This window comes from Megasphaera indica (assembly GCF_046614755.1).
GTDB classification, from domain to species: domain Bacteria; phylum Bacillota; class Negativicutes; order Veillonellales; family Megasphaeraceae; genus Megasphaera; species Megasphaera intestinihominis.
The window spans coordinates 1-55,954 of record NZ_JBKKJR010000011.1 but is presented as its reverse complement, the minus strand read 5'-3'; the positions used below and the strand labels follow the sequence as shown (position 1 = coordinate 55,954).

The 55,954-nt window shown below is 53.7% G+C and carries 67 protein-coding genes and 1 tRNA gene (1 of these 68 cut by a window edge); 1 reads left to right on the top strand and 67 read right to left on the bottom strand.

The window, feature by feature from the left end; all coding sequences use genetic code 11:
• The 30 genes from speD to ACFCTO_RS06990 form a co-directional block, all read right to left on the bottom strand.
• Positions 1–217 carry the 5' end (the start) of an adenosylmethionine decarboxylase gene (gene speD / locus ACFCTO_RS07135; protein ID WP_370841680.1) on the bottom strand. Its footprint begins 548 nt before the window's first position, so 217 of the gene's 765 nt are visible here — the first part of the coding sequence; its start codon is at positions 215–217; the stop codon falls past the left edge of the window.
• Positions 218–244: 27 nt separating this feature from the next.
• Positions 245–742, bottom strand: a complete 498-nt coding sequence (locus ACFCTO_RS07130; RefSeq protein ID WP_292260043.1) for a metallophosphoesterase family protein — start codon at positions 740–742, stop codon at positions 245–247.
• Positions 739–1,329: an XTP/dITP diphosphatase gene (locus ACFCTO_RS07125; RefSeq protein ID WP_444317725.1), complete on the bottom strand. Its 591-nt coding sequence runs from the start codon at positions 1,327–1,329 to the stop codon at positions 739–741. Before ACFCTO_RS07125 ends, ACFCTO_RS07130 begins: the two co-directional genes overlap by 4 nt.
• A 12-nt stretch (positions 1,330–1,341) precedes the next feature.
• Complete coding sequence (locus tag ACFCTO_RS07120) at positions 1,342–2,004, bottom strand: coenzyme F420-0:L-glutamate ligase (protein WP_292260038.1); 663 nt, start codon at positions 2,002–2,004, stop codon at positions 1,342–1,344.
• Between the two features lie 14 nt (positions 2,005–2,018).
• Positions 2,019–2,561: a hypothetical protein gene (locus ACFCTO_RS07115; protein ID WP_020311568.1), complete on the bottom strand. Its 543-nt coding sequence runs from the start codon at positions 2,559–2,561 to the stop codon at positions 2,019–2,021.
• A 37-nt stretch (positions 2,562–2,598) separates the two neighbouring features.
• On the bottom strand, positions 2,599–3,402 hold the full coding sequence (gene murI, locus ACFCTO_RS07110) for a glutamate racemase (RefSeq protein ID WP_370854419.1): 804 nt from the start codon (positions 3,400–3,402) through the stop codon (positions 2,599–2,601).
• Complete coding sequence (locus ACFCTO_RS07105) at positions 3,392–3,841, bottom strand: acyl-CoA thioesterase (RefSeq protein WP_499876621.1); 450 nt, start codon at positions 3,839–3,841, stop codon at positions 3,392–3,394. Before ACFCTO_RS07105 ends, murI begins: the two co-directional genes overlap by 11 nt.
• Before the next feature lie 261 nt (positions 3,842–4,102).
• Positions 4,103–4,447 carry a YkvA family protein gene (locus tag ACFCTO_RS07100; RefSeq protein WP_292260032.1) on the bottom strand — a complete coding sequence of 115 codons (345 nt, stop codon included), beginning with the start codon at positions 4,445–4,447 and terminating at the stop codon, positions 4,103–4,105.
• Between the two features lie 11 nt (positions 4,448–4,458).
• The gene (locus ACFCTO_RS07095) at positions 4,459–5,394 is read right to left on the bottom strand and encodes a hypothetical protein (protein WP_302484858.1); all 936 of its coding nucleotides are present in this window, start codon (positions 5,392–5,394) and stop codon (positions 4,459–4,461) included.
• 57 nt (positions 5,395–5,451) lie between these two features.
• Entirely contained in the window at positions 5,452–6,189 is a 738-nt protein-coding gene (locus ACFCTO_RS07090) for an SDR family NAD(P)-dependent oxidoreductase (protein WP_499876620.1), read from the bottom strand.
• Positions 6,190–6,199: 10 nt separating this feature from the next.
• Entirely contained in the window at positions 6,200–6,988 is a 789-nt protein-coding gene (locus ACFCTO_RS07085) for a sulfite exporter TauE/SafE family protein (protein WP_499876619.1), read from the bottom strand.
• A gap of 68 nt (positions 6,989–7,056) precedes the next feature.
• Positions 7,057–8,202, bottom strand: a complete 1,146-nt coding sequence (locus ACFCTO_RS07080) for an MGDG synthase family glycosyltransferase (protein WP_292301912.1) — start codon at positions 8,200–8,202, stop codon at positions 7,057–7,059.
• Between the two features lie 114 nt (positions 8,203–8,316).
• Positions 8,317–8,595 carry a non-specific DNA-binding protein Hbs gene (gene hbs, locus ACFCTO_RS07075; RefSeq protein WP_044504084.1) on the bottom strand — a complete coding sequence of 93 codons (279 nt, stop codon included), beginning with the start codon at positions 8,593–8,595 and terminating at the stop codon, positions 8,317–8,319.
• A 40-nt stretch (positions 8,596–8,635) separates the two neighbouring features.
• Positions 8,636–9,661 (bottom strand): nucleoside triphosphate pyrophosphohydrolase, encoded by a 1,026-nt coding sequence (gene mazG / locus ACFCTO_RS07070; RefSeq protein WP_499876618.1) that lies wholly within the window; start codon positions 9,659–9,661, stop codon positions 8,636–8,638.
• Positions 9,662–9,702: 41 nt separating this feature from the next.
• A complete protein-coding gene (locus tag ACFCTO_RS07065) occupies positions 9,703–10,425 on the bottom strand; it encodes a hypothetical protein (protein ID WP_294024118.1) in 723 nt (240 codons plus the stop codon).
• A 101-nt stretch (positions 10,426–10,526) separates the two neighbouring features.
• Complete coding sequence (locus ACFCTO_RS07060) at positions 10,527–11,012, bottom strand: MarR family winged helix-turn-helix transcriptional regulator (RefSeq protein WP_292260015.1); 486 nt, start codon at positions 11,010–11,012, stop codon at positions 10,527–10,529.
• Positions 11,013–11,126: 114 nt separating this feature from the next.
• Positions 11,127–12,860 carry a proline--tRNA ligase gene (locus ACFCTO_RS07055; protein ID WP_294024120.1) on the bottom strand — a complete coding sequence of 578 codons (1,734 nt, stop codon included), beginning with the start codon at positions 12,858–12,860 and terminating at the stop codon, positions 11,127–11,129.
• Positions 12,861–12,863: 3 nt separating this feature from the next.
• Positions 12,864–13,931, bottom strand: coding sequence for a flavodoxin-dependent (E)-4-hydroxy-3-methylbut-2-enyl-diphosphate synthase (gene ispG / locus ACFCTO_RS07050; RefSeq protein WP_020309733.1), 1,068 nt, complete (start codon positions 13,929–13,931; stop codon positions 12,864–12,866).
• A gap of 15 nt (positions 13,932–13,946) precedes the next feature.
• On the bottom strand, positions 13,947–14,969 hold the full coding sequence (gene rseP / locus ACFCTO_RS07045; RefSeq protein ID WP_499876617.1) for an RIP metalloprotease RseP: 1,023 nt from the start codon (positions 14,967–14,969) through the stop codon (positions 13,947–13,949).
• Positions 14,970–14,983: 14 nt separating this feature from the next.
• Positions 14,984–16,129, bottom strand: coding sequence for a 1-deoxy-D-xylulose-5-phosphate reductoisomerase (locus tag ACFCTO_RS07040; protein WP_292260010.1), 1,146 nt, complete (start codon positions 16,127–16,129; stop codon positions 14,984–14,986).
• A 13-nt stretch (positions 16,130–16,142) separates the two neighbouring features.
• Positions 16,143–16,970, bottom strand: coding sequence for a phosphatidate cytidylyltransferase (locus ACFCTO_RS07035; protein WP_302484852.1), 828 nt, complete (start codon positions 16,968–16,970; stop codon positions 16,143–16,145).
• Positions 16,971–16,989: 19 nt separating this feature from the next.
• Complete coding sequence (uppS, locus tag ACFCTO_RS07030; protein WP_292260007.1) at positions 16,990–17,757, bottom strand: undecaprenyl pyrophosphate synthase; 768 nt, start codon at positions 17,755–17,757, stop codon at positions 16,990–16,992.
• A complete protein-coding gene (locus tag ACFCTO_RS07025) occupies positions 17,750–18,004 on the bottom strand; it encodes a hypothetical protein (protein WP_020309738.1) in 255 nt (84 codons plus the stop codon). Before ACFCTO_RS07025 ends, uppS begins: the two co-directional genes overlap by 8 nt.
• Positions 18,001–18,561 (bottom strand): ribosome recycling factor, encoded by a 561-nt coding sequence (gene frr / locus ACFCTO_RS07020; protein ID WP_292302326.1) that lies wholly within the window; start codon positions 18,559–18,561, stop codon positions 18,001–18,003. The genes ACFCTO_RS07025 and frr overlap by 4 nt, the downstream gene beginning before the upstream one ends.
• 46 nt (positions 18,562–18,607) lie before the next feature.
• Positions 18,608–19,333: a UMP kinase gene (pyrH, locus tag ACFCTO_RS07015; protein WP_020309740.1), complete on the bottom strand. Its 726-nt coding sequence runs from the start codon at positions 19,331–19,333 to the stop codon at positions 18,608–18,610.
• An 80-nt stretch (positions 19,334–19,413) separates the two neighbouring features.
• A complete protein-coding gene (tsf, locus tag ACFCTO_RS07010; protein WP_020309741.1) occupies positions 19,414–20,061 on the bottom strand; it encodes a translation elongation factor Ts in 648 nt (215 codons plus the stop codon).
• A gap of 109 nt (positions 20,062–20,170) precedes the next feature.
• Complete coding sequence (gene rpsB, locus ACFCTO_RS07005; protein WP_020309742.1) at positions 20,171–20,914, bottom strand: 30S ribosomal protein S2; 744 nt, start codon at positions 20,912–20,914, stop codon at positions 20,171–20,173.
• A gap of 226 nt (positions 20,915–21,140) precedes the next feature.
• Positions 21,141–22,148 carry a resuscitation-promoting factor gene (locus ACFCTO_RS07000; RefSeq protein ID WP_499876616.1) on the bottom strand — a complete coding sequence of 336 codons (1,008 nt, stop codon included), beginning with the start codon at positions 22,146–22,148 and terminating at the stop codon, positions 21,141–21,143.
• A gap of 57 nt (positions 22,149–22,205) precedes the next feature.
• On the bottom strand, positions 22,206–24,362 hold the full coding sequence (gene ppk1 / locus ACFCTO_RS06995) for a polyphosphate kinase 1 (protein WP_499876615.1): 2,157 nt from the start codon (positions 24,360–24,362) through the stop codon (positions 22,206–22,208).
• 7 nt (positions 24,363–24,369) lie between these two features.
• Positions 24,370–25,914 (bottom strand): Ppx/GppA phosphatase family protein, encoded by a 1,545-nt coding sequence (locus ACFCTO_RS06990; RefSeq protein ID WP_292259993.1) that lies wholly within the window; start codon positions 25,912–25,914, stop codon positions 24,370–24,372.
• 183 nt (positions 25,915–26,097) lie between these two features.
• On the opposite strand from ACFCTO_RS06990, the gene ppx reads away from it, so the two are divergent.
• On the top strand, positions 26,098–27,633 hold the full coding sequence (gene ppx, locus ACFCTO_RS06985; protein WP_499876614.1) for an exopolyphosphatase: 1,536 nt from the start codon (positions 26,098–26,100) through the stop codon (positions 27,631–27,633).
• A 52-nt stretch (positions 27,634–27,685) separates the two neighbouring features.
• Here the strand turns inward: ppx and ACFCTO_RS06980 are convergent, their stop codons facing one another.
• The 37 genes from ACFCTO_RS06980 to ACFCTO_RS06800 form a co-directional block, all read right to left on the bottom strand.
• Positions 27,686–28,447 (bottom strand): EFR1 family ferrodoxin, encoded by a 762-nt coding sequence (locus tag ACFCTO_RS06980; RefSeq protein WP_292301408.1) that lies wholly within the window; start codon positions 28,445–28,447, stop codon positions 27,686–27,688.
• A 92-nt stretch (positions 28,448–28,539) separates the two neighbouring features.
• Entirely contained in the window at positions 28,540–29,229 is a 690-nt protein-coding gene (gene radC, locus ACFCTO_RS06975) for a RadC family protein (RefSeq protein WP_020309747.1), read from the bottom strand.
• The gene (locus tag ACFCTO_RS06970) at positions 29,226–29,786 is read right to left on the bottom strand and encodes a Maf family protein (RefSeq protein ID WP_292281953.1); all 561 of its coding nucleotides are present in this window, start codon (positions 29,784–29,786) and stop codon (positions 29,226–29,228) included. Before ACFCTO_RS06970 ends, radC begins: the two co-directional genes overlap by 4 nt.
• An 18-nt stretch (positions 29,787–29,804) precedes the next feature.
• Positions 29,805–30,080, bottom strand: a complete 276-nt coding sequence (locus ACFCTO_RS06965; RefSeq protein WP_481325298.1) for a DUF4321 domain-containing protein — start codon at positions 30,078–30,080, stop codon at positions 29,805–29,807.
• Positions 30,081–30,178: 98 nt separating this feature from the next.
• Positions 30,179–31,870: a glutamine--tRNA ligase/YqeY domain fusion protein gene (locus ACFCTO_RS06960; RefSeq protein ID WP_292259985.1), complete on the bottom strand. Its 1,692-nt coding sequence runs from the start codon at positions 31,868–31,870 to the stop codon at positions 30,179–30,181.
• A 258-nt stretch (positions 31,871–32,128) separates the two neighbouring features.
• Positions 32,129–32,413 (bottom strand): hypothetical protein, encoded by a 285-nt coding sequence (locus tag ACFCTO_RS06955; protein ID WP_302484849.1) that lies wholly within the window; start codon positions 32,411–32,413, stop codon positions 32,129–32,131.
• A gap of 45 nt (positions 32,414–32,458) precedes the next feature.
• On the bottom strand, positions 32,459–33,028 hold the full coding sequence (locus tag ACFCTO_RS06950; protein WP_302484848.1) for an N-acetylmuramoyl-L-alanine amidase family protein: 570 nt from the start codon (positions 33,026–33,028) through the stop codon (positions 32,459–32,461).
• Positions 33,012–33,203 carry a hypothetical protein gene (locus ACFCTO_RS06945; protein WP_293997888.1) on the bottom strand — a complete coding sequence of 64 codons (192 nt, stop codon included), beginning with the start codon at positions 33,201–33,203 and terminating at the stop codon, positions 33,012–33,014. The genes ACFCTO_RS06950 and ACFCTO_RS06945 overlap by 17 nt, the downstream gene beginning before the upstream one ends.
• A 19-nt stretch (positions 33,204–33,222) precedes the next feature.
• A complete protein-coding gene (locus ACFCTO_RS06940; RefSeq protein ID WP_256999244.1) occupies positions 33,223–33,477 on the bottom strand; it encodes a hypothetical protein in 255 nt (84 codons plus the stop codon).
• Entirely contained in the window at positions 33,477–33,647 is a 171-nt protein-coding gene (locus ACFCTO_RS06935) for a hypothetical protein (RefSeq protein WP_302484847.1), read from the bottom strand. The genes ACFCTO_RS06940 and ACFCTO_RS06935 overlap by 1 nt, the downstream gene beginning before the upstream one ends.
• 3 nt (positions 33,648–33,650) lie before the next feature.
• On the bottom strand, positions 33,651–34,088 hold the full coding sequence (locus ACFCTO_RS06930) for a hypothetical protein (RefSeq protein ID WP_499876613.1): 438 nt from the start codon (positions 34,086–34,088) through the stop codon (positions 33,651–33,653).
• Positions 34,089–34,108: 20 nt separating this feature from the next.
• Entirely contained in the window at positions 34,109–35,929 is a 1,821-nt protein-coding gene (locus ACFCTO_RS06925) for a gp53-like domain-containing protein (protein ID WP_499876612.1), read from the bottom strand.
• Between the two features lie 85 nt (positions 35,930–36,014).
• Positions 36,015–36,476: a putative phage tail protein gene (locus ACFCTO_RS06920; RefSeq protein WP_499876611.1), complete on the bottom strand. Its 462-nt coding sequence runs from the start codon at positions 36,474–36,476 to the stop codon at positions 36,015–36,017.
• Entirely contained in the window at positions 36,469–37,503 is a 1,035-nt protein-coding gene (locus ACFCTO_RS06915; protein ID WP_499876610.1) for a baseplate J/gp47 family protein, read from the bottom strand. The genes ACFCTO_RS06920 and ACFCTO_RS06915 overlap by 8 nt, the downstream gene beginning before the upstream one ends.
• Complete coding sequence (locus ACFCTO_RS06910; RefSeq protein WP_302484842.1) at positions 37,496–37,921, bottom strand: DUF2634 domain-containing protein; 426 nt, start codon at positions 37,919–37,921, stop codon at positions 37,496–37,498. Before ACFCTO_RS06910 ends, ACFCTO_RS06915 begins: the two co-directional genes overlap by 8 nt.
• A complete protein-coding gene (locus ACFCTO_RS06905; protein WP_302484841.1) occupies positions 37,918–38,313 on the bottom strand; it encodes a DUF2577 family protein in 396 nt (131 codons plus the stop codon). Before ACFCTO_RS06905 ends, ACFCTO_RS06910 begins: the two co-directional genes overlap by 4 nt.
• A 58-nt stretch (positions 38,314–38,371) precedes the next feature.
• Positions 38,372–39,814 (bottom strand): XkdQ/YqbQ family protein, encoded by a 1,443-nt coding sequence (locus ACFCTO_RS06900; protein WP_499876609.1) that lies wholly within the window; start codon positions 39,812–39,814, stop codon positions 38,372–38,374.
• Complete coding sequence (locus ACFCTO_RS06895; RefSeq protein ID WP_302484838.1) at positions 39,811–40,554, bottom strand: hypothetical protein; 744 nt, start codon at positions 40,552–40,554, stop codon at positions 39,811–39,813. The genes ACFCTO_RS06900 and ACFCTO_RS06895 overlap by 4 nt, the downstream gene beginning before the upstream one ends.
• Positions 40,554–43,478, bottom strand: coding sequence for a phage tail tape measure protein (locus ACFCTO_RS06890; RefSeq protein WP_499876608.1), 2,925 nt, complete (start codon positions 43,476–43,478; stop codon positions 40,554–40,556). The genes ACFCTO_RS06895 and ACFCTO_RS06890 overlap by 1 nt, the downstream gene beginning before the upstream one ends.
• A gap of 179 nt (positions 43,479–43,657) precedes the next feature.
• Positions 43,658–44,020, bottom strand: a complete 363-nt coding sequence (locus tag ACFCTO_RS06885) for a phage tail assembly chaperone (protein WP_022496888.1) — start codon at positions 44,018–44,020, stop codon at positions 43,658–43,660.
• Between the two features lie 14 nt (positions 44,021–44,034).
• Positions 44,035–44,490: a phage tail tube protein gene (locus tag ACFCTO_RS06880; protein ID WP_302484836.1), complete on the bottom strand. Its 456-nt coding sequence runs from the start codon at positions 44,488–44,490 to the stop codon at positions 44,035–44,037.
• A 13-nt stretch (positions 44,491–44,503) separates the two neighbouring features.
• Complete coding sequence (locus ACFCTO_RS06875) at positions 44,504–45,634, bottom strand: phage tail sheath subtilisin-like domain-containing protein (protein WP_302484835.1); 1,131 nt, start codon at positions 45,632–45,634, stop codon at positions 44,504–44,506.
• A 3-nt stretch (positions 45,635–45,637) separates the two neighbouring features.
• Complete coding sequence (locus ACFCTO_RS06870) at positions 45,638–46,099, bottom strand: phage tail terminator family protein (RefSeq protein WP_302484834.1); 462 nt, start codon at positions 46,097–46,099, stop codon at positions 45,638–45,640.
• Positions 46,096–46,497: an HK97 gp10 family phage protein gene (locus tag ACFCTO_RS06865; protein ID WP_302484833.1), complete on the bottom strand. Its 402-nt coding sequence runs from the start codon at positions 46,495–46,497 to the stop codon at positions 46,096–46,098. Before ACFCTO_RS06865 ends, ACFCTO_RS06870 begins: the two co-directional genes overlap by 4 nt.
• Entirely contained in the window at positions 46,497–46,781 is a 285-nt protein-coding gene (locus ACFCTO_RS06860) for a hypothetical protein (RefSeq protein WP_499876607.1), read from the bottom strand. Before ACFCTO_RS06860 ends, ACFCTO_RS06865 begins: the two co-directional genes overlap by 1 nt.
• Before the next feature lie 89 nt (positions 46,782–46,870).
• On the bottom strand, positions 46,871–47,227 hold the full coding sequence (locus tag ACFCTO_RS06855) for a hypothetical protein (protein ID WP_169013953.1): 357 nt from the start codon (positions 47,225–47,227) through the stop codon (positions 46,871–46,873).
• Between the two features lie 27 nt (positions 47,228–47,254).
• A complete protein-coding gene (locus ACFCTO_RS06850; RefSeq protein WP_302484831.1) occupies positions 47,255–48,166 on the bottom strand; it encodes a phage major capsid protein in 912 nt (303 codons plus the stop codon).
• 15 nt (positions 48,167–48,181) lie between these two features.
• Positions 48,182–48,808: a DUF4355 domain-containing protein gene (locus ACFCTO_RS06845; RefSeq protein ID WP_499876606.1), complete on the bottom strand. Its 627-nt coding sequence runs from the start codon at positions 48,806–48,808 to the stop codon at positions 48,182–48,184.
• Positions 48,809–49,001: 193 nt separating this feature from the next.
• Positions 49,002–49,313: a YjcQ family protein gene (locus tag ACFCTO_RS06840; protein WP_499876605.1), complete on the bottom strand. Its 312-nt coding sequence runs from the start codon at positions 49,311–49,313 to the stop codon at positions 49,002–49,004.
• Between the two features lie 436 nt (positions 49,314–49,749).
• Positions 49,750–49,902, bottom strand: a complete 153-nt coding sequence (locus ACFCTO_RS06835) for a hypothetical protein (protein WP_287046967.1) — start codon at positions 49,900–49,902, stop codon at positions 49,750–49,752.
• A gap of 4 nt (positions 49,903–49,906) precedes the next feature.
• Positions 49,907–51,628: a minor capsid protein gene (locus tag ACFCTO_RS06830; RefSeq protein WP_499876604.1), complete on the bottom strand. Its 1,722-nt coding sequence runs from the start codon at positions 51,626–51,628 to the stop codon at positions 49,907–49,909.
• Entirely contained in the window at positions 51,570–52,937 is a 1,368-nt protein-coding gene (locus ACFCTO_RS06825; RefSeq protein ID WP_499876603.1) for a phage portal protein, read from the bottom strand. Before ACFCTO_RS06825 ends, ACFCTO_RS06830 begins: the two co-directional genes overlap by 59 nt.
• The gene (locus ACFCTO_RS06820) at positions 52,934–54,226 is read right to left on the bottom strand and encodes a PBSX family phage terminase large subunit (protein ID WP_499876602.1); all 1,293 of its coding nucleotides are present in this window, start codon (positions 54,224–54,226) and stop codon (positions 52,934–52,936) included. The genes ACFCTO_RS06825 and ACFCTO_RS06820 overlap by 4 nt, the downstream gene beginning before the upstream one ends.
• Positions 54,186–54,902 (bottom strand): terminase small subunit, encoded by a 717-nt coding sequence (locus tag ACFCTO_RS06815; protein WP_499876601.1) that lies wholly within the window; start codon positions 54,900–54,902, stop codon positions 54,186–54,188. Before ACFCTO_RS06815 ends, ACFCTO_RS06820 begins: the two co-directional genes overlap by 41 nt.
• A gap of 85 nt (positions 54,903–54,987) precedes the next feature.
• A tRNA-Trp gene (locus ACFCTO_RS06810) sits at positions 54,988–55,058 on the bottom strand.
• Positions 55,059–55,093: 35 nt separating this feature from the next.
• On the bottom strand, positions 55,094–55,621 hold the full coding sequence (locus ACFCTO_RS06805) for a hypothetical protein (protein ID WP_499876600.1): 528 nt from the start codon (positions 55,619–55,621) through the stop codon (positions 55,094–55,096).
• Positions 55,622–55,828, bottom strand: a complete 207-nt coding sequence (locus ACFCTO_RS06800; RefSeq protein ID WP_499876599.1) for a hypothetical protein — start codon at positions 55,826–55,828, stop codon at positions 55,622–55,624.
• Positions 55,829–55,954 lie beyond the last annotated feature (126 nt).

Sequence of the window (55,954 nt, the reverse complement as noted above, 5' to 3'; positions counted from 1 at the left end):
AATCCTGGCTGGCGACGTTGAGGACGTGGGCACCGATGATGTCCGACACGTTGCGCAGGATTTTTGTCAGCCTGTCGGCATTGTACTGTTCATCGATATATTCGATGTACTGGCGGCGCGACTCGTCGCTGACGGCATAACAAATATCATACATGTTGAAGCTCAGGGTCTTGGTCAGGTTGTTGAAACCGTAGAGCTTGAGTTTATTCGTTTTCATGAATCTTATCATCCATTTCTGCTGGAATTACCGTTCGATTTCGTGAAAGGCCACGTCGGTAATGACGCCGTCATCGATGGATACGATGGCATACGTCCCCTTCCGGCCATCCCGGGGCAGACCGATACTGCCGGGATTGACGACCCACATCTCTCCGTCCATCTTGACGAAACGGCGGTGCGTATGGCCAAAGGCGACGAGGTCCGCCTGGTTCTGACGGCCCAGCTCGACGAGCTTCTGCCAGCGCCTTTCACCATACCACTGACAGCCGTGGATGGCGACGATGCGAATGCCGCCGACGGTGACGCAGCGACATTCCGGATCGTTCGTATGGGTCATGTAATCATTGTTGCCTAAAACGGCATAGACGGGAACGCCCGTATAGATGGCCAGGTCTTCGCCGTCATCACAGTAGTCGCCGCAATGGATCCAGGCCGCCACGTCGGGCGCGGCATCGGCCATGCGCGACAGACATTCGAAACGGCCGTGGCTGTCACTGACCAGGCCGACGCGGACGGTACTCATGACAGGGCCTCGACGAGCTTCTTCAAGGCTTTGCCACGGTGGCTGATGGCGTTCTTTTCTTCCATGGTCATTTCGGCCATAGTCTTGCCCTTTTCGGGGACGTAGAAGAGCGGATCATAACCGAAGCCATTGTCGCCGGCATAGAAGTCGCGCAGGACACCGTCACAGCTCCCTTCAGCCGTCACGGTCCGGCCGTCGGGCCAGATGAGGACGAGGGAGCAGATATAGTGGACCGTGCGCTGTTCCGGCGGAAAGGTCGCCAGGTCAGCGATGAGCTTCTGGTTATTGGCTTCATCATCACAGTCCGGACCGGCATAGCGGGCCGAATAGACGCCGGGACGGCCGCCGAGGACGTCGGCGGCGATACCTGAGTCATCGGCCAGACAGGGCAGACCGGTAGCCTTCATATAATAGGTTGCCTTGAGCAAGGCATTTTCGGCAAAGGTCTTCCCCGTTTCTTCGGGCTCGGTAATATCGGCGATGACGTCGTGGACGGAAACGGCTTCATAGCCTAAAGGTTCCAGGATGCTCTTGAACTCCCGGATTTTTCCGGCATTGTGCGTTGCCAGTACGATTTTTTCTGCCACAGGCCCGTCTCCTTAGTCCTTATTCCGGTTCTTGACGAACTGGGCGTAATTCTTGATGACGACGATTGGCGTCTTCTGGGAAGCGTTGCCGAAGGGGTTGTCGATGAGGATCTTGGCGATTTCCTTCGGGTTCAGGCCTTTGCTGTGGCCGAGGACAGCCGAGCGCTTGAGGTCGTTGACGTCAGCGACGACGGCGCCGTAGCAGCCCATGCGCTGTTTGATCTTTTCAGCGACTTTATCCGGTTCGGCCGGGCCGTAGACGATGCATTTATCGAAAGGCGGCATGGTGCCGGTGACATCGTCCGTGAGCGATGCCTGGCGGCATTTGGCATACCATACGCCGTTCTTGCCGACGAGCTTGGCCAAGAAGCCGATGAAGAACCAGAACATCATCTTCCATTCGCCTTCGAGGTTCATCGCAGCCTGCATGCCATAGAGGCTGGCCATACTGCCTTCGCCCGGGACGAAGCGGCGCATGAGGCGGGCCTGCCACGACGGCGTCAGTTCTTCCGGACGGGTATAGCGGCGCTGGGTAATGGCAACGACGCTTTCGGCCGAGCAGACCAAATCGTCCGGGCCGACGATATCTTTTGCATATTCTTCAATGACGTCGACAATATCATCTTTATCCGTAAGGATTCTCGTTTTTACAGGTACTAATTCTAATTCTGCCATCTCGTTAAAACCTCCTAGTTCTGTTCCAATGCGTGCTGTACTTCCGAAGCCTTCAGGGTGATGCGGGCTTTATGGATGTACCATTCGCTGCGGGAAACGACCTGATATACCAAATCGATGGGCATGTCAGGGAAGGTCTTCAGGTCTTCGCGGATATTGCCGTCTTTGCTGACCAGGGCGATAGTGACGCGGATCATACCCTTGTCGCCAGGGTTGAAGATGACCGATTCCCAATAGTTGTCATCGCGTTCAGCCGCTTTATTGGCCAGCTGGGAATGGACGATGACCTTGTCGTACTGTTCGCGGGGCAGCAGGGTCCGGGGATAGAAATCCATGATCGTACCGAGCTGACGGCCGGCGTTGTGGAGGGGGACTTCCGTTTCAAAGACAGCCGTATCCTGGGTCATCTGTTTCAGTTCAAACGGTTTGCGGCGACGGGCTTCGATGACGAAGCGGGCATCGCCCTGCCGCCAGGCAAAGAGGCGGAATAAAAGGTACAAGACAGCGACAATGCCGATGACGGCAATGACAACATTGAGTAAGACATAGAAAAACACGACGCAAGACTCCTTTTATATAATATTTTGATAACCATTAAGTGAGGGAAATTTCTTCAGCTGTAAATTCATTGGCCGGGATGAGGTGCTGGGCCAGGCGGGAGCCGCGGCCGCTCTCTGCCGTAAAGCACAGGCGGAGAGTCCCCGGTTCCGGCTGCCTGTTGAGGAGGCCATCCTTTTTCAGGACGTCCAATGTTTCCAGGGCCATTTCATGAGCCGGGTCGACAAAAGCGATGGAATCACCGCAGAGTTCTTCAAACAAGGGCTGGACGAAGGGAAAATGGGTACAGCCGAAGATGGCCGTATCGGCACCGGAATGAAGGACCGGTTCCGTGTAACGTTTCAGCGGCTCGCGGATTTCCGGGCCGTCGAGGACGCCCCGTTCGATGAGATTGGCCAGGGCCGGGCAGGACTGCTCGACGATTTCGATGTCCGGGTCCATGGCGGCGGCGACTTTGCGATGGCTGTGGTTGGCAATCGTGAGCGGCGTGGCAAAGACGGCAATCTTCTTGGTCGCGCTGATTTCCCGCGCCGTCCGCAGGCCCCGGCTCATGCCGATGAGGGGATACGGTACTTCCTGGACGACCGTATCATAGGCGACGGCCGTCACGGTGTTGCAGCCGATGGCGACGAGCTTGACGCCCTGGGCCGTCATGAAGCGCAGGATATCCCGCGTATAGGTCAGGATTTCTTCCGGCGTCCGCGTCCCATAGGGATTGCGCTTGGTATCGCCCACGTAGATGATGTTTTCGTGAGGCAGCAGCATCCGCAGCTTGGCGACGACGGTCAGGCCGCCGACGCCGGAATCAAAGACGCCGATAGGCTGTTGATTACGTTCCATGGACCCCTCCCCCGGCCTGAGCAGCCGCTTTATCTTCGGCATACATGGCCTGTAATTTCTTATAATCGGCTTCATCGAGGCGGGCGACTTTGCCGCTGTCCTTATGGGCAAAGACGTTCTGCGTCGTCCCCGTCGCCAGCAGGCTGTGGTCATCGTGGTTGACGATGCGGTACGAAAAGACCATCTGCGCCCGGCTCAGCTTGACCAGCCGCGTCTCGATGTCGATGATATCGGCATAGTTGATGGGACTGATGTACTCGCAGGACACGCTCTTGATGGGATAGGAAATGCCCCGGTCCAGCAGGGCGAACAAATCGATGCCGGCAGCTGCCAGGTATTCGCAGCGGCCGCACTCGAACCAGCGGATATGATTGGAATGGTGGGCAATGCCCATCATGTCGGTTTCATAGAACCGCACTTTTTCAACGACAGTAATCATAAGTTCTTAACTCCTAACTATATGCATCTTACATCATGCACACTCATACTATTTTACGATGAGGAACTATGTTTGTCAAAGGAAAAAGAGGCTGTCCCATAAAGACAGCCGCTTTTTGAGTATTAAGTTTGCAGTTTGTAGTTTTTAGTAAATATTTTTAAATTTAAAGCCATCTTCTACAAACTACAAACTCCGTACTACAAACGATAAGTAAATGGACCGTGCATGATGACAAATCCCGTCAGACGGCTTTCCCCGCCTTCACACGCGGACGCGGAAGAACGGGAACATATGACGTACTTTTTCACGGTGTTCCGGCTTGACGTAGGTCCCGGCCAGGCGCAGGGCCGCAGCGACGACGGCGGCATCATCGAGCCAGCCGAAGCCGGCAAAGACATCGGGCACGAAATCAAAGGGCAGAATGACATACCCCAAGGCCCCCATGAGGGCCAATTTGATGAATTTCGGCGTGTCTTCATCCTGCATACAGTAAAAAATCGTCAGGAGCTTCGGCAAAAAGTGGACCTTCCTCCCTGTCTTGCGGACAAAGGTAACGAATTTGCCAGGTGTATAAAAACGTGCAAAAAAGCGCAGTACCTTCCACATGGGCCTTCACCTTACTTCTTATCTTCCAAAGGGATTTTGGCATCTTCTACGGCGGCTTTCACCTTGTCTTCGACAGACGCCGTATCGCTGTCTGCAGCCGCTGCCGTTTCCGGTTCGGCAGCGGCCGTCGTTTCAGCCGTGGCTTCGGCTGTTTCGGCTGTTTCCACAGTTTCGGCAGTTTCTGCCGTTCCTTCTGCCTTTTCGGCTTCACCGGCCTTGGTTTCTTCGGCCTTTTCTTCTACGATTTCATCGACCAGGTCGTCGTGATGGCGGACGGTGTGATAGAGTTCTTCCCCTTTTTCCTTGACGTCCTGGAAGCGGTCCTTGGCAACGCCGCCCCATTTCTTCATGAAGTCGATGGTTTCATCGCCGAGGGGGACGTTCTTCAAGGGATTTTCCTTGAGTTTGTCGACTTGTTCCCGAGCCTTATCCTTCCATTCGCCCATCATGTCGACGTAGGGACCCATGTCGGTAGGCATGCCGTCCTTGAGCCAGCGCTGGGTGACGCGGCCCAGGCTGTAAGTGATGCCGACGGCGACAGGTACCTGGATGGCGCTGAAAGGAATGATCGTCGTCAGCAGGCTGCCGGCGACGCGGCTGCCGACGGCGCCGAGGAAGGCGATGAGGGCCCGTTCGCTCAGTTTGACATCATAGACCTTGGCAATGCGGCTGACCAGATAGACTTCGTTGGCCATGAGGGCGACGGTCCCGACGAGCGGCGCAATGACGATGGCACCGGCCCGGGCTGCAGCCCAGCGGCACAACATTTCGACTTTCACATCTTTGTCTTCTGTCGACTCTTCCATGGCCTTGACGACACTGGCTGCGGCATCGTCGGCCGGCTGGGACTGGGCCTTCATGTCGGCCAGTTCCTGTTTCAATGCGGCGATTTCTGCCTGCAGTTCTTCTACAGTCTTGGCTTCTTCTTTGTATACTTCTTCTGCCATAACAAACACCCCATTCTTTAACGTATTAAAATTTATACTCTATATTTTCCCATGTTTCTACCAGCTTGTCAAACCCCCATCGACAGGAAGTGCCACGCCGGTAATGAACGACGCGTCATCGCTCAAGAGAAAGGCGATGGCCTTGGCCACTTCATCGGGCCGGGCCAGTCGGTACAAAGGATACTGCTCTTTCATGGCATCCCGCGTCGTATCGGGATGGTCCCGGAGCTGCTGCTCCAGCATAGGCGTTTCCACGTCACCGGGACAGACGCAGTTGACCCGTATCTGGTGCGGTGCCGCTTCCAGGGCCAGGGACTGGGTGAAGGCCACGACGGCACCTTTCGTCGCCCCGTAGAGAGCGCAGGCGATGTTGCCCTGGAGACCGGAGTCGCTGCTGACGGTGACGATACTGCCCGGCCGGCGCCGCAAGTGCGGCAGGGCATAGCGGCAGAGCGAAATCGTCCCGAAGACATTGATGGAAAAGAGGCGCTGCATGTCGGCAGGAGTGACATTTTCCAAGAGGCCTTGTTCATAGACGCCGGCCGACGTGACCAGACCGTCGAGGCCGCCGAAGTGAGAAACCGTCTCTTCGACCATCCGGCGGCAGTCGTCGTCGCAGGCCACGTCGCCCTGGATATACCAGGTCCGGTCCGGCACAGACAACGCCGCCAGGGCGGCCTCCCCTTTTTCCCGATGGCGGCCGCTGATGGCGACATTCCAGCCCCTTTCCAGTAAGACCGCCGCTGCCGCCAGGCCGATGCCCGACGTGCCGCCGCTGATGAGTACCGTATCCATAGCGTCCCTCCTACATAATACCGAAATAAGATAAGCCCAATTTGCCGATGAGGACGACTGTGACGGCCAGCATGACCAGGCGGACGAAGCCCGTACCCCGGCGGATAGCCAGGCGGGAACCGAAGAAGGCGCCGGCAAAGATGCACAGGGCCATGGCGATGCCGTAGACGTAGAGAATCTGGCCCCACCAGATGAGGAGGACGAAGGACGTCACATTGCTCATGAGGTTGAGGATCTTGGCATTGCCGGCAGCCGTGACGAAGTCGAAACCCAAGGCCGCAAAGCCGACGATGAGGAAAGTCCCCGTCCCCGGCCCGATGAAGCCGTCATAGAAACCGATGGCCGAGGCCATGACCAGGGCGTCCAGGACGTTCTTCCGGGTATTGCCGCTGTACGTGCTGGCAGCGCCGAGCTGACGCTGGCTGAAGACGAAGACCGCCGCCGCGATGAGGGCGATGATGATGATGGGCTGGAGCCATTCGCTCTTCAAGTGCAGCATGACCAGGCAGCCCAGGATGGCGCCAATGAAGGTCCCCGGCAGGATCCGCTTCAAGAGGCTCATGTCGACCTTACCGGCCCGCCAGAACTGCCAGGCGCTCATGACGGCGCCAAAGGTCGCGGAAAATTTATTGGTCCCAATGGCCAGGTGCGGCGGCAGGCCGGCTGCCAAGAGGACGGGCAGCGAAATGAGGCCGCCACCGCCGGCGATGGAATCGACGAAACCGGCCAGGAAACCGCCGGCCATGATGAAGAGCAGCAGCGACGCCGACAGGGTCGTATGAAAAAGTTGGAATTCCATGAAAAAATTACTCCTTTTGGAAAAAAACTCCTCTTGCTTCGCAGAGCGAAACCGAGGAGACCCTTTTCTCAGTGTTCATATATCAAGTCCGCCGCCGCTCCCGCTGTCTGGGGCCGCAGAAGGCGGACGATTTCCTTGCCGATGATCCGCGCACCGTCGCGGTGGCAGTCGAGGCTGGCTTCGGACATGGCTGCCAGCTTATCGGGATGTGTCAACAGGTCCGCTACGACGGAAACGAGGTCTTCCTGCTTCTTGACCCAGCGGGCACAGCCTTTGGCCTGCATATACGTCGCGTTGGCCTCTTCCTGGCCCGGGATGGGACTGTACAGGACCATCGGTACCTGGACGGCGGCCGCTTCAGTACAGGTCAGGGCGCCCGGTTTGGTGACCAGCAGCGATGCCTGGCACATGAGCTGGGGAATCCGGTTGGTATAGCCCAGGATGTTGACGTCGTGATGCAGTTCGCTGCGCATCTTGGACAGTTCGTCATAGAGATCGGCATTGTAGCCGGTGACGACAGTGAAGCTGTCGACGGCGTCGAGGCGGTCGAGGAGCGTCAGGGACTGTTTGATGGAACCCATGCCCAGGCCGCCGCCCATGATGAGGACGTTCTTATCCGCCTTATGGGCGGCATCCCAATGCCAGCGTTCCTGTTCAAAGGCCTTGCGCACGGGGATCCCGGAGACGACGATCTTGCCGGCATCGATGCCCTGTTCGACGAGCAGGTCCTTGAGCTGGGACGCGGCGACGCAGTAGACATCGATCTGAGGATAGACCCAGAGCTGATGGATGGCAAAATCGGTGATGACGCCGACCAGGGGGATATCGAGGCGGTGCTGGCGCTTGAGGAGCGCTGCCGCCCCTGCCGGGAAGGGATGGGTAAAGACGAGGACATCGGGCTTCTTTTCGGCCAATACCCTGAGCATCCGCCGCTTGAGGCCCCAGGCAAAGAGCGTCTTGACGACGAGTCCCTTCTTATATCCTTGTGACGAATAGTACATCAAATCGTACAGCATGGGAAAGACATCGAGGATCTTGATGTACGTTTCCTTGACGATGTTGTCGATAGACAGGACGTCGTTGGACAGGAAATCCAGGTGTTCCACTTCACATTCTTCGGGAATGGTCTTGACGTATTCTTCTATCGCCCGTGCTGCCTGTGTATGCCCCGTACCGATGGATGCGGACAGGATCAGGACTTTCTTCTTTGTCATGCATGATACCCTCTTTTATAAACAGCATTAGTCTAGTAGCTCATACTACTATGGTACGACAATTTGCAAGAAAAGAAAAGGGCCGTTTTTCATGCGGCCCTTCGGAATCGTACCTTATTTGTTGTTGACCAAATCTTTGAGCTGTTTGCCAGCTTTGAAAGCCGGGGTCTTGGATGCTTCGATCTGAATCGGTTCGTTGTTGCGCGGGTTGCGGCCTTCACGGGCTTTACGCTGACGGACTTCAAAAGTGCCAAAGCCGATGATCTGTACTTTATCACCCTGGGTGAGGCTGTCGCTGATAGCTTCGAATACAGCTTTTACAGCTTTTTCAGCGTCTTTCTTGGTCAAATCGGATTTCTGTGCGACTGCAGCGATTAATTCTGTTTTGTTCATGATACTAGGTCCTCCTTTAAATCGTTACATCTGCGTAACGCTAACTGTCTGTATTTTCCTTCTGCCGTTCTATCTGTTTGGCTTCCTGCCAGAACGAGTCGAGCTCATCCAGCGAAAAAGCATCCCACGGCCGGCCCGACTGGCGGACCCGGTCCTCTACGTGAGCAAAGCGGCGTCGGAATTTACAGTTAGCCCGATGTAACGCACATTCCGGCTCTATATGATAGTGTCGGCATAAATTCGCAAAGACAAACAGGACATCCCCAGCTTCTTCTTCGGCGTGGACGGAATCTCCTTCGCCAAGGGCCTGACGGAATTCCTCCCATTCTTCATGGAACTTATCCCAGACGCCCTGGACATCGGGCCAGTCGAAACCGGTCTTGGCCGCTTTTTCCTGAAGTTTATCTGCAGCCAGGAGCGACGGCAGTCCGGGAACGACGCCGTCCAGCAGGTGAGCATGCTGCTGGCGTTGTTCGCCTTGCTTTAATCTATCCCAGTTTAACATACTCGTACCTATGTTTTCAAGGCTTTTTGGGCTAAAAACGTAGGGATGGCGCCGAATCATCTTATCTGTGACGTCTTTTACGACATCTTGAGCCGAAAAAAGGCCTTTTTCCTGGGCGATGCGGGCGTGGATGGCGACCTGATAGAGGATGTCCCCCAATTCCTCGCGGATGCCCGCTACGTCGTGGCTGTCGATGGCATCGAGCATTTCATAGACCTCTTCGATGAGGTAGCGGCGCAAGGTCCGATGGGTCTGGGCCCGGTCCCAGGGGCAGCCGTCTTCGCGGCGCAGGCGCGCCGTCACGTCGACGATGGGCGTTACGTCGAAGGGCATGGCCTCAGCACCGTCCCCCTGCCGCTTCCGGGCCTCTTCGATGAGACGGCACACGGCCTGGGCCATCGCCGGTCCACCCGGGACGGTATGGACGACGGCATGGAGGCGGCTTTCGCGCAGCAGCAGCTCAACGATGGGCGCATAAGTCTCGGCAAAAGACTGGCCGTCCTGGCCATACGAATCCAGGGGCTTGTCGTCGCTCCCCAGCGGGATGATCTTGATTTCCATAGCAGTTCCTCATTTCCCGGCAAATATGCCTATGCCTGTCATTATAACACGGAGTCCGTCATTTGTCGCGGCCTGGCAGGAAAAAGGGCGTCCCACAGGGCCTGACGGACATACGGGCCATAGGTCCCCTTCAGCATCGCCCCCGGCCCCTGACAGGCCGCCGTGACGATATCTGATAGGATTCGGGCCCGGGCAGCTGAAAAAGCGCTATGCCTGCCGGCCAGGCCATGCAGATTCCGGAGGGTAAAGGCCGCCCGTTCATAGTCTTCCTTGACGATGAGCCAGCGCACCTGGAACAGGGCCTGTACATCGCGGTGAAAGTGGCGCAGGCCGCCGCAGCGGTCCCACCAGGCATAGAACCGCTCCTCCTGTCTGCGGCGCAGGCTCAGGCGCAGCAGGGCCACAGACGGGCGCAGATAGTGCTGGCGGTCATACGTGCCGGGAGGCTGCCGCTGCTGGAGCTGCCGGGCCCGGTCGTAATAGCCCTCGGCCTGGTCATAGGCCCATCGGGGGCGGCTGGTCAGCGGCCATTGACCGGCCCGTTCCAGGAGGACGCCCAGGAGATAGGGATATTCCGGCTGATCCGGCTGCTGTCGGCAGGCCGTGAGCAGTTCCCGGACCATACGGCGGCAGCGGCAGATCCGGCCGGCCTGGCCCTTCGCCTGCCCCAGGGGCAGGCCATAGAGCAGAGAGAGTTCTTCCAGCAGAGATGAGCGCAGGGACAAGTAATGGAAGTCCTGGCGGAAGTGATGAGTCGGATACATGGGCAAACCTTCTTTCTTTTTCCATTTGCCCCCAGTGTAACAGGGAAAAATGAAAAAAACCTGAAAAGCAGTGCTTTTCAGGTTAAAATTTGCTGAGAAAATCATTTCTGGCTCAGTTTCGTCAGCAGGCGGATGAGTTCGGCCTGTTCGTCCTCACTGAGGCGGTTCATGAGCGTCGAAATGCGCAGATAATGGCCGGGCAGTACTTGGTCCATGAACTGGCGGCCCTGGGCCGTGAGGCTGACCTTTTTGCCCCGCTTGTCTTCCTGATCGATGACGACCGTCGTCAATCCGTCGCGGACCATGCGCTTGACCATGGTCGTAATCGTCGCCCGGGTCACGCCAGTCTTCTCAGCCAGCTGTGACGGTGCAATACCTTCCGGGCTCTGGTGCAGGACGATCATGACCCGCAGTTTCCCCTGGGACAAGTGGTATTGCTTGGCCAGGACGTCGTTGATGGACGAGCGGATGATTTCAGCGGCCTGAGAGATGCGCAGCATGGCCAGGACCGCCGACGGTTCGATTTCCGGAATGATCCGGGCGTGTTTTTCCAATTCTTCCCGCGTCGGGAATGCTTCAAATCTCATACGTCTTCCCCTCTTTTGATTAGCTTGCTAATTAAAAGTATAAGATAAAACGAGGAAAAATACAAGCATTTTTCCTCGTTTTACGGAAATATTTTTATAACATATGCGTTCGATTTACATATTCTTGCTACGCAGGTCAGCTAAGATTTCCTGGACGCGGGCGACGGCCTGGTCGATAGGAACGACTTCCTGTTCGCCAGTCCGGCGGATCTTGATTTCGACAGTGCCTTCGGCAGCGCTCTTCTTGCCGACCGTGACCCGGACGGGATAGCCGATGAGGTCGGCGTCGTTGAACTTGACGCCAGCCCGTTCATTACGGTCGTCGAGGAGGACGTCGGCCTTGGCAGCCTGCAGGGACTGATAGAGGTCACCGGCGATGCGGACCTGATCCTGGTCTTTGCTGCTGACCGGGACGATGGCCACTTCAAAAGGCGCGATGGCGACAGGCCACATGATGCCGTGTTCGTCGTGGAACTGTTCGATGGCAGCGGCAATAGTACGGGTGACGCCAATGCCGTAGCAGCCCATGACGTAGGGTTTGGCCTTGCCGTTCTGGTCGAGGAAGGTCGCATGGAGGGCTTCGGAATACTTCGTGCCCAGTTCAAAAACCTGGCCGACTTCGATGCCGCGGACGATTTCGACGGGTGCACCGCAGTGCGGGCATTTGTCGCCGGCGACCATGTTGCGGATGGTCGTGACCGTCACGTCTTTGAAGTCCCGCGACGGATTGACGTTCTGATAGTGATAGCCGGCCTTATTGGCACCGGTTACGCCGTTGGGGACGTTCATGGCCGACGGATCGACGAGGACGAAGAACGTTTCATTATCCGGTTTATCGGCACCCATGGGGCTCATGTAGCCCGGCTGGAGGCCGTGGGTCTTCAATTCGTCTTCCGTCGCCGGTTCGATGACATTGCCGCCGACGAAATTCTGGACGGCGACGTCATTGACTTCATGGTCGCCGCGGACCATGCAGAGGACCGTCTTTTCGCCGTCGATAGTGAAAGCGACGGCTTTGATCGTCTTTTCGACGGGAATGTGGAGGAACTGGGCCAGGTCTTCAATGGTCGAGCAGTTCGGCGTTTCGATGAGTTCTACATCTTTGGCGTCTTCTGCCGGCATTTCGATGGCCTGAGGAACTGCTTTTTCAATATCTGCTGCATAATCGCACTTCGAGCACGATACGATTTCGGCTTCGCCGGCCTGGGCCAGGGCCATGAATTCATGGGTGTGATTGCCGCCGATCTGGCCGCTGTCGGCTTCGACGGGCTTGAAATTCAGGCCGCAGCGCGTGAAGATGCGCGTATAGGCATCGTATTCATCCTGATAGCTCTTGTGCAGGCCTTCTTCGTCGACGTCGAAGGAATAAGCATCTTTCATGACGAACTCACGGCTGCGCATGAGGCCGAAACGCGGGCGGATTTCGTCGCGGTATTTATTCTGCATCTGCCACAGCGTGACGGGCATCTGCTTGTACGAGCGCAGTTCATTGCGGACCAGGGTCGTAATCAATTCTTCGTGTGTCGGCCCGAGGCAGAAATGATTGCCATGGCGGTCTTCGAGTTTGAACATTTCCGGGCCATAGGCATTCCAGCGGCCCGATTCATGCCAGATTTCAGCCGGCTGCATAATGGGCATCATGATTTCCTGGGCGCCGATGTTGTTCATTTCTTCGCGGACGATGGCTTCGATCTTGAGTTCGACCCGGCGGCCTAAAGGCAGGAAAGAATACAAGCCGCCGCCGTTCTTGCGGATCATCCCGGCTTTCAACATATACTGATGGCTGGCGATTTCGGCGTCTGCCGGGATTTCCCGCAGCGTCGGACTATACAATTTCGATGCTAACATGAGTTAAGACTCCTTTGCAATGGTTTTTTCAATTTCTTCCAGCAGGCTGGACACGAGCCGGTCTTCCGGCACGGTGCGCAGGACCTGGCCATGAGAAAAGACGATGCCCTTCCCCTTGCCGCCGGCAATGCCGAAATCGGCTTCCCTGGCTTCACCGGGACCGTTGACGACACAACCCATGACGGCGACCTTGATGGGCACAGTCAGATGAGAAATGGCCTCTTCCACTTCCTGGGCCAGGTCGATGAGGTGGACCTGGGTCCGGCCGCAAGTCGGACAGGAAATGAGGGTCGGCCCGAAACGGCGCAGGCCAAGGGCACTGAGGATGGTCTGGCCGGCCTTGATTTCTTCGACGGGATCGCCCGTCAGGGATACGCGGATCGTGTCGCCGATGCCTTCGTGGAGCAGCGTACCGATACCGATGGCCGACTTGATGCTCCCTTCACGGACCAGGCCGGCTTCGGTTACGCCCAAGTGCAGGGCATAAGGCACCTTGTCGGCCAGGGCTTCATAGGCTTCGATCATCAAGGGCACGTCGGAGGACTTGAGGGAAATGACCATGTTGCGGTAATCCATGCGTTCCAGGATGCGGATATGGCGCAGGGCCCCTTCGACCATGCCTTCTGCCGTCGGATGGCCGCCGCTCTGAGCCAGGATATCTTCCGGCAGGGAACCTGTATTGATGCCGATACGGATGGGGATTCCCTTAGGACGTACTTTTTCGACGACTTTGACGACATTGTCGTCAGATCCGATATTGCCCGGATTGATGCGCAGGGCCTGGACGCCGCTGTCGACGGCGGCCAGGGCCAGGCGGTAATCGAAGTGGATATCGGCGACAATGGGAATATCCACGGCCTGAACGACGGCGGCCAGGCCTTTGGCCGCTTCCATATCGGGAACGGCGAAGCGCAAGATTTCAGCGCCATACGATGCCAGGCGGCGGGCATCGACGACGGCTTCGGCCATATGGGCCGGGTTGACCGTCGACATGGTCTGGACCGATACGGGTGCATCGCCGCCGATGGTGACGCTGCCCGCCTGGACGGGAAGAGATTTTCTACGTTTCATGCAAGGCCTGCCTTTCTAAAAGCGGCTGATATCCTGAAACATGGCGAAGAGGAACAGGGAGCCCAAGAGGACGGCCCCTGTGACCTGGATGTAGTACAACGCCCGTTTCGGCATCCGCCGGCGCGTAATACCTTCGAGAATCAATAAAATAATATAGCCCCCATCGAGGAGCGGTACGGGCAGGAGATTCAAGATGCCCAGGTTGAGGCTGAGGAAGGCCGTGAACATGAGCAAATTGGCAAAGCCCGATGCAGCGACCTGACCGGCCAGCTGAGCGACGCCGATAGGACCGGCGACTTCGGCCTTTTCCCGGCCCGTCACCATATCATAGAGGCCGACGATCATGAGCTGGCAGAGCTTGCCTGTCCGCTGGACGGCCATGCCCGCCGATTCAAAGAAGCCATGAGCTTCTTTGGTCGTCATGGGCATGACGCCGAGCATGGCTTTCTTCGAGGCGCTGTCTACGTCAGGCACCATTTCGACGCCCTGGATCTGGCCGTCCCGTTCGATTTCCACGGTAACGACGGCGTGGCTGTATGGCGCGACGGCCTGAGAAATATCAGACCATTTGGAAATTTCCTGGTTGCCGATGCGGACGATGCGGTCGCCGGCTGCGAGGCCCGCCTGTTCGGCCGGTGAGCCGGCGATGGTCGAGCCGACGACGGCTTCCGGCGAAACAGTCACCGTACCGACGACGAAGAACAGGCCCCACAAGAGGACGATGGCCAGGACGAAGTTCATGATACCGCCGGCAGCGATGACGATCATGCGCTTCCAGACAGGTTTGCTCAGGAAAGATTTATCGTTCAAGTCTTCCTCTTCCGTCATGCCGGCAATGCGGTTGAATCCGCCAAGAGGAATGGCCCGCAGGGAATATTCTGTATCTCCGCGGCGTACACTGTACACTTTGGGACCAAAGCCGAGTGCGAACTCATCGACCTGCATCCCCGCCCACTTGGCCGTCGCGAAATGGCCCAGTTCGTGGACGAAGACGATGACACTGAAGACGAAGATCGTCGCTAAAATAGTAAGACCCACGGGAAATCCCCTTTCTACAGCAAGGAAGCAGCACAGCGGCGGGCCCAGGCATCGGCCTGGCGGATAGACGCCAGGGTGACGTCGTGCGAGACCGTGTGCCGTTCCATGACTGTACGGACAATATCAAAAATACGCGTAAAGGAAATCTCTTTACGCAGAAAAGCATAGACGGCGACTTCATTGGCCCCGTTGAGGACACAGGGCATGGTACCGCCGATGCGGCCGGCTTCATAGGCCAGGCCGATGGATGGGAACTTCTCGTCGTCAGGCGGGAAGAATTCCAGCGTCCCCAGCGTCTTCCAGTCGATGGGCCGGGCGCCGCGGACGGTCATCCGTTCCGGATAGGTAAAGGCGTACTGGATGGGCAGGCGCATATCGGGCATGCCCAGCTGAGCCAGGACGGAGCCGTCGATGAACTCGATCATGGAATGGATGATGCTCTGCGGCTGGATGACGACTTCGATCTTGTCGAAGGGCATGTGGAAGAGCCAGTGGGCTTCGATGACTTCCAGGCCCTTATTGAACATCGTCGCCGAATCGATGGTAATCTTGCCACCCATGTTCCACGTCGGATGCTTGAGGCACTGTTCGACCGTAATCGACGAAAATTCCGACGCAGGCCGGCGGAAATGGGGGCCGCCAGAAGCCGTGACCAGCAGTTTGGCCACTTCTTCCGGGCGGCGCCCCTGGAGGCACTGGAAGATGGCCCCGTGCTCGCTGTCGACGGGCAGGATGCGGACGCCGCGGGCTGCGGCTTCCTTCATGACCAGTTCACCGGCAGCGACGAGGGTTTCCTTGTTGGCCAGGGCGATGTCCATCCCCTTCTCGATGGCGTGGAGCGTCGGTTCGATACCGGCGGCGCCGACGAGGGACGTCAGGACGATCTGGGCGTCACATTCATCGATGAGTTTCAAGAGGCCGTCACTGCCGGAAAAGACAGTACACGCCGGACCGACGGCACGGCGCAGTTCATCAGCCGCCTTTTCGTCGACCATGCAGGCCCATTTCACCTGATGGTCCCGGACCTGGCGGGCCACTTCCTGCCAATGGGAATAAGCAGCGACGCCGGCCAGGCGGAAGGCCTCGGGATGGGCGTCGATGACGTCGACGGCCTGGGTCCCGATAGAGCCGGTACTGCCTAAAATCAAAATATCCTTCATTCCCTGCCCTCCTTTAAATGACCAGCATCAAATAGACGTACATAGCCGGCGCTGCAAAGAGCAGGCTGTCGAAGCGGTCGAGGACGCCGCCGTGGCCAGGGATGATGTTCCCCGAATCCTTGACACCGCAGACGCGCTTCAAGATGGATTCGACCAGATCACCTAAAGGAGCCATGATGCCGATGATGACGCCAATGGCCAGGGCGTGGAGGACGGAGAATTTAAAGATGAGCGAAAAGATGATGGCCACGGCCAGGGTACCGACGAAACCGCCGATAGCACCTTCGCGGGTCTTGCCGGGGCTGATGGCCGGGCAGAGCTTGACTTTGCCCATCATCTTGCCGACGGCAAAGGCAAAAGTATCGCTGGCCCAGGTCGAAAAGATGAGGAGAAAGACGAAGAACCGCGCCGGTTCCAACATGACGGCGCCGAAGCTGCTGCCCATGAAGGAAGCCACAGAGCCGCTGCGCAGGGCCAGCATGGCCAGAAAGCCACAGCTGATATAGAGCAGGCCGTACAAGGTATAGGCACTGTCTACGGGCTTAATCTTGTTGTGGAAAAAGACGGTCCGCAGCATGAGCCAAAAAAGGAGGCCCAAGGCCAGGACGAGCATGACCTTGGTGCTGCCGAACCAATAAGCGGCCAGCATGGCGACGAGCCATACGGCACCGCACTTGTCGGCCGTCACGGCATGGAGCTTGTGGACCAGGTTGCCGTATTCATACCAGGCGACGAGGGATAACAGGGCCATCATGAGGAAAAACAGCCAGTTCCCTTCGTAAATCACAAAAATCGTAAAGGCACCACCGACGATGCCTGTCAGTATTCGTTTTGCCAACATATCATATACCTTCCCTGATTTATTTTAAGCCGCCGAAGCGCCGTTCCCGGCCCTGGAAGGACAAAATAGCTTCGACCAGGGTATCTTTGCTGAAATCGGGCCAGCAGAGCTGGGTGTACCAGAATTCGGCGTAGGCCATCTGCCAGAGGAGAAAATTGCTGACCCGCTTGTCCGCACCGGGGCGGATGAGCAGATCGACGTCATTTTCCGGCTCCGTATAGAGATACTGGGCCAGCGTCGCTTCGCTAATGTCTTCGGGGCGGATCTGGCCGTCCCGGACGGCTTCTGCCACTTTGCGGGCCGCCTGGGTGATTTCCAGGCGGCCGCCGTAATTGACGGCGACGTTGAGGATAAGGCCCGTATTGGCGGCCATTTCGGCTTCGGCCTGAGAAAAGGCGTCCTGCAGGTCCGGATGGAGCCGCTTCATATCGCCGATGACGTGGAGCTGCACGTTGTGTTCCTTGAGTTCCAGGAGATTCTTGCTCAGGTAACTCTTCATGAGCTTCATGATGTACGACACTTCTTCATCAGGGCGCTTCCAATTTTCCGTAGAAAAGGCATAGACCGTCAGGACCTTGATGCCCAGGTCGTCGGCAGCGACGACGATGCGCTTGAGCGTATCGGCACCGGCGCGATGGCCGTAACTGCGGGGCAGGCCCTTGCGCTTGGCCCAGCGGCCATTGCCGTCCATGATGATGGCTACGTGGCGGGGAATGTTGTTCGGATCCAGCATGGCTTCGGACACGGAGCCTGCTGTTTCCTTCTTTTTGCCAAAAAAGTTAATCATGCTGTACGTCTCCATTTCGCAGGGCTGCCGCTACGGATCCGCTCATCTCCAGGCTGTCGTTGACCAAGAGGCAGACTGTGCCGTCATCCCGCCGCTGGGCGCGGATGACATAGGTCTGCTCAGGGTCGCAGTGGAAAAAGTGGCTCCGCGACAGCGTCCGCTCTATGACAAAAGGAATATTTTTTTCCTGTAATACAGATTTGGCATACCGTAACGGCATGCCAATAAAAATCCGTATATCCATCATACGGCCATGACTTCTTTTTCTTTTTTCGCTTTGATTTCGTCGATGACCTTGATTTTTTTATCCGTCAGCTTCTGGATGTTTTCCTGACCTTCTTTGCTGTCATCTTCCGTGACTTCCTTCTTCTTTTCCATCTTCTTGATGGTTTCGTTGGCGTCGCGGCGGATATTGCGGATGACGACTTTCGAGTCTTCGGCAATCTTGCTGACCTTCTTGCTCAGTTCCTTACGGCGTTCTTCCGTCAGCTGGGGGATTTCCAGGCGGATGATCTTGCCGTCGTTGTTCGGGTTCAGGCCCAAGTCGGACTTGAGGATGGCCTTTTCGATTTCACCGAGCATCTTCGGTTCCCACGGGGCAATGGTGATCATGCGCGGCTCCGGAGCGGCCACATTGGCGACCTGTTTGACCGGCGTCGGCGTACCATAGTAGTCGACGGTGATCCGGTCCAGCAGCGACGTGCTGGCGCGGCCCGTGCGGATCGACGACAATTCCCGTTTCAGGGCTTCGATGGTCTTGTCCATCTTTGCTTCGTGCTGGGCAATGATTTCTTTTACTTCCATGTCAATCACTTCCTTATTTTATTTTTATAAGTATATCATACAGCTTTTAGTCTTCTTTGTCGACTACAGTGCCTAAATCTTCTCCGCTGGCGGCTTTGACGATGTTCCCCGGCTGGTCGATGTTGAAGACGACGATGGGGATGTTGTTGTTGCGGCAGAGCGTCGTAGCCGTAGCATCCATGACCTTCAGGTCTTTGTTGATGACGTCGAGATAGGTCAGATGCTTGAACATCTTGGCATCCGGATTGAGTTTGGGATCGCTGTCGTAGACGCCGTCGACGCCGTTCTTGGCCATGAGGATGGCATCGGCTTCGATTTCAGCAGCCCGCAGTGCGGCTGTCGTATCCGTCGAGAAGTAAGGGTTGCCCGTACCGGCACCGAAGATGACGACGCGGCCTTTTTCCATATGGCGGATAGCCCGGCGGCGGATATACGGTTCAGCGACCTGCTGCATGTTGATAGCCGTCTGGACGCGGGTAGCGACGCCGTTCTTTTCCATGGCGTCCTGGAGGGCCAGGGAATTCATGACCGTAGCCAGCATGCCCATGTAGTCTGCCGAGACGCGGTCCATGCCTTTAGCCGAACCGGACAGGCCGCGCCAGATGTTGCCGCCGCCGACGACGATGGCGACCTGGACGCCGAGCTTATTGACTTCGACGACCTGCTTGGCAATGGTTTCAACCGTTTCCGGGTCGATACCGTAACCCTGTTTGCCAGCCAGTGCTTCGCCGCTCAATTTCAATACGATGCGATGATACTTTTTCGATTCCATAAAAGAAGTGCCTCCTCTGTCGGTATACAAGTCCAATTAGAAAATAAGAGAACACGGGTTGGGTGTTCTCTTATGCAATCTTATTTAGCTTGTGCCATTACTTCGGAAACAAAATCATCGTTCCGTTTTTCCAGGCCTTCACCCAATTCATAACGCGTATAACGGCGGATGTCGATTTTTTCACCGATCTTAGCGATGGCTTCCGTAACGACCTGCTGGACCGTCTTGTCAGAATCTTTGATGAATTCCTGATCGAGGAGGCAGTTTTCTTTGTAGAATTTTTCGATACGGCCGACAATCATCTTTTCGACAATCTTTTCCGGTTTACCTTCGTTCAGGGCCTGCTGGCGGAGAACTTCTTTTTCGTGTTCCAATACGTCAGCCGGAACTTCTTCGCGTTTGAGGTATGCCGGTTTTGCAGCAGCGATCTGCATTGCAATGTCTTTGCAGAGTGCTTTGAAGTTATCTGTCTGAGCGACGAAGTCCGTTTCGCAGTTGACTTCGACGAGAACGCCGATACGGCCGTTGCCATGGATGTAAGAATAAACCAAACCTTCAGCAGCGATGCGGTCTGCTTTCTTAGCTGCTGCAGCCAAGCCGTGTTCGCGAAGCAAGTCGACGGCTTTTTCCATGTCGCCGTTGCTTTCGGTCAATGCTTTTTTGCAGTCCATCATGCCTGCACCGGTTTTTGTTCTTAATTCTTTTACCATTGCTGCTGTAATAGCCATGAGTATTCCTCCTAAAAGTAATGTGAATTATACAGTTTGAAGAAAGGTAAGAAGCAAAGGCTCCTTACCTTTCTATAATAACCATTCAGTTCTCACAGAACGAGTAATCTTATTCTGCTGCTTTTTCTTCAGCGGCTTCAGCACCTTCAGCGGCGCCTTCTTCAGTCTGTTCGCCCTGGTTGCCTTCGAGGACAGCGTCAGCGATCTTGCCGGTCAAGAGTTTGACGGCGCGGATAGCGTCATCGTTAGCCGGGATCGGATAGTCGATGACATCGGGATCGCAGTTGGTGTCAACCGTAGCGATGATGGGGATGTGAAGTTTGCGGGCTTCAGAAACAGCGATTTCTTCTTTTTTCGGGTCGATGATGAAGAGAGCGTCCGGGAGTTTCTTCATGTCTTTGATGCCGCCGAGGTATTTCTGAAGTTTTTCCATTTCATGTTTGAGGAGCGTAACTTCTTTCTTCGGCAAGAGTTCGAACGTGCCATCTTCGGCCTGTTTTTCCAATGTCTTCAAGCGTTTTACGCGCTTTTCGATGGTCTGGAAGTTGGTGAGCATACCGCCGAGCCAGCGTTCGTTGACGAAGTACTGGTTGCAGCGTTCTGCTTCGTTTTTAATGGATTCCTGGGCCTGTTTTTTCGTGCCTACGAAGAGGACTTTGCCGCCTTCAGCAGCCAGGTCGCGGACAAAATTGTAAGCTTCGTCCATTTTCTTAACGGTTTTCTGCAAGTCGATGATGTAGATACCGTTACGTTCGGTGAAGATGAAACGAGCCATCTTCGGGTTCCAACGGCGGGTCTGATGACCGAAATGAACGCCGGCTTCCAATAATTGTTTCATAGATACTACTGCCATAATTGTAATTCCTCCTGTTTTTTCCTCCGCCCGGTCATCGCTCATCTTCACCCTCCCCCATGGGGAACGGGCACAGTGCTGAGCTCGCCAAGCGTGTGTATTTTAGGGTTTGGTATTCAAACCTTTGATATTATAGCATATATGACAAGCAAGGGCAAGCATTTTTTCAAATGCCTGCCCTTGCTTTGAGTTGTAAGTTTGCAGTTCGTAGCGGATAATAAATAATTTAATTCAGGACATAGACCGGTACGGTGCGGCGGCCGAAGTTCATGCAGGCATCGTAGTCTTCCATGCAGAGGTCGATGCGGTTGCCGAGGATGGCTCCGCCTGTATCTTCGGCCCGGGCTACGCCATAGCCGGGAATGAAGACCGTCGAGCCCAGGGGAATGACGTTGGGGTCGACAGCGACGACGCCATAACGGGCCCACGTCCCCATGCGGGTGATGCACTGGCCGTCGCCGTCCGTCGGTAGATAGGCCGTCGCTTCCATGGTGATGATCTTCTGGTAGTGGGACACATCACCTGTGCTGGTATTGATTTCAACGGTTTCCTTAGTGCCGACTTTGCGGACCAGAGGCTGCATTTCCGAAATGAGCTCCGTCGACAGCGTTTCCTTGTCGGCGACCTGGCCGTCGACGCTGACGATGTTCAGCTTGACCCGCTTGCGGCCGTTCTGCCCTTCCTGGATGACTTTTTCTTCACCCTGGCCCAAGGTTTCATCAGGAATGCTTTCGATGGCATAGGGCACGACTTCATCTTCCGTGATGGTCTTGCGCGATACGTGGCCGATGACGATGTGCTGCCCCGCCTGGAGCGGTTTCTGGACGTCGCCATAAGGGCGGTACTTTTCCTTATTATAGCCGTACTGTTCGGCGACTTCCTGGGAATTGTGCTTGGCCGTGTAGACTTCCTGGGTCTGTCCGCGGTACTCCAGGGTGACCGGGATGGCCCGGCGCACCTTGACGTAGCTGCCGTCGTCGAGTTTCTGCGTCGAAACATCGATTTCATCGTAATCACCGATGTCGATATTATTTTCCCGCATCAATGCCTTTTCATTGACAGCGTGGGTATATACCTGGCGGGTTTCGCCATCGGCGACGAGGATCACTGATTTCCCCCTGTCGATGAACCCTGTCAGGGACACAATGACCAATAAGGCGATCATCGTCGCGTACATGCGTGTAATCGGTCGTTTATTCTTGAATCCAGTCATGCTGAATCGTTTCCAGTCCATGCCATGCCTCCTAATGCTTTTCTTTTCATTGTAGCAAAGACCGGCAGGCTTGTCAATTTACTTGTCTTCTTCAGCAGGACGCGGGCGCAGGACGACGTTGCGGAACTGGCGGGCTGCCTTCTTCCGTTCCGATGCCAGCCGTTCGGCTTCGCGCTGGCATGTATCCTGGGCGTTGACAGGCTTGCCCTTGCGTTCGTCTGCCAGGTAGCGGTACGAGCCGTCGCTGTTCATGGCATAGGCCTTGACGTTGTCGTCGAAGTATACTTTCAGGATGCGCTTGATCCGTTCTTTATGCGGCGGGAATTCGACAGGTGTCATCAATTCGACGCGTTCGTTGAGGTTGCGCGGCATCCAGTCTGCCGAAGAAATGAAGACGTCTTCCTTGCCGCCGTTGTAGAAGTAGAACAGGCGGCTGTGTTCCAGGAAGCGGCCGACGATGCTGTGGACTTCGATGTTTTCGCTGATGACAGGCAGGCCAGGGCGGATGACGCAGATGCCGCGGACGATGAGGCGGATCTTGACGCCGGCTGCCGACGCTTCATAGAGCTTGGCGATGACGTACTTATCGAGGAGCGAATTCATCTTGGCCACGATGATAGCTTTCTTGCCGGCCTTGGCCTGAGCGATTTCCTGATCGATTTCCTGATAAATCGTTTCCCGCAGGTTGAGCGGCGCAACGGCCAGCTTATTCCACTGAGGAGGATCAGAGTAGCCCGACAAGAGGTTGAAGAAAGCCGATGCGTCGACGCCGATGAGGGTATTGGCCGTCAGGATGCCGACGTCCGTATAGATGCGGGCCGTCTTGCCGTTGTAGTTGCCCGTCGCCAAGTGGACATAGCGGCGGATGCCGTCTTCTTCGCGGCGGACGACGAGGGTGATCTTAGAATGGGTCTTGAGGCCCATGATGCCGTAAATGACATGGCAGCCGGCTTTTTCCAGCTTGCGGGCCATGTGGATATTATTTTCTTCATCGAAACGGGCCTTGACTTCCATGAGGACCGTGACCTGTTTGCCGTTTTCGGCGGCCTGGGCCAGGGCGGCGATGATGGGCGACTTGCTGCTGACGCGGTAGAGCGTCTGTTTGATGGCCAGGACATGGGGGTCCGTCGCAGCCAGCTGGATGAAGTGTTCTACCGTTTCAAAGGTTTCATAGGGAGGATGGACCATGATGTCCCGTTCGGCAATGGCCGACCAGAAATCAGGCGCGTCGATGGCGGCCAGTTCCGACGACGGCTGCGGCGTCACCGGCGGATAGCGCAGGTCATCGTAGCCGTCGATGCCGACGAAGGAGAAGAAGACCTTGCAGTCCAGGGGACCCGGAATCGAATAGATGTCCCGTTCTTCGAGCTGCAGTTCATCGCGCAGGAAGTCGCGGTTCATGCGCGACGACGAAGCAGCCAGTTCCAGGCGGACAGCCGCCCCTTTGCGGCGTTTCTTCAGGCTCTTTTCGACTTCCATCAGGAGGTCTTCGGCATCGTCGTCGATATCCAGGTCGGCGTCGCGGGTGACGCGGAACGGTTCGACTTCCAGGATGTCGCAGCCCAGGAAGAAGCGTTCCGCATAAGCGGCGATGACGTCTTCCAGGAAGAGGAACTGATGACCTTCATGCTGCTTGCCAGCCGGCGAAACACTGTCCGGGACCTTGATGATGCGGTCGATGACTGACGTCGGGACCGGCAGGATAGCCGTCTTGACCGAGCGGTCCCCCTGTTTGCGGCGCAAGAGGACGGCCAGGTTCAGGTTCAGGCTGGACAGGAATGGGAAGGGATGGCTGGAATCGACGGCCATGGGCGTGACGACCGGGTAGATTTCCCGTTCAAAGAAGCTTTCCAGCCACAGCCGCTGGTCATCGTCAAGGGCATCGACACCGATGAAGTGCAGGCCGTGAGCTTGCAGCTTCTGCTGGATATCTTCATAGTAGCGGTACTGGTCGCCGACCAGCTTATGGACCATGGACTGGATGGCTTCAAACTGTTCCTGCGGCGTCATGCCGGCGATGTCGATGTGCTTGACCCCGCTTTCGACGAGGTGCTTGACGCCGGCGACGCGGATCATGAAGAATTCATCCAGGTTCGACGCTGCGATGGCGATGAAATTCAGCTGTTCCAGCAGCGGGTTGGACGGGACGATGGCTTCGCGCAGGACCCGTTCATTGAATTTGACCCATGTACATTCACGATTTAAAAAATATTGAGCATCCGTAAAATCTGCCATGATTATCTTATCCTTTCACTAATTTCGTCGAAATGCCAAAGACTTCGGCAAAGTCGACGGCCATTTTCAGGTATGTCCAGCGTTCCAGAGAAATATCGGCATCGGCCGTATAATGGACGACGAGCTCGTCTTCCCTGAGTTCCGCCCGGATGGCGCTGATTTTCCCTAAATGGCTCTTGTCCAGGGAATCGGCCAGGCGGAAAATCGCCGTCAGCTTAGCCGTAATGACCTTCTGCCGTGGCGTCAGGGAATGGTAGACTGGCGACGCCTCCTGCAAGGTACCGTCAAAGGCATAGTAGAGAACGGCGGCCAGGATTTCCTTTTCATCGTCGGCCAGGCCGAAGAGGTCCGTTTCCCTGATGAGGTTATACGTGCAGAGGTTGTGTTTGCGGATATTGATGAATTTCCCCGTTTCGTGGAAAATCGCGGCCAGGCGGAGCAGATAATTATAGCTGTAATCGAGACCGATGAACTGGTACAGCGCCTGGAAGAGGACGTTGCAGTATTCTTCGATGCGGGCGGAATGGATGGAATCGGACAAGTACTTCTTGGCCAGGCGGCGCATCATGTCCAGGAGCAGGCCCTGGAGATGGGCCATATAATCGTTATGGGTCTTTTCGGCCACATAATACATGGTATAGCCTTCAGTAAAGGTCGTCGGCATGACGACCAGCATGTCGATATCGACGATGCGCAGCAGTTCATAATACAAGAGAATCGTCGGCATGATGACATTGGCCAGGTTCTGGGACAGGCCGAAGCGCTTCATGAGCTTGAACGGCGTGACGCCGTGGAAGGAATAGACGAACTGGCGCAGTTCATCCGGCGTGATCAGGAAGAGGCCGTTCTCACTGGTCTTGCCCATGAGGCGTGCCACCAGGTTGGCTCCGCGGCCAGACAGGACGATATACTTGATATCATACTGCTGGACTCCTTTCCAGAGCGGATAAAGGGTGCCGTAGATATATTCGCGCACAGCCGTCGGGAACGTCAGCTCGTCACGCTGTTTTTCCGTAAAATTTTCCAGGATGCGCAGGGAGCCGATGTGGATATTCTGCTGGAATAAGAGGCGGTCCGATTTCCAGCAGGTCAGGCCGACGCCGCCAGACGTGATGTCCAGGAGCATGACGGCTTTATCGGCAAAATTGAATTTGCCTTTCAATACATTATAATAAAGACCAAAGAACTTATAATAGATTTCCTTGGTCATGTGGATGACTTCGACGTCGAAGCCCGTACGGATATGGATCTGGTCAAGGACACTGATCAAGTTGTCGGCTTCGCTGATGACTGTCGTCGACAGGACGCGGACATCTTTGACATCATAGTCGCAAAGGAGCTGGCGGAATCCCAGCAGGACCTGACAGATTTCGTTCAGGGACTGAAAACTGACGTGATGGCGCTGGAATACCGTTTCCCCATATTTTACTTCTCGGGATACGTTTTCGATGATTTCCATATCATCCAAAGACGAGTAAGCAATGACCTTCAAGGTCATATTGACCGTCCCGATATGGATGATACCGAAAACATTCCGGGTTTGTTTTTCCATTACTCTCCCCACTTTTCTTGACGGTATAGTTGCTGTCTAGCTGATACTCCTCTTATTATACATGAAAGTCACCGTATGTATGTATATTTTTTGTAAAAATTTTCGGCATGCCTCTCTATTCTGTAGTATAATGGAAAAGGTAAACGATAAACTTGATAAACATCCGCAGAAACGAGGTATACCATGGAAAAATTAGCCATCATCGACATGGGCTCTAACTCCATCCGTTTTGTCGTCATGCAGATTGCCGACAACCAGTCTTATTCCCTGCTCTATCAGGAAAAAGAAGCCATCCGCCTGGGCCACGGCCTGAGCCAGACCGGCGTCATCAGTGAAGAAGGGATGCAGCGGGCCCTGACCTGCCTGCACGTCTATAAGCACATCATGGAAGTCATGGACATCCATGAATGCCGGGCCGTCGCGACGGCAGCCGTCCGCAATGCCAGCAACGGCGAAGCTTTCCTGAAGCGCATCAATGCCGAAACGGGCATCACCATGAACGTCATCACCGGTGAACGGGAAGCGTACTTAGGCTATCTCGGCGTCATCAACACCATCGCCCTGAAGGACTTCCTCATCTTCGACCTGGGCGGTGCCAGCGTCGAAATGACCTTAGTCCGCGACGGAGAAGCCGTCCATTCCCTGTCGGTCCCCATCGGCGCCGTCACGCTGACGGAAAAATTCGGCACCCAGGGCAATCCTGATTCCGAAGCCATTGCCAGCCTGATGAAATTCGTCTGCAAAAAGATGGCTGCCGTCCCCTGGATAGAGGACATCCAGCTGCCCATCGTCGGCATCGGCGGTACAGCCCGTAACTTCGCCAAAATGAACCAGCGGGCGACGAATTATGAACTGTCGAAGCTCCATAATTACATCATGCCCCTGGAACATTTTGAAAACCTCTATCATGAAATCACGACGCGGACCAGTGCCAACCGCAAGAAAATCGCCGGCCTGTCCAGTGAACGCTCTGACCTCATCGTCGCCGATGCAGCCGTCATCAAGACCATCTTCGACATGACGGGCAGCCCGGAAATGGTCGTCAGCGGCTGTGGCCTCCGCGAAGGTTTATTCTTTGAATACTACGCTTCGTACTGCCAGCTGCCGTCACCGCGTTTCGACGACATCCTCGATTTCAGCGTCAAGAACTTCATCGGTACGCTGAGCGGCGTCATCATCAACCAGGCTCACTACGACCAGGTCACGCGCATTGCCACCCAGCTCTTCGACCAGCTCCAGCCGCTCCACGGCTACGGCCCGCGGGAACGCCTCCTGCTGCAGACAGCCGCCCGCATGCACGATGTCGGCAAGATCATCAACTTCTACGACCACGCCCGCCATTCGGCCTTCATGATCGCTCATGCCCCGCTCTACGGCCTGACCCAGGTCGAACAAATCATTACGGGCTTCATCGCCGGCTTCCATCACGGCATCAGCCGCAAGATCATCCGGGCCTACCGTTACGCCAACATGGCCTCTGCCGAAGACTGGATCATGATCCGCAAACTCTCGACCATCCTGGCCCTGGCCGAAGCCTCGGACCTGACGTATGAACAAATCGTCACCGACGTCGAAGTCACACTGGCCGAAAACGTCGCCGTCATGATCATCACGACGGCGCCGGGCTCGACGTACAACGCCGCTGACTACGAAATGAAACAACTGAGCAAACAATTCAAAAAAGAATTCGGCGCTTCCCTGCTTCTCGTCTGGAAGTAAGGGTCCGGATAAAAAAAGGGGCTGTCGCACATGCGACAGCCCCTTTTTACTCTTATCGCCGCATCATGTCTTCAGCCGTGACGTCGGGATGGTGGTACTGGTCTTCAGAGAGGATCTGTTTACCATGGACAGTGACGGCCTGCTGGGGACACCAGTGGACACAGGCCAGGCAATGGCTGCAATGAGAGCCGATGACGGCCCCTTTCGCCGTACAGATGATATTGCTCACCGGACAGATGCGGGCACAGAGGCCGCAGGCAACACAGCGTCCCCCATCGACAGATGGCGTCAGCCAGCGTTCCCCGGCATGGCGGATCAGGCCCAGGTTCATGAGCCAGGCCGACAGCGACGAATGGATGGCCGTCGTATCCCGGACCTGCCCGCGTATCTTATCGGCTGCGGCAGCGACCAGTTCATCGGCGTGGTCCAGGCGGTTCATATCGTAGCGGATATGGCGCCGCGACGCGATAGTACTGTTGGCGATCATCGGCAGGACAGCCCCGTAGGACAAAGAACAATGTTGACGCCGGAGGATCCGGTCCATCGTCCTGAGCGACCGGCCAGGCGCACTGCCGCAAGTAGCAATGCCATAAAAATAGGTCGATTTCTGGAAACGGACCTGTCTGATGAAATCCTGTACGGGTTCGGGAAGATCCCCGAAATAGACGGGAAAGACAAAGCCGATGATGCGATCCTGGATACGCTGGCACCGTTCATGGATAGCCGAAATCGGCACGGCCGTATCGCCAGTCAGTTCAGCCAGCTTCTTGGCCACATATAATGAATTTCCCGTTCCTGAAAAGTAAAGAATCATAAGGCTCACCTCAGAGACCGCACTGCCAGTTTCCCGCTTGCAGGCGGACGGTATTTTACATCCATTATATCATGAAACCCTGTCATTTGTCTTTACACGTAACCGCGCTCGCAAAGGCTGACGAAGGTCCCGTCGCCGATGATGATGTGGTCGAGGACGGGGATTTCCATGATCTGGCCGGCGTCGGCAATGCGCTGGGTCACGACGATATCCTCGTGGCTCGGTTCGGGGTTGCCTGACGGATGGTTATGGACCAGGACGACAGCTGCGGCATTGTAGCGCAGGGCATAGCGGAAGACTTCCCGCGACTTGGCCAGGCTGGCATTGATCGTGCCGATGGTCAGCGTGCGATAGGCGATGAGCTGGTTCTTCGTCGATAAATAGACGGCGCCGAACTGCTCTTGCGGCAAAAAGCGCAGATCTTCCATGACATAGCCGGCAATGGCCTGGGGCGTACTGAAGTCAGGCGCCGCTTCCTTTACGTGCTGCCGGGAAATACGCCGTCCCAGCTCGACGGCGGCACAGACCGTGACGGCCTTATCCGTCCCGATGCCGGGAATCTGACAGAGGTCGCCGATGCTGGTATCACTGAGATAACAAATATTTTCCCCTGGCAGGGAATGAAGGACCTGCCGCGACACATCGAGGACGGATTGTCCCTTCGTACCCGTCCGCAATAGAATCGCCAGCAAATCCTGGTCGGTCACAGCCGAAGGACCGTGACGGAGGAATTTTTCCCGCGGTTTCTCACAAACAGCGAGGCTGCGGAAAGGGTCGCTCATACATGGACCTTGGCTTTGTGGAACAACTTGCATACCTGGGACAAGGGCAGGCCGACGACGTTGGTATAGGAACCATTGATCTTATCGACGAAAGCCGCAGCCCGGCCCTGTATGCCATAGGCACCGGCTTTGTCCAGCGGTTCCCCAGAAGCGACATAGGCTTTGATTTCCTTTTCACTCAGTCGTCGGAACCAGACTTTCGTTTCGACGACCTTCGTATATTCCTTATGGCCATTGATCAAAGCGATGCCCGTATAGACAGAATGTTTCTTACCGGACAATTCCCGCAGCATCTCGACGGCAGCGGCTTCATTGCGGGGCTTGCCCAGCATTTCCCCATCGATGGCGACAATCGTATCGGCGCCGAGGACCCACTGTCCCGGGAATTTTTCAGCTACATCGCGGGCCTTGCCCAACGCCTGGGCCTGGACGTATTTTTCCGGATCCTTTTTCTTCGGTGATTCTTCACTGTACGTACTCGGATTGACCATATAGGCGACGCCGATCTGCGTCAGCAGTTCGCGGCGACGAGGCGAACCAGAAGCTAAGATGAGCATGTAATAATCCCTCCTAAATTATTGAAGATGACGAAAGAGAATGGCTGCCAGGATGACGCCGATGATGCTGAGCATATTCGGTGCCAGATGGATGCCAAACTGCAATTCCATGAGATAGAGATTGAGGTGAATATTCTGGATATTCAAGATTTCATAATGCTGCGTCAGGGCCGGCAGGATACCCTTCAAGGCCGGAACAGCATACAGGGCCTCTCCGACGATGCCACCGAGGATACCGCCGACGATGAGGAAAATAAAGAAGAACAACAGACTGTGTGAGCCAAGGGTTTTCATGGCCTACCTCCATTATACACGCAAGATACGAAAGGGCCGCCCTTTCTCATGAAATTCTAATCCATTCTGAGAAAGGCAGCCCCTTTTTTAATAATCGCTTATTGTTTTTTCTTTTTCTGCATCTTAGCCCAGGTGTCGCGGAGGCCGACGATGCGGTTGACGACCAGGTGGTCTGCCGTCGTATCGGGATCAATGACGAAATACCCCTGGCGCAGGAACTGGAACTTATCACCGACATGATACGTTGCCAATGCCTTTTCGGCCTTGCTGTGGTATACGTCGAGGCTGTGGGGATTGATCTGGTCGAGGAAATCCTTGCTTTCCCCTTCTTCCTCGCTGCCGTCGTCCTTCAAGAGATAGTCATAGACGCGGGTTTCGACGTCGACAGCATCTTCGGCATTGACCCAGTGCAACGTCCCTTTGACCTTGCGGTTGGCGTTGGCACCGCTGCCGCTCTTGCTTTCCGGGTCATACGTGCAGTGCAGTTCGACGATGTTGCCGTCTTCGTCTTTGATGACTTCTTCGCATTTGATGATGTATGCATACTTGAGGCGGACTTCCTTGCCTGGAGCCAGGCGGAAGAACTTCTTGACCGGTTCTTCCATGAAGTCGTTGCGTTCGATATAAAGGTTCTTGCTGAACGTCATTTCGCGCGTGCCCATGGCTTCATTTTCCTGATTGTTGTCGGCCGTCATCGTTTCCGTCTTGCCGTCAGGATAATTGGTGAGGACGACCTTGATCGGGTCGATGACCGTCATCAGGCGCGGTGCTTTCATCTTCAGGTCTTCGCGGATGCAGTATTCCAGGAGGGAAATATCGACCATGCTGTCCGCCTTGGCGACGCCGATGCGTTCGCAGAAGTCACGGATCGATTCCGGCGTATAGCCGCGGCGGCGGATACCGGAAATCGTCGGCATACGGGGATCATCCCAGCCGCTGACGATGCCCTTTTCGACGAGGAGGCGCAATTTGCGCTTGCTCGTAATCATGTTGGTGACATTCAGGCGGGCGAATTCGATCTGCCGCGGTTTCTGGCCTTCCGGATCGTCCCAGTCTTCGAGGACCCAGTTGTACAGCGGACGGTGAGCTTCAAATTCCAAGGTGCAGATAGAATGGGTAATGCGTTCGATGGCGTCCGATACGGGATGGGCGAAGTCGTACATCGGGTAGATGCACCATTTGTCGCCTGTCCGATGGTGCGAAGCATGGACGATACGGTAAAGGACCGGATCGCGCATGTTGAGGTTCGGGCTGGCCATATCGATTTTGGCGCGCAGTACCTTTTCGCCATCGGCAAACTTGCCGGCTTTCATATCTTCAAAGAGCTGCAGGTTTTCTTCGACGCTACGGTTACGGCAGGGGCTTTCCTTCCCCGGCGTATTGAACGTGCCGCGGTATTCACGGATTTCATCACTCGACAAATCATCGACATAAGCCTTACCCAAGCGAATCAGCTTTTTGGCGTATTCATAGAGTTTATCGAAATAGTCCGACGCATAGAACATGCGGTCGTCCCAGTCAAAACCGAGCCATTTGACATCGCGTTTAATCGATTCTACATATTCCGTATTTTCTTTCGACGGATTCGTGTCATCAAAGCGGAGATTCGTTATTCCGCCATATTTCTTGGCAATGCCGAAATTCAGGCAGATCGACTTGGCGTGGCCGATGTGGAGATAGCCATTCGGTTCCGGCGGGAAACGGGTATGGACCCGCTTGCCATATGTATTCTTTTCGTTGTCTTCATCGATAATAGTTTCAATAAAATTTTTGGTCGTTTCGTTATCCATCGATGTATCTCCCTTTCATATATGTATAAATGCCTTCAATATCACATTATAACCTAAACATGGCTTGCTTTGCAATGTTCTGCTACAAATTAAGCAAACTAGCGGTTTTTATCGAATCTGGCAAAGGTTGATTGATTTATTTTCACGTAGTTTCATTTCTTTTTTTTGACGAATTTTTGACGGCAGGCTGATGTGACATAAAAAAAGTGGCGTCCACTCACAATGGAATGGACGCCGACTTTTATTTTTATTAATGTTTTATTGGTTTTGAGCCGGCATTGTTTTAGACAATGCGAATTTCACGGCCCAGATAGCTCCATTAATAACAAGCGGCAGGACGATTTTGTCGCGGAGCATATTCCAGCCTGTCTCCGACTTGCTCTGTTCCTGGATTTGTGCTGTGAATTTGTCGGCGACCGCTTCAACAGCAGGGAGCGCATTTGTCACGATATTCTGTGTCAGCTCGTTCTTCATGTCTTCTGTAACGATGTCAACATCCAAAGCATCTACAATGCTATCTCTGATATCTGTCCATTTACTCATTTTCCATACCTCCATTAAATACAATAATTATATGGTAAGCCTATCTTACAATAAGCTACATTCGTAATCGGTTACGCCGCGGGCAATAGCCGCCGCAAAATCATCTGAGCAATCTACAAGCAGAGTCGCATCATCGTCATTGTCAATAAATGCCGTTTCTACGAGTACCGCCGGCATATCGGTGTGCTTCAAAACGATGAGCCCAGGCATTTCTTTGACGCCTCGGTCTACTGTGCCCAGGGCACCTACAATCTGATTTTGAATGCATTGAGCGAGGTTTCCACCATTGCTCATACGACTGTAGCATTCAACCTCTGTCCCCTGCACCTGTCCGTTTGCCGCATTACAGTGAATAGATACAAAGGCGTCTGCCCACCAGTTATTTGCGTCATCGCATACAGGGATAGGGCGGTCGTCGTGGTCACTATCATAGTAGAGATTGTCAGACTGCAGGAGCCGGCATTCACAGCCGGCCGCTTCGAGGTATTCTTTTACTTTTGCCCCGATTTTTGCGGCTACGTCACACTCTCTGAGGTCTACCGTACCATCCGTGGCAGTATGTACGGCGCCACTGTCATACTCTAAATCGTGGCCGGGATTAATGTACACTTTCATTGTCATTCCTCCTATTCGTCGTAGCGGCGGTCTTGATATTGCCGCCGATGTAACCGAGCAGGCCAGATGCAATACTCATGGCCAACTCATTTTGATCATAAAAAATGGCCAGCACCAGCGCTACGACAAGACCGATGATGACCGTTAGATCTACGATATTGATTTTGTCAATCATAGACATCACCCCTTGTATGTCACTTCACCCTTTCTTGCAGATCGTCCAGCCGATGATGAGCGGATGCGGCCGACGCTTCGACTTTTGCCAATCTTTCGGCCATGTTCTGCCGCTTCTCTTCGACGCCCCTGATATACTCCTGCGTGCTTTCGATGAGCTCGCGAAGCTCTTGGATAGACGAGGACAGCGGCTTGATGACGGCATAATTAAAAATGACGCCACATAGGCTCAGTATTCCGACGATGACCCCAGTCATCTGTACCAGCGATTCCATCACGTGCCCCCATTCGTGTCAGGTTGCGCCGTCGTATTGGCATCGCTGGCGGTTGTGTCGGTCGTCTTCGGTGCTACGTAGGCAATGCAGTCTTTGTTCAGGCATGTGCCATCGCTTTTCAGCTCACTGCCACAGTATTTACAGTATTTTTTGCGTTTCCAAAAACTCATACATTACACCCCTTCCACGGCTTCCTTGTAAGCCGCTGTCATGTCCTTATAGTCCTGCTGGATGCTTGCTACAGCGTCGGTATTGCCCGCCAGGGTGGCAGACTGCAAGGCGTTCAGCATTTCCGACTTGTTTGCTTCGTATTCGCTGGCAAGCTTCGATTTTTCCGCTGCCGCTTTTTCTGCTGCTGTCGGTTCTGGCGCTACATACGGCGCAAAAGTGCCGTCGCTCTGTCGGCAATATTCCCGATTGGCGTCGTTATTACCGAGCAAATTATTGTAGTCATCCTTATCGACGAATACAAATCCCTGCTCCAGCAGTTCATCAACTTTGACACCATCGTCGATGGTACTGCCGTCCTCTTTTACATAATAATGGACGTTGGCCGCGTATGTTGTACCCCGCCGGCCGTCTTCGCCAAATTGGATCAAGTAATCTTTCATTCATTTTCACTCCTTACTGTCTATATGCCGATGATCAATGCTTTATATAATCCGGCGTAGCCATTGACGGTAACTCTTGTTTTTGTCAGTGTTGTCCTGTTATCTATGATTGTAAAAGTATAATCGCGTGATTCCGTTATATCACTCGTATCCCAGTCCACCGGGATAATCCCAAACACTGCTTTTGAAAAAGCAATGGGAAATGTAATATTGTCATATTTTTTATTGTCATCAAACGCTTTTTTTACCCACTGTATAATTAATCCGTTGGCCCATTTGGCGTACCCATTCGCCACTAAATTCGCAGCTACGATGCCGCCGCAATTCTGTGCATTGGCGCCGATTGTATTTCGTACGTCGGCGGCGCTGGTGTCGTCAAGGATGGTCTTGGCAAAATCGGACAGCGCAGTTAATCTTGCTTCTTCGGGGCCGTAGAAATACGGCAGTTTGTTCCAGGTTGGAGTTACCCTGGCCATGGCAAGCAGGGAATCGGCAAGGGTAATGGGGATGGTGACATTACCTGTGCCGTCAAAATTTTGTGCGGTCCCGGTCAAGCCCGTGCCCGATACGTTGATACTGCGGGGCGTGGCTAATTGGGTTGCGCTACCGGAAACGCTGATAGGCCATGTGCCGGATGCCCCATTACCACTTTTCGTCGGTACAAAGGTGTTATAGTTACCGCTATCCAAAATGCGAGCCCAGCCTTTTTTATCGGTGCCGTAGCCGGAGCGATAGTACAGCCCGTCACCATTCGACGCAGTATGGCTGGCGTATACATCCAAGCGGTTGTCGGGCGTCGCGAAAGAAATACACTGTCCGTAATTATAGGCCCCGCTCAGCGCATCTGGCAGTGCCGCCGAATATTCTTTTGTCCCGTTGCGAGTCCACAGCGAGCCATCACCGGCCGTGCCCGTTTTTCCGGTGTATTTGAAATACGTATCCGAAATGTTGTTCCCGTTGGCGTCCGCCGTGGCTTTATCGGCCAAGCTAATATCGTTCACGTTAAGCGTGACATTCGCGCTGCCATCCATGGATACACTGCCGGAAGCTCTTCCGCCTAAAGACAAGGTCCGGGCGGTCTTCCACTTGTCGGTCGAAGACGAATTACCGACAAAACTGGGAGCCGTGACACTCCCTGGAAATTGCGTGTTGCCATTAGCATCTAAAAGCGTAGCCGTCCGGGTCGGTGTCACAAATCCGTCGGCCTTAGCATCGCCGTACTGGCGGACGTAAATCGGTTCTGTACCGTCGTCAGCTGTCGCGATTTCTGCATATCCCGCGTTCGCACTACCACCAACAGCGATACGAAAGGCATCATTGTCGCCCATAGTCGCTTTGAGTACCTCTCCGACTGCACCGGCCGATACCGTCGTATGGACTTTCTTCGAGGTCCCGACGGTGACATTGTCCAGGTTCGTCTGGCCTGTGCCGCCATTACCAACCGGAAGAGTTCCCGTAACACCAGGCGTAATATTGGTCGTCCCGTTAAACGAGGCAGCTGACGTCGACGCCAAATTAGTTTGAATAGTCCGTGCCGTCGCCAATTTAGTCGCACTGCCAGCATTACCTGCGATGCCATTAGCATGCGCATTGGAGGCCTTTTCGTGGTTACTTTCTTTAATTCCCGCCGAATCAATGGCTTCCTTTAATCGCTGGTCATTAGAGAACAGCTGCTGTGCCATATCATTTTCGAGTTTTGCATGGACGGGGTCGCTGGTGATACGCTGCGGGAAGCCGTCTGTGTTGAAATCCAGCGAGTTGTCGATGCCGTTTTTCGGGCGAGTCTGGTTACTGACCGTTTCCGGGAAATCCGTTTTCCATTTATCTAAGTAGTTAGCCATTGTTGTTTCCACTCCATTCGTCCATATTCGTACCGTACGTATACGTACCGTCAAAGGTTATCTTGCCGTCCCAGGACCAGCCCAATTAGACATAGCATCCCAGGTGAGCTGGTTTATAAATCTCGATGGTCTTTCGCATCTCTGCGATAGATGCGGCGTCGGTACGAGTCGTAAAAATGATAAAATAGTACTGGTCGTTGTGCTCCTCCACGTAGCCATTGCCATATGCGTTAATAATGTCCTTGACCCGTGACAACGTCGTTGTTTGGGAGCCACGCAGCGCAATCAGGACACGTGCCCGACGCTTTCCGTCGGAATCGCCCGGATCTGGATGAAGGTCCAGGAATTCTTCCCAGTCTGCAAGGCCCCAGGTGGCTGTAGTGATGAAGAATTGCTTCGTCACATCGATGAGCTGCAAGCGCTGCTTTTCGTGCTCTGTGGATAAGGCTTCCAGTGTTTTTGAGAAAGTCGGGTCTTTCTCCAGAAACTGCGGCAGATAGCGCTTGAGGTCCACTGGGACGACCCGAAGGAAATTAAAATCAGCCATTGAGCGTCACCTCAGTGCAACGGGCTATCTGGTCTGTCGTGACCGTGACCATGGTCGAGCTGCCGTTGATAGTCAAAGATTCATAATCGGATACACCACAGCTGGCGTTTTCCAGTATCATCTTCCCAATCATGGCGCAGGTGATGCGGATATTGTCGAACTGGTGCGAGCCGAAATAATCGTTAATGACGGTCTGGATGGCCGTCGCGTTAGCACCTTTGCTGTCGAGCGGTTTCAAGGCCACCTTGACAGCAAAAATCGTCGGAGCGGCTACCGTTACTGTGGCGCCGATGGGACGCACGGTCTCAATGTAAGCCGCAACCTTTTTCTGCAAGTCTGTCGACGCCGGATTCCCATTCGTGTCGGTAATCAATACCTTGACGGTTCCATTTCCATTCCACAGCGATACGACGACGGCTTTCCTAACGCCTGCCACGGATGTGGCCCATTGGATGTATTCGTTCTTGTTCCCCGACGTGGCTGGCTGGCGTACCTTGAAAATGAGGCGATTATACAGGGATGCGTCGTCTTCCTCGTCAAAGCCGTCGTGCGTCGCCTGGGCATTGGTGACACTGCTGATACCCGGGATGGACATGGGGATGACCGTAATAGTCTTGGCGTCGACATTGCCATTTTTACCACCAGCCGTACATTCAATGGGGATGTCTCCACTCTTGGCAATAGTAACGGCTTTCGTCGTATAAAAGGCCACGCCGGTCGGCGTCTGGAAGACGCTGCCCAGAGGGACTATGCCGTTACCTGTGACCGTCACGGTTCCCACCGCTTTGACAGCCTGCCGACGGAAAACGCCGTGTTCTTCGGCCCGCAGGTCGAGATACTCACCCCAGGCCGTCTGTGCGAACCCCGCTTTATAGGCCTGTTCCCGTTCTACTTCCTGCTTGGCGAACTCGATACTGTTTGAGGCCAGGACATCATAGGTAAAGGTGCCCTCATAGCTGGAGGCGTCATTTCCGACGTTCTGCTGCAATTCGGTTAAAATCTCATCTTGTTCACGTGCTTCATACATCCACGCTCACCTCCCCGTAAATCGTCGAAATTACAATGGCTATGGAAACTTTATCGCCATCGTGTGAGATATCCACGCTGTCGATGCTCTTGATGTAGGGATTCACCATGAGGCACTCGACAATGACGCGTTTGATTTCGCTGTAACGCTGCTTCACGCCCATAACTTTACCTATGAACGGCCTGAGTTCAATGCCATACTGCCAGCTGTATGCCAGATAGCGGAAGCGCTCCGTACCGAGGGCCTTGTAGATCCACACCTTGATGGCCTCGTCTTTCTCGACGACGATGTGTCGGCCTACCTTATCATATAAAAAGCAGTCCTGGTCAAAGTCCCAGGCATATTCTTTCGGGACCGGCAGATCTGACGTGTAGGTATTGACAGATACGGCCCCGGTAAAGGGATATTCTGCACTCATAATTTCACCCCGCTGTCTGCCAGCCAGTACAGCTGTTCGTTCTGGCCGTAAATCGGTATCAAGAGGACCAGCGTCCCCGGTTTCAGCGTATCCGTCCAGGTCTCATCGTTATCGATTGGGTGGTTATGGCTCTCATAGGCCGCATCCCCCGAGCCGCCCGCCCGGTCACTTGTCTGGCCGACCATATGGCGGGTATATCCAGGCATCAGATAACGTGAGCAGTAGACGTCCTTGGCGGTAATTTCAATATTATTCATCTTGACCACCAGTGACGGCGGCGGACTTACGACAATGCCGACCTGCGCGCCGCGCGGAAGGTCGCCCTGCACCACGCTGTGCATCACATCGACGATGGCCGCCGCAGACTGCGAGGCCGAAGGGATTCCTGCCATAGTGGCCACCTCCTACATATGACTCGTTTTGATAATGGACGTCGGCGTCATGCCGATGTTATAGATACCGCCCAGCCCCCGCACCGCCGTTCCCGCTGGAATTGTTACCGACATATCGGCCATCGCCGGCATAGACGACAACGTGTTCGTCGCCATCAAAGACGACGCAGTCACCGACTTCCAGGTTCGATTCGTCAAATGGGATAACAGCATCACCGGCATCAGCCATTAACGTCGGTACCGAGGCGACGCCGTTATCACATTCTTGTCTCAAAAAGGGACTATAATAACTGCCAATACGCGTAGCGGCCTCGACACAGCCGTTTCGGCCATCTGGCATGGTAGCTCCTTCCCATGCCGCAAAGCCGGCCTGTACGCCCGCTGACGCCTCTAAATTTGCCCCGCCGATGGCCGAGGCCGTGCGCCCGGTCTTGGTCTTGACAGTCGTATCTTTCGGCTTTTCTTCTTTGTTCATAAGGTTTTCGAACTCGATTTCCAGCCGCATCTCATGGATGCCGTTCTCAAAGGTATGCGTATCGGATTTAATCCAGAATTTCCCGCACAATTCCGTCAGGATGTCCCGGATTTGGATGGAATATGACGATTTAGCGGCATAGCTGCCCGTCATCTGGAGGATACCAGAACGGTCCGGACCATGGAACAGCTTGTTGATGGCTTCCTGGGTATTGTCGTTCGGGTTCGTCTTATAGACGTCCTGGACCATAGAATATTTCTGTATCCATTCATCCTTTGTCTGGTAACCTGTAACGTTGCCCTGCTGGTCAGTAATCATGATGCTGTTGACCATGTCCTCGATGGATTCCTTGTACTGGCTGTTCTCGATATTGACGTATTGGTCTGCCGCCAGCCCTTCGATAAGCTCGCCTTTCTTAATGACGTCCAGCTCATCGCCCCGCATGATGGGATGGAAGAGGACATCTGGGCCGTCCTTGTTCTCTTTGTGCGCATTGATTTGTTTCGCCGCGTCAGTATAGGCAATCATGATAATCTGATAGCCCGTCTTTTCCTGAGCAATGAAAGAGACTTTCTTCCCTGTCTCAGCCAGCTTCCCGGCTTTGATACCCAGCTCACTGCACACCGCCTTGGCGATGTCCTCGGCCAGCATATCCGTGAATTTTCGGGTCGTCTTCGACCGGCAGAGGATGAACAGATTGTCATAAGCCGTGACCGTCACCGTGGACTGCTGGACGTCTTTTTCGATGGAGTAGACATTCCCCTGGAATTGCAGGTTCCCATCTTCATCATAGCCGTAGACCGTTTCACCGCAGTTGATGACGTAGTTCGGCAGGTTCGGGTCCCGGGCGTCCTGAACGTAGGAAAACGTCAGTTTTCGGGCCACCTGCAGCCGGGAGCCTTCCCAGGTGATTCTCCCCACGGTGAGGCGGGACAAATCATCTATCGTTTCAGTCTGCTTCGTCGTCTGGTTGCCTTTCTCGTCGGTCGTGGTTTCCGTCTTGACGCTCTTATGCTTGATTATCAATTCTTAATCACCCACTTCCGGATCTTGCCCGCGTTGTTGATGACCAAGCTCTTCAAGTTATTGCTCTTGACGACGCGGCGCCAGTGGTTATAGTCGCCGTAGGCTTTCTTGGCCACGTCCATGACGTCGCAGGCCTTTTGGAACAGGGCCTTGCCTTTCGAGATCTGCGACTGCTCTTCCTTAATTTTCTGGTCCAGGTCGACCGGGCGGACCTTGAGCCCCGTCTTATCATCGATAGGCTTGTCATTGTTCGCCGTCGGGACGTTGAGTTCCTTGTACTCCGTAAAATTCAGCGTGTAGTAGATGTCCCGGCTGCCGTCCTGCTCCCAGTAGGAAAATTCCATGATGCCGCACATCATATTGACCGGAGAGTCGGTAATGATGACGCGAACGGCCTTCCGGGCCGCCTTCCACTCGGTCAGCTTCTCGACGCAGGACGACGGGTCTGTGTAGTCGCCCACAACGAAAGGGTAGTCATGGGTAAGTGATGGAAAGAAGCCGGAGAAGGACAGGGTCCTGGCTTTCGGCATCCCGAAGACCAGGGCTTCCCCGACCTGCGTGATGTCGACGACTTTGTTTTTCTGTCCATCACCGACGGTATATTTGGCCGGCGTGACCGGCAGGATGAGTTTCCCTGTCGGCCCTTCGATGATGATTTCCCGCTTCAGTCCGGCTCCTCCACCATTAGAAAAGATGGCCGAAAGGACTTGTATGGTATTTCCTAACCCTCCCAGGCTCATCAATAACCACCTCCGTAGTTGATATGGCCCTGTGAAATCAGTTTCGCCAGTTTATAGGCGATACGGTCAATGTCGGCCTCTTCGCGGACATAGAAGGTATTGCCTTTGATGACGACCGGGCCGCTGCCAGACGACTGTCTGCTTTCCAGTTCGGCTTGAATCATTCGCTCCGTTGTAGCGTGTGGATAGATACGGCTTCCCTGCGGCAGGTCGACGATTTCGCCGCCCCGTTCGTTGATTTCCGTCCAGCCGCCGGCGTAAAATGACGAGCCAGTCGCATGGCCGGAGAAGATACTAGGGATGCTGAAGGAAAAAGAGCTGGCCGAGGACCGTATATCCGCTATAGTGCTCTGTAAATTGCTCCAGGCACTCTGTGCACGTTCCGAAAGCGGTCCCCATACATTCTCTTCAAACCATCCCGTTACGCCGTCCCAGGCCGCCTCAGCTTCATCCTTGGCCGATTGGAAGGCACTGGCGATATCGCTTTCCAGAGATGAAGCCCCGCTACTGATGTCACTCCAAGTCGTGTTAGCGGAGTCTTCTAGTTCAGCCAGACAGTTACCAGCCGATTCTTTCGCATCGGCAAAGGTCTGGCTCCATTCGGCGTTCTTCTCATCAGCTACCTGACAAATCATGTTCCATGCATCTGATCCGGCCTGCTTAATGCCTTCCCAGGAATCGGCCATGTTTTGATGCAATTCAGTCTGCTGTTCAGTGAGCCAATCATCTGTGTCGCTCATTGACTGGCGGATACCATCAAAGGTCTGGCTCCACTCCGCATTCTTTTCGTTGATGACCTGGCTAAAGGAATCCCAGTTGATGCTCTGGAAGGCTTCGGCCAGCTTCTGACCGACAACGTCGCCGCCGATTCCCCCAGCAATGCCCCCCACGATTGCGCCGGCCGCCGTTCCCGCTCCAGGAGCTATCACAGAACCAAACTTAGCTCCTAATAAAGCTCCACCTTTCATACCAGCAAAACTACCGGCAAGGCCAGCTACATCCCGTCCAGCCGTAGACAGCTTTTCCCCTTCCGGGGCATAAGCCACATCAAGAGCAGTTCCACCTAATGCGATAGCTGACCCAATCCAAGGCACCCTTTTCGCCCAGCTGCTGAGCCGGGCACCCCATCCTGGTTTCGGAGTCCCTTTGGGAGTCCCTTCCGGGACCGGAACCGGTGCGTTCGTCGGTGGTGCCGAAGTAGGTGCCGTGGTCGGTGCCCCTTTGCTGTTGATGATGACGTTCGTCGCCGTGACGACCATATCCTTCACAGACGACGTGCTGGGAAGCCCGTTCCCGCCGGTCGGCGTACCGTCCGGAAGATTCTTCGGGATGCCCTGGATGACGTCTTTGACCTTCATGGCCAGGTTGTAAATCTTTTTCAACCCAACGGCCAAGGCCCCGCCTGCCAGTACCGACCCGATACCGTCAAAGGCCAGGAATTTGTTTTTCAGGTCGTTGATGCCCTCGCCCACAATCTTGATGACGTCCGTCACCTGTAGGCCGTCGTCAATGAGGCCGGAAAAATGCGACGTCAGCTTGCCAACTTCTTCGGTAAAGCCACGCAAGCCGTCGCCGACCCCATGGTCTAAGAGCTTGATAGTCAGGTTTTCCCAGGCGCTCTTCAAACGGAGCAGAGAGCCGCGCAGGTTGTCCATGGCTACCTTGGCCGTTTCATGGGCCGTGATATCTTTCATGGCTGCGTTCATGTCTTTGACGCCCTTGGCGCCTTCACGCAGCATGATCATGCCGCCACGAATAGCGTCCGAGCCAAACATGGTCGACAAGGCGTTCATCTTTTCTTCATCCGTTAAACCGGATAAATGGTCCTGCAAAAGGCCGGCGATGTCTGAGAGGGACCGCAGGTGGCCTTCCTGGTCGAAGAATTTAGACGTTCCTTCGTCGGTCAAAAGGCCAAGTCTTTGCATTTCTTCTGTTGCCTGCTTCGTCTGCGGTGAGAGGTTCATGAGCATCGTCTTTAAAGACGTACCTGCATCAGACCCTTTCAGGCCGTTATTGGCGAAGACTGCCAGGGCCGTGTTGGTATCATCGAAGCTCATACCGACCCCGGCCGCAACAGCCGAGACAGCAGAGAGAGAGTACTTCAACTCTTGGACGCCCGTTGCACTGGCATTGGCCGCGCCGACCAAGACGTCTGCTGCATGAGTGGCATCATCCATATGAAAGGCGTTCATGGCCGTGCTCATGATTTCCGCCGCTTCCGGAAGGGATAACTGGCCGGCTGCAGCTAAATCGAGAGCTGCCTGCGAAGCATCGCCGAGAACGTCCTTGACACTAACGCCGGCTTTCAAGAGCTCTGTCATCCCCTGAGCCGCTTCCGTCGAGCTAAACTGCGTATCTGCGCCGAGTTCCAGTGCCTTTTCCTTGACGGCGTCCATGGCTTCCGCATCCAACCCAGTGACTGCCTTGATTTGCGACAACTGAGCCGTGAAGTCAAAATAATTCTTTACAGCATCGAAGACGCCGTAGCCAAGCCCAGCAAAACCGGCAGCCTGTACAGGAAGACCGGCCATAGCACCGGCAGCCATTCCGGACAGTTTGTCCTTCATGCCACCAATATCGCCGTTTTGTTTGACGTTGATAGCCACGGTATAGGCCTTCCCTTTGAGTCCGTTCAGCTCCGTCTTGACCCTCTGGAGCTTCGCCGTGGCGTCATCCTTGGCGCGGATAGTCGCTTCGTAGATGCCGCGGATTCCCTGGAAGGCCCGTTTGGCACGGTCTGCCTGGCCAGCTGCTTTGACAGCCGCCGTGCCGGCCTTCCCCATCCCGGCGGCGGCCGCATCCGAAGCGCTCCCTGTGCTTTTCAGGGTTTCCGTCAAGCCCTTGAAGCCGGACCTTGCTTTATTGACCTGCGCCGTAAACTGGTCCTTGAGTTCCAGCGTAGCGCTCAAAACATAGTTGCTCACAGCCTAACGGCCCCCTTTCTTCAATGGCAGCGTCGCCAAATCCAATTCACGCTGCTGCTCCAGGCAGACAGCCTCATAGCAGAAAATCTTTTCCAACCGGTTCAAGCCGAAGAAATAGTCCAGTCGATGCCCACGGAGGACCAGGGCGGCCGCCGTGGCCGCTTCCCAGTCCTCTTGGATTAGTTTTTTACGTCTTCATGGACCTTCGATTCGATGTCTTTCCCATAGCCGGACAGCTGGGAAATCTTGCGGGCAATGGCCGGAATCTCGCCGGCATCGAACAATTTGTCGATGATGTCCGTCGGTTCGACGCAGCCATAGGCCTGTTGCAGGGTGGCGTCCCTCAAGTTCGGTTCGACGACAGTCTGCAAGATGCAGTATTCGTCGGAGCCGTCGGTGATGGCCATGATTTCGGCCATGAGGCCTTTCGTGATTTTCTTGACCGTCAGCTTGCCGACGCTGGTGTCGAGGTCAAAGGTTTCCTGCTTCTTCTGTTCGATTTTGTCTTTCTGGTTAATCAATTCCTGAATGCTAACTGCCATAGTATGTTCTCCTCCTATTCAACGGTTTCCGTAAATGCAGCGTCTTCCGGCGTGAAGCCGAAGGGGTATTCTTTTTCGATGACTTTCCCTTTTTCAAAATTCATGAGCGACAACTGGTTGAACCAAACGTTATCAAGCGTGATGCGCTCTTTCTGGGCGTCAATCATATCCGGATCTTCGACCAGGCCGACCAGCGTCGTGCGCGGGTCATGGCCGCTCTTCCAGTCTTCCAGGTACTTATTAAGATTCCGGTTGATGACGCTCTTGATTTTGAGCGTCCCTGTACCTTTGAGGGATACGATCTTACTGTCTACACTGTTCCCGATAAGCACATCTTCACGGTTCGGCTCGACGTCGACTTCGAACGATTCAATTTCAAAGATGAGTTCGCCTTCCCACCATAATTTCCCGTGGGAGCCGTTCCAGCGCCGGTTGCCGCGATATTTTACGTCATATTCGCTTCTTGCCATTTGTCAGGCCTCCTTACAGCGTGAAATCAATCTTCAAGTTTTCCATAGCATCCACAAAGCGGATGTCACCGACCAGGGCCAGCGTATCGCCGGTATTGTACTGGCGGATTTCCATGACCGACATGGTCGTCGGGTCATCACCATGGAGTTTTGCGTAATTGCTCTGCCAGGTCGTGTTGATGTCGACCGTGTTAGGCGCATCGGCATCCAGCACATTGCCCTTGATTTCCGAGAAATAGACCAGGATGGCCGAAATGAAGAGCATTTTGTGGTTGTAGTCGTTGATGACCTTGCCCACGTAATACTTCTTGAAGGTATCGCGGATGTCGTCGGTGACCATATCGATTCCTTCGATGATCTTGATTTTCCGGAACTCTTCGCCTTTATCCGTGGTGAAGGTCGTCAGGCTGTTGCAGGCGCGGGCAATCTTGACGCCGTCGCCATCCTGCTCGTCAATGAGTAGAAGTTCGCCCTGGTCAATCAGCGTGTCGATGTCTTCATAGACTTCGACGCTTTCGACTTCGGTCAACTTGAAGTACGTGGCACTGCGGTCCAGAGCCAGGCCAGCCAAAATGCCGGCGATACGAGCCGTATACTGCAAGGCCGTGTACGTCGTATAGGCCGGATTGCCGGAGCTGTCTGTATCGGTCTGCACTTTAATGTCATTTGTGCAGAAATTGACAATCCCTTCATGGTCTGCGTCCTGGCCGGACAATACGGCCTTGAAGGTTTTATGCTTGTTGTTGCGCTGTGCCTTAATCCAAGACGCCAGGTCCTGCTGTTCCTGCACCGAAGCAGTCGGTGCGCAGAGCCAGTTCCATTTGATGTTGGTCAGCATCTTGAGAACATTGGCCTGGGTCTTCGTAGCGCCGTCGACATTGGTATTCGGCAACGTGTAGACCAGGATGCGGAGCGGCGTGCCGAGCAGGCATTTCTTGATAAGGTCCACGTTTTCATCTGTAAGGCCTGTATCCGGGATGTCGGAAACGTCGCGGATAGTGTAATTATGGATTTCGTCTTTGACTTCGTTGTGCAGAATCATCGCCACGATACCGCGGGCACTGCGCTTGATAGCCGTCGTCCCCTTGGTACGGAAATTGATGATAATCTGCGGCATGCCGAACAATTCCTGTTCATTTGCCATATGCTATTCCCCTTCCGTTTGATTGAGCGTGTTGATTTCCAGTTCCAGGTGCTGGGCCAGTTCATACTGGATGCGGCCGGCATCCTCAAAGTTGTCACGGAAATCAAGATTGAAAATATAGTGCAGGATGTCATCGACAATGGTCATCTCTGCGTCGAGAATCGTAATATGCCGGTCCTTGACGGCCAGGACAGGGCGGAAAACCTTGTCCAGGGCATCGGCTACCTCGAAGACGGCCGTGCGGCTCACGCGTCCCATAGCGTCTTTGGGGTGGATATAGGTAATGTCCACCTGAATCAGCCGGTCGCTGAACAGGTCGTCCACGGTCGTGGCCGTCGGCATGAACTCGACATAAAAATAAGGTGCATCCGATTTCTCGACATTATCGAAGTGCACCTTATAGCCTTTGAAGTTTTGATTGAGTACGGCCACGATGGCCGCTTTTATCTCGCGAAGCGTCATCATTCGTCTAACACCGCCTTGAAAATGGCCTCCGAGTCTGCCTCGAAGGTCTGTCCGGCCTCCATCATCCCTTTATGCAGCATCTTCTTGCCAGGGACGAAGTCTTTCTTCAGCCGCTTCCCGATGGCCGGCACATACCGCCCCGGCGTCTGGCGATGGCCATACTCGACGTGGGCGGCATATTTGACGTTGTTGTAAATCGTTGTCTTCCCCTGTATGGCCCGGGAGTGTTTCCAGCCGTTCTTGAGACGGCCTGTCTGTGTCGGCGTGTTATCCTTGATTTTCCCAATGATAACCTCCGCTTCCTGGGCGACAAATTGGTTCATCTTTTTGGCTCCCTGTTCTTCGATTTTGGCTAATCGCTCATCGAAGGCGTCGAAGCCACCAAATTGCATCACCATTACGCCTCATCCTCTCTACGGACGCTGATTTCCTGATGGTCTGGATACTTAAAAGCCTTCGCGGCATTGAGCGTAAAGGTTTGGCCGACATGCACGATGACTAGGACATCGTTCGGCAAAATGTCGTATTCCGGATCCAGGCAGATGCGCAGTTCCGTCTTTGTGACGAACTCCCGCGGATTCTGGCCGCTCTGCATCTCCTTGCCATATTGTGTCAGATGGCACGGGAGTTCCTGGTAGACGGCCTGCGTCGTATAATCATCGGCTCCGTCGTCGTCTTTCACAGCCTGCTGCCGGTACACGGTGACGCGGTCGGCATACATGTATTTGTTGAGCAGGCGCTTGCATCGTTTCCAGCTGATAGGACCACCCCCTAGAGACTCTTCGGGCGCCGATACAGGTTCAATTTAGGTTTGAGACGGTCGAAATCTTCTTCCTTGGGGTCCCCCGTCGAGGATACTTCCGACACGGCGAATTGATACGTCGTGTCGTTCTGGGTCAGGCTCTTCAAGGGAGCCCGGCCGCCGTCTTCGGTATCCTCCAGCCAGCGCGTCACCATATCCTCGGCCGTAAAGACCAGGGCCTTGGGGAAATCTTCCCGGTTGCAGTAGTCCAAGACGTCATAGACGAATTTCTGGGCTAAGCGCTCAGCTTGGTACGTGTCAGTCGTGTTCTGGGTGACGGCATCAACGATTTTCTCGACCGCCTCATCGGGTGTGAGATAATTCATGGCTTATCCCTCCTCCCTCATCAGAGACTATTTGCCCGTGCTGCTGGTCGTGGTGGCTTTCGGGGTCAGGACGGCAAAGGCCGTTTCCTTGACCGGCAGGAAACCGAGGCGCATGGTGGCTTTGATGGCAACCATGTCGTTTTCTGCCAAGGACAACGGCTTGCCATCTGCCATGGTAACCGTCGTCAGTGTGGCTTCGCTGAGTGTGGTGTACTGAATCTGGTCGCGTAAGCCGATGAGCGAGTATTTCCAGTTGCCGGCGATGGCGCGGGCCTTCGTGGCATCCCAGGCACCGTTGCGGCAGAACTCAATCGGCTGAGCGTACAGAGTGGACTGGTCCACATCCTGCACATAGAGCTGGTTGCCGTTGGCATCACGCAGTTTGCGCAGGGAGTTTTTCAGATCATAACCGGCAACGAAACCATCAACGTCCAAGCCCTGGGCTTCAACTGAGGCCATCGTGTCGGAAATGTCGAGGTCTAACGACTTATTCGTGCCTTCAGCAACGGTCTGTTTGCCGGCAGTCGCTACCCCTAAGATATTTTTTGCAAACGGGCTGTTCGTGCCGAACAAGCAGGCTGCGTCGATGGCCTTATAAAAGGCTTCGGCTACATAGGGCTTGATGGCCGAGAAGACGTTGATGGTCGTATCTTCCATTTTTTCACGGCTGACCGGAATGATGACGCCGATTTTCTTGGCGACCAATTCCGGGAAAATCCATTTGGCAACGGATGTCTGAATGCGTTCCGTTTCACCGACCCAGTATGCGCCAGGGCCGGAGACCATGACCGGGAATTTCTTCGTTTCCGATTCCATCGGCTGGACCGTGGACAGTCGCATGACGCTGGAACCGCGAACGACATCCGCAATGATGTCGGATGCAATCGGGGTCGGCACGAAGCCGCTCAAATTGTCTTTCAAAAATAATTCGTCTGCCATATTGTATTCCTCCTCTTATCGTTTGGCCTGATTCTTGTAAATGGCTTCAAAGAAGCTGTTCTTGGCACTACCACCGCCATTGCCGCCAACACCGGTGCCGCCGGCTTTCGGGGCCTTGCCTTTCAGCTTTTCATTGACGGCCGCTTCAACGGCCTTCTTGAATTGTTTATCAAACGTCTTGATGCGGTCCATCGTCGATTCGTTGTCGTCGGCGATGAGGTAGTCCATGAATTCAACAGGAATCTTGCGGTCGGACAGTACCTTCACTATTTCGAGCTTCAGCTCTTTCCGATTCAGTTCTTTTTCCTTGGCTTCCAATTCCTTCTTGATGGCTTCCTGCTCCTCCTTGGCCCGCTCAGCATCGGACAGTTTAGACAGGCGTTCCGCTTCTTTTTTGGCCTTATCTGCCTTCTGCTGGTATTCCTTTTCCCATCGCGTCTTAGCTTTCGCTAAAGCCTCATCAATCCATTTCTGGACATCCGCTTCCTGCTCTGCTTTGGTCTTGGTTTCCGGGGTTTCCGGGGCTTCCGGGGCGTCTTTTCCGCCTTTATCGCCTTCGGTGCCGCCTGTTGTATCGTCTGCACCGCCTTCAGTGCCGCCGTCGGCGAACCGCTGAAGGTCGAACTTGAATTCGTCTGCCATGATTATCCCTCCTAAAATTGGCATAGAAAAAGCGCCTGATCACTCAGACGCTGAAACACTATATGCTTATTCACGGCGGCCCCTTCTTCCGAGGTGCCCGCTTATACAGTTCTGTATGCATGTTAGCCCTCCTTGTAACCTGGACACGAAAAAAGCGCCTCCCGTTTCCGTTTAGCGCTTGTTAGCTATATTCTTATACACCTGGCGTTATATCTTTTACGCCTTTAAGCAATCGGTAAGCCTTATGCATCAGGTCATTGTCTTCAAGGTACTCTAATCCCTTCAACGTGATAGTTGGGTTAATGTATTTCAAATCAAACCGGTTACCCCCTAAGTGAATGGGTTCAATGCCATCAATATACCCGGCCTGATACAGCATAAGCATGATGGAAATGAACCGTTTTTCTGTCACCTGAAAATGATCCGCTGACAATCGTGACCAGTCAGGGTCCTCATAGTCCAGATACTTATCTAAAAGGGAAAGAATCTGTTGAACCTCTCCCACTGATAGAAGTGGGAGATTCTTGAGAAGGTTGCTGTTTAAGTTTCCTCCTACAATCAGGATAGCCTTATTCTCAAAGGGCTGTCCAAAAGCCCCTTACACAGTCCCTCGAAATCGAAGTTCTGCTTACTTTGGTAGATACATTTTGCACTTCTTTTCTACCCGTCGCGATTCGCCTATGGCGTCGTGCTGCGGCAAGGGGGAGTGCTCCTCCGAAAACGGCTCAAAGGCCGTTGATTGAAAAATACTTTTTTGTTCACGCAGAAGTCTAACTGCTATTGATATTATACCACAGACTCGCCATTCATCTCCAACCTAAGAGGAAGGAGTCTTCTGGCAAAAATGCGATAAATAAGTTTGAAATTTGCCATGCTAAAACTCCCCCAACAAATGAACGTACTCCCAACTATATGGGCAGGGTACTTCTTGCAGAATCAGGTTAAAATTCCATCCCGTCAGGAAGTCCCATTTCTTTTCTTTCCTTCTTGTCTAATTCAATCATCTGCTGACTGATTTTTTCCTTTTCTTCCTGAGTTTTGGCTTCATCCCATAGCCTATTCAATTTTACCATTTCCGGGCTAGGTAATCTCATATTATCACTCTCCGTTCAGTAAGGACAACAACCTTTTCACAATAGCTTTTCCCGATAATCTTACAGAGAAACATTCTGCTATGATTTCTCCATAATTATGAGTCCCATAGCCTTTATCTGCATACTCAGATACGTTATCCAGCAAATAGGATTCATCATGTTTTATTTCTTTACCTATAATATCCAGAATTTTATTGTCTATTTCATCTTTAATTTTAGTATAACCTTTATTTTCTTTTTCGACAAGAGCCGCTATTCGTTGAACGAAATAGGAATGCCCTAATTCATGAAGATAGGGGGCAAGACTTGTGTTATTTGCGTATCCCACTCCGTTTTTTTTGCCATCTTCTAAGAATTCTAATACTTTAGCTTCTGTATCATACTCTGAATTGATAAACACTACATTTAGGTCTTCGCTATAAGCGCCAATAGCCTTAACATCAGGCCAGATTTGTGCAAAAGCTAACACTGCTACCTTTGGCATAATAAAATCATCAGGCAGATAACCCTTTGCCTTTCTTAATTGATTTTCTGCAAAAATAACGGCTCGATTTTTACTCGAAGCATTATGCTCTGCATATAATTCAAACTGACTGTTGCTAACAGCTTTTAAATTTATAGCGACTTGGTTTAATTTCAATACGGATGTCTTACCATACTCAGCTGTAAACTTACCCATGAAGGCGGTATCAGCCACCTTGAATTTACTTTCATGCCATTTCTGATACGTCATGTCGGCTGGTACATAATATGTCTTACCTTTATCATTCCTGGCAATACGTGTCCCTGTCTTCTTTTTTCCTGGCCCATATAGACTGCCAGCAATGGTAGAACGGCAGTTCGGATGAAGTGGCGGTGCCGTGCTGCCTGGCTGATACTCGTCAAGGGAATAAACATGGCCATCGTGGTTCCGGCAGGTTGCCGATGTCCGCCGGTCCAGCGTCGCCGAAAAGCGGTAATACTTCATTCCCGCTTCCTCGATGCTGTCGAAGGCGGCCCGGTTCTCTGTAAAGTTCAGCTCCGTCCGAACCAGGCGGCGGGCATTGCTCACCCCGACGTCCATCCGGCGTGATACCAGCCGCGACAAGGTTTCTATATCCGTCCCCCGGTGTGTGGCCTGGGTAACGATGTCTTTGATGGTCTTGCCGAGCTGTGCATTATCCGTCCAAATGCGCTGGCTGTAGTTCTTACCGCTCCAAGGCGTCTTTAGGATAGATAACACTTGTTTATCATCCACGGCCGTTACAGCGGTTATCAGGCCTATTTTCTGGCCTATGTCGTATAGACCATGATAGTAGAAATCCTGGTAGACCGTCGGGAAATACTTGTCGATGGCGTCCTCGGCCTTTTTCGTCAAGTCGGCCAGGTGGACCAGTGTTTCCGTATATAGCTTGTCCAGCCGGGTGATGCGGCTGCGCATGGCCAATACGTTCAGCTCCTGGAGGATGGCCTTGTCGCCGGTATCCTTATACTGCTTGAGGTAGTCCTCGATGTCCATACGCCAGACGCGATATTCGCTCCCCTGCAAGAGCTGCGACGCCTCGACGTAAGTCAAGCCGTTGTCATCAGCAAAGCGGGCATACAGGGCGTCTATATCCTTCTGGATATGGGCCAGCGCCTGGCGATAATAGGCGGCCAGTTCGGTTTCCAGCTCCTGGCGGCTTTTCCTATTCCACTGTTCCTCCAGCTCCGTCATCCGGCGGGCCCAGTACTCCTCGTTCGTCATTCGTTACCTCACTCCCATAGGCATCCTGCCGGTCCGCCTCTTCGCGCTTGAGCTCATCCATTTCGGCGGCCGGGTCTGCGATGAAGGGCAGCAGGGACAGCAGCCGTTTCTGCGACACAAGGCCATACAGCTCTTTAACAATATCGGCCTGTTCCTTGATGTCGGCCGGGATGTTGGCCGTGAAGGTAATCTCAATGTCCCGAAAATCAATATCGGCCGCGCTCTTGGTCCGCAGCATATCGGCAATCAGTTCAATGCGCCGCTGCAGTCCTTTCCGGAAGGCGACCTCTTTCCGGCTGCGAATCTGTTCCATGCCAATCAGCTTGTACTTGATGGCCACGCCCGACGCATTGCCAGAAAAGGCCTCATCGCTCATGTCTGGCACGCTCGAAAACTTGTGGATGTCCTTTTCCAGGCGGCTCTTCATGTTCTCGATATACGTGTCGTTCAGGTTTTTGATGAGCCATTTGGCGTCGCCCGTGTTGTCCAGGAGCAGCACTTTATTGCGCCGCATCTCCTGGACGTCTTCGCCTGTAGTCCCACCCATCCCGGCCAGGCACAGGTACGCGTCCGTGAAGTCTTCCATGTCGTCCATGGTACAGCTCTGGGCCAGATTGTAGGCATCAATCTGTGTGATGACGCCTTCGAAGTCGCCTTGATGGAGCTGGTTGTTCGCATATTCGACGATGGGCACGTCGCTGAAGAAATGCGGCTGCGGCGCGCTGATCAGACGGAGCGTCCCGGAATCATACGAGTAATTCGTCACTGTGCTGTCATCATAGACGTCGACGTACTCCTGATAGGTCGCACCGTCCAAGTCGTATACCCGGTAGTGCCGGATGCCCAGCATGACATTCTCTTCCAGCGAGGCGTCACAAACCAAGATGACCTCTTCGGACGGGATGCGGCGGAAGCGGATATTCGCGTCGGCATCCATATACAGCAGTTCATAGCCGTCGCCGGTAATGCTGGCCTCTTCGGCCAGTTCCATGTTGTGGGCGGCCTCGTCATTGTATTTAAAGACGTCCTGGAGCGCCTGGACTTCGTCCCCATTGCCGGTAAAGGAGGCATAGGCGACCGGTTTGCCGATGAAGAAGCCCGTGTCCATATCCGAAATATATTTGCAAAAATTGGCCACGACCTTGTTATTCGGTGCACCATGATTCCGCGCCTCTTTATGCAGGTTGTCGTGCTGTCCCGCATAGTAGCCCTTTAGCTTGAGGCAGTGATTATAATACCTGTCATGCCGCAAGCAAATCCGGGCCAGGTCCTGCACGGACAGCGCGGTCTTTGTCGTCTGAATCCTCATAAACCAAAATCTCCTTTCCGCAGTCCTGGGATGGCCGAACGGCGCATGACGTCATCCATAGCGTACCGCGTAGCATCCAGTGCGTGGTTGTCTTTATCTGGGTAGGCACTGATGAACTGCCCCTGCCGGTTCCGCTCGTACTCATACGTCACGAACTCCCGGTACGTGTTCGGGCAGCGTCTTTTATCGATGTAGATATGGGCCCGGTCCTGGAGCCACTTGATGCCGTGTTCGACGCTGTCGCGGCTCTTCTTGGCTCCGCCTACATGAAGGCCCATGTTCCGCATCTCCTGTATCGACTTCGGTTCGGCTGAATCAGCGATGATGCGGCCGGAGCCGGCCTTCTGCTGTATCAGTTCGGCGGCCCGGCTATTGGTCAGCTTCTGCTGATAGATTTCATCGAAGATGTATAGATCTTCTTTTTTTGCATCGTAGTGCATTGATACAAAGGCCAGCGGGTCAATGGAAAAGCCGAAGTCCAGACCGTAGTACAACCTGTCAAAATTTCCGACAAGTTCATCGCTCATGGCCATGTCTTCGACATTTTCAAAGACCGCGCCGCCCGTACCTGTGACTTCGCCGAGATACTCATGACGATAGGCCCGTTCGTTCTTGGCTTTGAGCTTTTCCGCTTCGGCCAGGAACTGAGGCCCCAGCCAGTCTTCCGGCACGGTCAAATAGGTCGAGTGGTGAACCAGCCGGTCTGGATCATCCACAAGAATTTCCTCATTGACCCAGTTATTCCGGCTCTTCGGCGGGTTATACGTCCCGAACACTTGATAGGACGGGCCGCCGCGCAGGAGAGACTGCAACACGTTACGAATCTCTTCCATGCCGCTGAACTGGTCCAATTCCTCGAACCACACAATGCCGACATAACCAAAGGGCAGTTTGACAGATTTGACCTTGGCCGGATCGTCCAGCCCAAAGAAAAGGATTTTCTGCCCCGTCTTCTTGTACGTGATTTCCGGCGGCGACAATTTGACGCGGAACTTGTCCAGGACGCCCAATTGCTCCAGGCCCCAGACAATCTGAGGCAAGACGCTGTTCTTGATGGTGTTGCCGACCTTACGGATGACGACGGCATGGACATTCGGGTCTTCCATCACCGATACGGGGATGCGGATACCGCCTACAAAAGATGACTTGGCACTGCCACGGCCACCGGCCAGCAGATAAAAGGTATGCAGGTGCTGTTCGACGTCAAAAAAGACCTCATCGAACGATGGGGCAATCAAATCGGCAATATTAACTTTTCGTTTCCGTTTTCGGTTCTCGTGCGAATTCAAAAGTAATATCCTCCTCATCGTTATCCGTGCGCAATTCGGCCACCTCGGCCTTGAGTTTTTCTTTCTTTAGTTCTTCCATGGCATCGAAGCCCAGGTACTTAGCCAGCATCTCCCAGGCCCACTTCTTGTCTTCCATTTTGATGCTGATGCCGTCTTTCCCCTGCTTGACCTCAGACACAACGGACGTGTCGACGGTTTTACTATCCGCCAATTTGACGTTAAAGCCGTTAAAGGTGACGTAGTCGCCCAGGTCTGCCCCGACGACCTTTAAGCAGTACTGCACCAGGTCGGAAACGCCGACGTCCAGATGATACTGCATGATTTGGCGCAGCCGTTTCACTTCCGCCTGGACCTTAACATTTCTTAACAATCTTGAGCCGCTCGCCATAGCCGTCTCTTTATCACATTTATACGCTTTCAGGTATGACTGGAGCGCATTGTGGGAAGTGGCGTAATACAAGCAAAAAAGCCGCCTCTTCTCAGTCAGTTCTTCATTGTCATTGACCGATTCCAGCAGCTTTTTTTTTAACTTTTTCTTTGGTTGCAAGGTTGCAACTTTTTCTGGTTGCGGTTGCAACTTTTCCCCTTTGGCCGCAACTTTCCAGTGCCGTGTGGCCCAGCTTTTTACCGTAGATAGTGACACATTGTATTTTTCAGCAATATCTTTATATTTCATGCCACTACAATAATCTTTATATGCCTTATCTCTGATTGCATTACTCACATACTTCACCACCGCCTGTTGTTTGTTTTGTAATTGACAGGTGCAGAAGGACTTGAACCTCCATCTGCAGTTTTGGAGACCACCATGTTTCCATTACACTATGCACCTATGAAAAAAGCACTCACAATTGTGAGTGCTAAATTCTACTTTTTATTTGGAAAAAAAGATAAATAAATATATGTAACACATCTAACCAACAAAAAACTAATATGCAATAAAAGTGCTACTTCGATGAGTAGTAGAAAAGATATAAAAACATAACAATTTACCACTCGAATAATAAATGCAACAAAAAAAGTAAACAAAAGCAATACTATCTGTACCAAAAGCTCATAACAAAATAGTGTTAAAATCCATTGGTATAAGGAAATAACTACGCCATTTATATTTCGTCCCCTAGTCGAATTAACTTTCAATTTTTTTATATTACTAGCCTCACTTGAAGCTAGTAGTGCTATACAAGCAATCGTAAACCCTATTAAAATAGCTAAAGTAGCAGGTAATAAATCTCTTAATTTTAGCAATCCTGATAATGTAGCTCCATTACTGATATATATACAAGTAACAACAATAGAGATTAAAAATGGTAAAATCATTTCATACCTGCGTTCACTAGGTTTTATTGTTGACCAATAGTATTCTATTAAAAGTAGCCAATCATGATATATCATTTATTCCAATTCCTTTATTATCGGAACCATTTTTGCTAAAATATCTTGCGTATTAACAGTTCCATTTTCGTTTAACAAGGATTCAACTTGTTCTTTTAATCTCAAAACTTCCGTATCAAATACAATAGAATTTTTATTATTATTTTTCCCCTTTAACTGCACTCTGGTATATTTAGGACTTTCTTTATCAATAACTTTATTAGCCAATCTTTTTACCGTTTCTGGTCCTATGTCAAGTTTGAGTACAAATTAAATTGAGGTTTCTATCAATCAGTTATCCAGCAATCAAAGCTGCCTTTTTCTTGTAGTTTGCATATAATTTTTCATAGTCAT

Coding starts and splice junctions, on each gene's coding strand:
- ACFCTO_RS07130 (WP_292260043.1), bottom strand. CDS start 742: ATGAGTACCGTCCGCGTCGGCCTGGTCAGTGACAGCCACGGCCGTTTC.
- ACFCTO_RS07120 (WP_292260038.1), bottom strand. CDS start 2,004: ATGGCAGAATTAGAATTAGTACCTGTAAAAACGAGAATCCTTACGGAT.
- murI (WP_370854419.1), bottom strand. CDS start 3,402: ATGGAACGTAATCAACAGCCTATCGGCGTCTTTGATTCCGGCGTCGGC.
- ACFCTO_RS07105 (WP_499876621.1), bottom strand. CDS start 3,841: ATGATTACTGTCGTTGAAAAAGTGCGGTTCTATGAAACCGACATGATG.
- ACFCTO_RS07100 (WP_292260032.1), bottom strand. CDS start 4,447: ATGTGGAAGGTACTGCGCTTTTTTGCACGTTTTTATACACCTGGCAAA.
- ACFCTO_RS07095 (WP_302484858.1), bottom strand. CDS start 5,394: ATGGCAGAAGAAGTATACAAAGAAGAAGCCAAGACTGTAGAAGAACTG.
- ACFCTO_RS07090 (WP_499876620.1), bottom strand. CDS start 6,189: ATGGATACGGTACTCATCAGCGGCGGCACGTCGGGCATCGGCCTGGCG.
- ACFCTO_RS07085 (WP_499876619.1), bottom strand. CDS start 6,988: ATGGAATTCCAACTTTTTCATACGACCCTGTCGGCGTCGCTGCTGCTC.
- ACFCTO_RS07080 (WP_292301912.1), bottom strand. CDS start 8,202: ATGACAAAGAAGAAAGTCCTGATCCTGTCCGCATCCATCGGTACGGGG.
- hbs (WP_044504084.1), bottom strand. CDS start 8,595: ATGAACAAAACAGAATTAATCGCTGCAGTCGCACAGAAATCCGATTTG.
- mazG (WP_499876618.1), bottom strand. CDS start 9,661: ATGGAAATCAAGATCATCCCGCTGGGGAGCGACGACAAGCCCCTGGAT.
- ACFCTO_RS07065 (WP_294024118.1), bottom strand. CDS start 10,425: ATGTATCCGACTCATCACTTCCGCCAGGACTTCCATTACTTGTCCCTG.
- ACFCTO_RS07060 (WP_292260015.1), bottom strand. CDS start 11,012: ATGAGATTTGAAGCATTCCCGACGCGGGAAGAATTGGAAAAACACGCC.
- ACFCTO_RS07055 (WP_294024120.1), bottom strand. CDS start 12,860: ATGTTAGCATCGAAATTGTATAGTCCGACGCTGCGGGAAATCCCGGCA.
- ispG (WP_020309733.1), bottom strand. CDS start 13,931: ATGAAACGTAGAAAATCTCTTCCCGTCCAGGCGGGCAGCGTCACCATC.
- ACFCTO_RS07040 (WP_292260010.1), bottom strand. CDS start 16,129: ATGAAGGATATTTTGATTTTAGGCAGTACCGGCTCTATCGGGACCCAG.
- ACFCTO_RS07035 (WP_302484852.1), bottom strand. CDS start 16,970: ATGTTGGCAAAACGAATACTGACAGGCATCGTCGGTGGTGCCTTTACG.
- uppS (WP_292260007.1), bottom strand. CDS start 17,757: ATGATTAACTTTTTTGGCAAAAAGAAGGAAACAGCAGGCTCCGTGTCC.
- ACFCTO_RS07025 (WP_020309738.1), bottom strand. CDS start 18,004: ATGATGGATATACGGATTTTTATTGGCATGCCGTTACGGTATGCCAAA.
- frr (WP_292302326.1), bottom strand. CDS start 18,561: ATGGAAGTAAAAGAAATCATTGCCCAGCACGAAGCAAAGATGGACAAG.
- pyrH (WP_020309740.1), bottom strand. CDS start 19,333: ATGGAATCGAAAAAGTATCATCGCATCGTATTGAAATTGAGCGGCGAA.
- tsf (WP_020309741.1), bottom strand. CDS start 20,061: ATGGCTATTACAGCAGCAATGGTAAAAGAATTAAGAACAAAAACCGGT.
- rpsB (WP_020309742.1), bottom strand. CDS start 20,914: ATGGCAGTAGTATCTATGAAACAATTATTGGAAGCCGGCGTTCATTTC.
- ACFCTO_RS07000 (WP_499876616.1), bottom strand. CDS start 22,148: ATGGACTGGAAACGATTCAGCATGACTGGATTCAAGAATAAACGACCG.
- ppk1 (WP_499876615.1), bottom strand. CDS start 24,362: ATGGCAGATTTTACGGATGCTCAATATTTTTTAAATCGTGAATGTACA.
- ACFCTO_RS06990 (WP_292259993.1), bottom strand. CDS start 25,914: ATGGAAAAACAAACCCGGAATGTTTTCGGTATCATCCATATCGGGACG.
- ppx (WP_499876614.1), top strand. CDS start 26,098: ATGGAAAAATTAGCCATCATCGACATGGGCTCTAACTCCATCCGTTTT.
- ACFCTO_RS06980 (WP_292301408.1), bottom strand. CDS start 28,447: ATGATTCTTTACTTTTCAGGAACGGGAAATTCATTATATGTGGCCAAG.
- radC (WP_020309747.1), bottom strand. CDS start 29,229: ATGAGCGACCCTTTCCGCAGCCTCGCTGTTTGTGAGAAACCGCGGGAA.
- ACFCTO_RS06970 (WP_292281953.1), bottom strand. CDS start 29,786: ATGCTCATCTTAGCTTCTGGTTCGCCTCGTCGCCGCGAACTGCTGACG.
- ACFCTO_RS06965 (WP_481325298.1), bottom strand. CDS start 30,080: ATGAAAACCCTTGGCTCACACAGTCTGTTGTTCTTCTTTATTTTCCTC.
- ACFCTO_RS06960 (WP_292259985.1), bottom strand. CDS start 31,870: ATGGATAACGAAACGACCAAAAATTTTATTGAAACTATTATCGATGAA.
- ACFCTO_RS06955 (WP_302484849.1), bottom strand. CDS start 32,413: ATGAGTAAATGGACAGATATCAGAGATAGCATTGTAGATGCTTTGGAT.
- ACFCTO_RS06950 (WP_302484848.1), bottom strand. CDS start 33,028: ATGAAAGTGTACATTAATCCCGGCCACGATTTAGAGTATGACAGTGGC.
- ACFCTO_RS06945 (WP_293997888.1), bottom strand. CDS start 33,203: ATGATTGACAAAATCAATATCGTAGATCTAACGGTCATCATCGGTCTT.
- ACFCTO_RS06940 (WP_256999244.1), bottom strand. CDS start 33,477: ATGGAATCGCTGGTACAGATGACTGGGGTCATCGTCGGAATACTGAGC.
- ACFCTO_RS06935 (WP_302484847.1), bottom strand. CDS start 33,647: ATGAGTTTTTGGAAACGCAAAAAATACTGTAAATACTGTGGCAGTGAG.
- ACFCTO_RS06930 (WP_499876613.1), bottom strand. CDS start 34,088: ATGAAAGATTACTTGATCCAATTTGGCGAAGACGGCCGGCGGGGTACA.
- ACFCTO_RS06925 (WP_499876612.1), bottom strand. CDS start 35,929: ATGGCTAACTACTTAGATAAATGGAAAACGGATTTCCCGGAAACGGTC.
- ACFCTO_RS06920 (WP_499876611.1), bottom strand. CDS start 36,476: ATGGCTGATTTTAATTTCCTTCGGGTCGTCCCAGTGGACCTCAAGCGC.
- ACFCTO_RS06915 (WP_499876610.1), bottom strand. CDS start 37,503: ATGTATGAAGCACGTGAACAAGATGAGATTTTAACCGAATTGCAGCAG.
- ACFCTO_RS06910 (WP_302484842.1), bottom strand. CDS start 37,921: ATGAGTGCAGAATATCCCTTTACCGGGGCCGTATCTGTCAATACCTAC.
- ACFCTO_RS06905 (WP_302484841.1), bottom strand. CDS start 38,313: ATGGCAGGAATCCCTTCGGCCTCGCAGTCTGCGGCGGCCATCGTCGAT.
- ACFCTO_RS06895 (WP_302484838.1), bottom strand. CDS start 40,554: ATGAGCCTGGGAGGGTTAGGAAATACCATACAAGTCCTTTCGGCCATC.
- ACFCTO_RS06885 (WP_022496888.1), bottom strand. CDS start 44,020: ATGGCAGTTAGCATTCAGGAATTGATTAACCAGAAAGACAAAATCGAA.
- ACFCTO_RS06880 (WP_302484836.1), bottom strand. CDS start 44,490: ATGGCAAGAAGCGAATATGACGTAAAATATCGCGGCAACCGGCGCTGG.
- ACFCTO_RS06875 (WP_302484835.1), bottom strand. CDS start 45,634: ATGGCAAATGAACAGGAATTGTTCGGCATGCCGCAGATTATCATCAAT.
- ACFCTO_RS06870 (WP_302484834.1), bottom strand. CDS start 46,099: ATGATGACGCTTCGCGAGATAAAAGCGGCCATCGTGGCCGTACTCAAT.
- ACFCTO_RS06865 (WP_302484833.1), bottom strand. CDS start 46,497: ATGGTGATGCAATTTGGTGGCTTCGACGCCTTCGATGAGCGATTAGCC.
- ACFCTO_RS06855 (WP_169013953.1), bottom strand. CDS start 47,227: ATGAATTATCTCACACCCGATGAGGCGGTCGAGAAAATCGTTGATGCC.
- ACFCTO_RS06850 (WP_302484831.1), bottom strand. CDS start 48,166: ATGGCAGACGAATTATTTTTGAAAGACAATTTGAGCGGCTTCGTGCCG.
- ACFCTO_RS06845 (WP_499876606.1), bottom strand. CDS start 48,808: ATGGCAGACGAATTCAAGTTCGACCTTCAGCGGTTCGCCGACGGCGGC.
- ACFCTO_RS06835 (WP_287046967.1), bottom strand. CDS start 49,902: ATGAGATTACCTAGCCCGGAAATGGTAAAATTGAATAGGCTATGGGAT.
- ACFCTO_RS06830 (WP_499876604.1), bottom strand. CDS start 51,628: ATGACGAACGAGGAGTACTGGGCCCGCCGGATGACGGAGCTGGAGGAA.
- ACFCTO_RS06825 (WP_499876603.1), bottom strand. CDS start 52,937: ATGAGGATTCAGACGACAAAGACCGCGCTGTCCGTGCAGGACCTGGCC.
- ACFCTO_RS06815 (WP_499876601.1), bottom strand. CDS start 54,902: ATGAAATATAAAGATATTGCTGAAAAATACAATGTGTCACTATCTACG.
- ACFCTO_RS06805 (WP_499876600.1), bottom strand. CDS start 55,621: ATGATATATCATGATTGGCTACTTTTAATAGAATACTATTGGTCAACA.